Below are 56,847 nucleotides of genomic sequence, written 5' to 3' on the forward strand. Positions count from 1 at the left end.
CACGCTCGAACAGGCTCGCGCGGGGGCACCCCCATCGCGGCGGGCGCAGGGCCCGCCCTCCGGGCGGACGGCGGGAATGTGACGACAGGACCTAGGCCGTGCGCCAGCGCCTTCAGGCGTTCGCCTTGCGCGCGGCCTCGATCGCCGCCGCCAGCCGCTCCGGCTCCCGCGTCGACAGATACAGGTACGGCGTCGGGTCCTCGGGGTCGGTGACCTCCACCCGCAGCGCCGTGGGGATGTAGGCGCGCAGCAGCAGGAAGGCGCGGGTGTCGGCCTTGTACGTCCGCCAGGCGCGGGCCTCCTCCGCGTCCAGCACCTCCGAGTCGCCCAGCGCCGACACCGGGATCTTCGCCTCGCCCGCGATCAGCTGGTCGCCCACGACCCGGATGCGCGGCGAGCCGTAGGCGCTCGCGACCACCGCCGCCGCTGCCGTACCGCCGACCAGGCCGCCGAGCAGCGGCAGGGTGCCGAACGGGAGCAGGATCAGGGCGAAGGAGACGCCCACGAGGAAGCTGATCAGCCACCACGAGCGGGGGGCGGTGAGGCGTTCTTCGTAGGGGGTGGCGGAGAGCTGCATGGAGCCAAGCTTGGCACGGGATCCGAAACCCCCCGACGCGCGGGTAAGGTCTGCGGCTGTGAGTGGTAGTTCCGCAAGCCTTCAGCCTCCTGCCGACGCGGTGAAACCCGTACGGCACCCCGACGCGCCCGCGCCCGGAGAACTCCTCGGCGCCCACTACGAACACTGTTTCGGCTGTGGCCCCGGGCAGTCGCACGGACTGCACCTGGAGGCACGGGCCGGCGAGGGCGTCTCGCTGACCGCCGAGTTCACCGTCCAGCCCGCCCACCAGGGCGCCCCGGGCCTCGCACACGGCGGGGTGCTGGCCACGGCCCTCGACGAGACCCTCGGCTCGCTGAACTGGCTGCTGCGGACCATCGCCGTCACCGGCCGGCTGGAGACCGACTTCGTGCGGCCCGTGCCCGTCGGCACCACGCTGTACCTTCAGGCCGAGGTCACCGCCGTGGCCGGCCGGAAGATCTACTCCGCCGCCACCGGACGCATCGGCGGCCCCGACGGCCCCCTCGCGGTCCGGGCCGACGCCCTCTTCATCGAGGTCAAGGTCGACCACTTCGTCGACCACGGCCGCAAGGAGGAGATCCAGGCCGCCATGAGCGACCCGGACCAGGTCCGGCGTGCCCGCGCCTTCGAGGTGAACCCGTGAGCCGTGGCCACCTGAACGTGCTGCTCCGGCGTGTCGACCCCGACGTACCGCTTCCGGCGTACGAGCATCCGGGGGACGCGGGAGCCGATCTGCGCACCACCGAGCCGTGCGAACTGGGGCCGGGGGAGCGGGCCGTGCTCCCCACGGGTGTGTCGATCGCCCTGCCCGAGGGGTACGCGGCCTTCGTGCACCCGCGCTCCGGTCTCGCCGCTCGCTGCGGTGTCGCCCTCGTGAATGCCCCGGGGACGGTTGATGCCGGGTACCGTGGGGAGATCAAGGTGATCGTGGTGAATCTCGACCCGCGCGAGAGTGTGCGGTTCGAGCGCTTCGACCGGATTGCCCAACTGGTCGTCCAGCAGGTCGAGAGGGTCCGTTTCCTTCAGGTGGCGGAGCTTCCCGATTCGACGCGGGCCGAAGGGGGCTTCGGGTCCACCGGCGGCCATGCCGCGGTGGGCGGCGAGAGCGGCACAAGCGGTCAGGCCGCCGAAGGCGGTCCGACGGGTGGGAATCGATACGCTTCGGTCGTATCCGACCGGGAAGGACAGTGACGTGTTCGGACGTCGCAAGAAGAAGGGTGCCGCCGAGGACGCGGCCGGCGAGGCCGAGCAGGTCGTCGACAGCGTCGACACCGAGGCGGACGAGGAAGAGGAGGCCGAGCGCGAGCGCGTCCGGCTGGAGCCCGGGCCCCGGCCCGACGGGCCCTGGGACAGCACCGAGGTACGGGACCCGGCCGAGGGCCGCGTGGACCTCGGCGGACTGTTCGTACCGGGCGTCGACGGCATGGAGCTCCGGGTCGAGGTCGCCGGTGACGCGATCGTCGCCGCCACCGTCGTGCTGCGCGACAGCGCCATCCAGCTCCAGGCCTTCGCCGCGCCCAAGCGCGAGGGCATCTGGGGCGAGGTCCGCGACGAGATCGCGGGCGGCATCACCCAGCAGGGTGGCATCGTCGACGAGGTCGAGGGCCCGCTCGGGTGGGAACTGCGCGCCCAGGTGCCGGTGCAGCTGCCGGACGGAACCGGCGGCTTCCAGGTCGTGCGGTTCGTCGGTGTGGACGGCCCGCGCTGGTTCCTGCGTGGTGTGATCTCCGGCCAGGGCGCGGTGCAGCCGCAGGCCGCCGGGCTGCTGGAGCAGATCTTCCGCGACACGGTCGTGGTGCGCGGCGAGGGCCCGATGGCGCCTCGCGACCCGATCGTCCTGAAGCTGCCGAACGACGCGCAGATGGTGCCCGAGGGCGTCCAGCAGGAGGAGGGCTCGCGCTTCTCCGGCGGCATGGGGCAGCTGCAGCGCGGTCCGGAGATCACCGAGGTCCGCTAGGCGCTCCGCCGGCTTCAGCAGGGATGTACGGGCCGTGCCTCCGAGGGGTGCGGCCCGTTTTTGCGGGGCGCCATGTGTCATCAGGGTTGCGTCAAAGTTGTCCGTCGCACGCCCCCCTGCCCGGTTTGCCGTAATTGTTGGCCGTAAGGTCGACGCTGCGTAGGCGGCAGTCACGGGAAGAGAATGGAGCCATGGCACGCGGCAAGCTTCGGATCTACCTCGGTGCGGCACCGGGCGTGGGCAAGACCTACGCCATGCTGTCCGAGGCGCACCGCCGCGTGGAGCGGGGCACCGACTGCGTCGTGGGCTTCGTGGAGCACCACGACCGGCCGCGCACGGAGGTGATGCTGCACGGTCTGGAGCAGGTGCCGCGCAGGGAGCTGGAGTACCGGGGCACCCGCTTCGGCGAGATGGACGTCGACGCCGTGCTGCGCAGGGCGCCGGCCGTCGCCCTGGTGGACGAACTCGCCCACACCAACATCCCCGGCTCCCGCAACGCCAAGCGCTGGCAGGACGTCGAGGAACTGCTCGCCGCGGGGATCGACGTCGTCTCGACCGTCAACATCCAGCACCTGGAGTCACTCGGCGACGTGGTCGAGTCGATCACGGGCGTGCGGCAGCGCGAGACCGTCCCGGACGAGGTGGTACGGCGGGCCGACCAGATCGAGCTGGTCGACATGTCCCCGGAGGCGCTGCGCCGCCGTATGGCGCACGGCAACATCTACCAGCCGGACAAGGTCGACGCGGCCCTGTCCAACTACTTCCGCCCCGGCAACCTGACCGCCCTGCGCGAGCTGGCGCTGCTGTGGGTGGCGGACCGGGTCGACGAGTACCTGACCGCCTACCGCAGCGAACACCGCGTCTCCAGGATCTGGGGTTCCCGCGAGCGGATCGTGGTCGGCCTGACCGGCGGCCCCGAGGGGCGCACCCTGATACGGCGCGCCGCGCGGCTCGCCGAGAAGGGCGCAGGCAGTGAGGTGCTGGCCGTGTACATAGCCCGCAGCGACGGGCTGACCTCGGCCTCCCCGAAGGAGCTGGCCGTCCAGCGCACCCTCGTGGAGGATCTGGGCGGCACCTTCCACCATGTCGTCGGCGACGACATACCGGCCGCCCTGCTGGACTTCGCGCGCGGCGTGAACGCCACCCAGATCGTGCTGGGCTCCTCGCGCCGCAAGGCCTGGCAGTACGTCTTCGGGCCCGGCGTCGGCGCCACGGTCGCCCGGGACTCGGGCCCCGACCTCGACGTCCACATCGTCACCCACGAGGAGGTCGCCAAGGGCCGCGGACTGCCCGTGGCCCGGGGCGGACGGCTCGGGCGGGCCCGGATCATCTGGGGCTGGGCGGTGGGCCTGGTGGGGCCGGTGGTCCTCGCGGTGCTGCTGAACACCGTCGACCTCGGCCTCGCCAACGACATGCTGCTGTTCCTGAGCGTCACCGTCGCGGCGGCGCTGCTCGGTGGCCTGCTGCCCGCCCTCGCCTCGGCGGCCTTCGGCTCGCTGCTGCTGAACTACTTCTACACCCCGCCGCTGCACCGGCTGACCATCGCCGACCCCAAGAACATCGTCGCCATCGCGATCTTCGTCGGGGTCGCCGTGTCCGTGGCCTCGGTGGTGGACCTCGCCGCCCGGCGCACCCACCAGGCCGCCCGGCTGCGCGCCGAGTCGGAGATACTCTCCTTCCTCGCCGGGAACGTGCTGCGCGGCGAAACCAGCCTGGAGGAGCTGCTGGAGCGGGTCCGGGAGACGTTCGCCATGGAGTCGGCCGCGCTGCTGGAGCGGGCGGGCGACGTCGAGCCGTGGACCTGCGCCGGGCGGGCCGGATTCGGGCGCCCTCTGGAGCGGCCCGAGGACGCCGACGTCGACATGCCCGTCGGCGACCACATGGCGCTCGCGCTCACCGGCCGCGTGCTGCCCGCCGAGGACCGCCGGGTGCTCGCCGCCTTCGCCGCGCAGGCCGCCGTCGCCCTGGACCGCCGGCGCCTGCAGGAGGAGGCCGACCGGGCCCGCGCGCTCGCCGAGGGCAACCGCATCCGCACCGCGCTGCTCGCCGCCGTCAGCCACGACCTGCGCACCCCCCTGGCCGGCATCAAGGCGGCGGTGTCGAGTCTGCGCTCCGACGACGTGGACTGGTCCGAGGAGGACCGGGCGGAGCTGCTGCAGGGCATCGAGGAGGGCGCCGACCGGCTGGACCACCTCGTCGGCAACCTCCTCGACATGTCCCGTCTGCAGACAGGAACGGTCACCCCGCTGATCCGCGAGATCGACGTGGACGAGGTCGTGCCGATGGCGCTCGGAGGTGTCCCCGAGGGCAGTGTCGAGCTGGACGTGCCCGAGAGCCTGCCGATGGTCGAGGTCGACCCAGGGCTGCTGGAGCGGTCCGTGGCCAACCTGGTGGAGAACGCCGTCAAGTACAGCCCGAAGGACCGGCCCGTACTGGTCTCCGCCAGCGCCATGGCCGACCGGGTCGAGGTTCGGGTGGTGGACCGCGGGCCGGGCGTACCGGACGAGGCCAAGGGCCGGATATTCGAGCCGTTCCAGCGGTACGGCGACGCCCCGCGCGGCGCCGGGGTCGGGCTCGGCCTCGCGGTCGCCCGGGGCTTCGCGGAGGCCATGGGCGGCACCCTCGACGCCGAGGACACGCCGGGCGGCGGACTCACCATGGTGCTCAGCCTCCGCGCGGCAGGATCGCGTCCCGAGTCCCTCGCAACGGGCCGGGACCTCGCAGAACCAGAAAGGCAGACGACTCTATGACCCGGGTGCTCGTGGTCGACGACGAGCCGCAGATCGTGCGCGCCCTCGTGATCAACCTCAAGGCACGCAAGTACGAGGTCGACGCGGCGCCCGACGGCCGTACCGCCCTGGAACTCGCCGCCTCCCGGCACCCCGACGTGGTCGTGCTCGACCTGGGTCTGCCCGACATGGACGGCGTCGAGGTGATCAGGGGCCTGCGCGGCTGGACCCGGGTGCCCATCCTGGTCCTGTCCGCCCGGCACTCCTCGGACGAGAAGGTCGAGGCGCTGGACGCGGGCGCCGACGACTACGTCACCAAGCCCTTCGGCATGGACGAGCTGCTGGCCCGGCTGCGGGCCGCCGTACGCCGGGCCGAGCCGGTCGGACCCGGCGAGGACGACCTGACGACCGTCGAGACCGAGGGCTTCACGGTCGACCTGGCCGCCAAGAAGGTCAACCGCGCCGGCAAGGACGTCCGGCTCACCCCCACCGAGTGGCACCTGCTGGAGGTGCTGGTGCGCAACACCGGCCGCCTGGTCAGCCAGAAGCAGCTGCTGCAGGAGGTGTGGGGGCCGTCGTACGGCACGGAGACCAACTACCTGCGGGTGTACATGGCCCAATTGCGCCGCAAGCTGGAGACGGACCCGTCACACCCGAAGCACTTCATCACCGAGCCGGGGATGGGCTACCGGTTCGAGAAGTGAGCGGGCCAAGTGAGCCGGGTGGTGAAGGGAACGGGGCGAAGTGAGCCGGGTGGTGAAGTGAGCTTGGCTACGGCGCCGTCGGTGGGCCCCGGTACGCTTCAGGTATGAGTGCTGTTCCTCGTTCCGAAAAGCCGGCCGGCCGGTTCCGGCGCATGCTCGACCGGCTTTCCTCGTCGCAGGAGGACCTGGAGTCCGAGGAACTGCGTGAGGATGCCGAGACGGCGGGCTGTACCAGGATCGGCGACTGCCACGACCGGCAGATCGTCACCGTAACTGGTACCTTGCGCACGGTCACCTTGCGACCGCGCGCCGGGGTCCCCGCCCTGGAGGCCGAGCTGTTCGACGGCTCCGCCGCGCTGGACGTGGTGTGGCTCGGCAGGCGTTCCATCGTGGGCATAGAACCGGGGCGCAAGCTGATCGCATCGGGCCGGATCTCGATGAGCCGAGGCCGCCGGGTGCTCTTCAACCCGAAATACGAACTGCGACCCCTCGGACGGGAGTAGCCGGTGACGTCCCTCGACAAGCCGACCGAAGGCACCGACCAGAGCCCGTCGGAGGACGCCCGTGCGGTGACCGAGGCCGCGCTGTTCGATGCGTTCGGCGGTGTCCGCGGCATGGTCGAGACGGTCGTGCCGGGCCTGCTCTTCGTGGCGATCTTCACGGTCGACAAGAACCTGCACGTGTCGGCGATCGCCGCGCTGATCGTGGCCCTGGTCCTGGTCGTGGTCCGGCTCGCGATGAAGGACACCGTCAAGCACGCCTTCAGCGGCGTGTTCGGGGTGGCCTTCGGTGTCGCGTTCGCGATGTTCACCGGAAACGCGAAGAACTTCTATCTGCCCGGCATGCTCTACACGCTGGGCCTGGCGCTGGCGTACATCGTCACGGCCCTCGCCGGGGTGCCCCTGATGGGTCTCATCCTCGGCCCGGTCTTCAAGGAGAACCTCTCCTGGCGCACCCGCAACCCCGGTCGCAAGAAGGCCTATGCCAAGGCCAGTTGGGCCTGGGGGCTGATCCTGCTGGCCAAGTGCGCGATCCTCTTCCCGCTCTACTGGTGGTCCGACACCACCAAGCTCGGCTGGGTCCTGGTCGCCCTGAAGATCCCGCCGTTCCTGCTGGCGGTCTGGCTCACCTGGATCTTCCTCGCGAAGGCCCCCGCACCCATCGACGTCTTCGCCGAGATGGAGGCCGAGGAGAAGGCCGAGAAGGAGCGCCAGGCCACGCTGGCCGCCGAGGGCGGCGAGGCGACCGGGGGACGCCACCGCCGGGGGGCCTAGCCGGCCACGGCACCGGGGCCGGCCTTCGGCCTCCTCGCCGCGACGGCAGCTTGCGTACGACGACGGCACTCGCCCGCCCGGGGCGGTGCCGCCGCCGCACCTGACCCGAGGGTGACCTGCGCAGCTGCTCTGCGGCCACCGAGCCGACCTCTGTTCCCTGGACGGCGCTCGTTGCGTGCCCTGCTGGTGGGCTCGTGACCCGGAGCGCCCGGGGACCCGGCGGGAGCCGTGGACGACCGGCCGGAACTGGGACCCGGATGGTGCGCAGCTGCCGCTCGGCGGTGGCCGGTCCGGGCGGAAGCGGATGTCGTCGCCGTGCCGTCGGTCGGCGTCGTACCGGGTGATGCCCCCGGGACTCCCGGGACCGCTCGCCCGGTGGTGTCCGGTGCCGCGGTACCGGCGTCGGCGGCGCCCCGAGTGCCCGCATGCCGAAGGCCCGGCGGATCCGCTGATCCCCGGGCCCTCGGCCTGGCAGCGCGCGGACCGGCCGGCCCGTCGGCGCGTCGGCTAGCTCGAGGTGTCCTCGCGCCGTACCGACAGCAGCTCCTCCAGCTGCTCCTCGCGGGCCTGCGCGGCCACGAAGAGGAGCTCGTCGCCCGGCTCCAGGGAGTCCTCCTTGGACGGGGTCAGCACGCGGGTGCCACGGATGATCGTGACCAGGGAGGTGTCCTCGGGCCACTGGACGTCGCCCACCTGGGTGCCGGCCAGCGCCGACTCCTCCGGCAGGGTCAGCTCCACGAGGTTGGCGTCGCCGTGGCTGAAGCGGAGCAGCCGGACCAGGTCGCCGACCGAGACCGCCTCCTCGACCAGGGCGGACATCAGGCGCGGGGTGGAGACGGCCACGTCCACGCCCCAGGCCTCGTTGAACAGCCACTCGTTCTTCGGGTTGTTGACGCGGGCGACGACGCGCGGGACGCCGTACTCCGTCTTGGCGAGCAGCGAGACGACCAGGTTGACCTTGTCGTCGCCGGTCGCGGCGATGACGACGTTGCAGCGCTGCAGCGCCGCCTCGTCCAGGGAGGTGATCTCGCAGGCGTCGGCCAGCAGCCACTCCGCCTGGGGCACCCGCTCCACCGAGATGGCGGTCGGCGCCTTGTCGATCAGCAGGACCTCGTGGCCGTTCTCCAGCAGCTCGCCCGCGATCGAGCGGCCGACGGCGCCGGCTCCGGCAATGGCGACCCTCATCAGTGACCGCTCTCCTCTTCCGGGCCCTGGGCGAACGCCGCCTCGACCTTCTCGACGTCGTCCGACCGCATCATCACATGCACGAGGTCGCCCTCCTGCAGCACCGTCTGCGAGGTCGGCAGGATCGCTTCGCCGAGGCGGGTCAGGAACGCCACCCGGACGCCGGTCTCCTCCTGCAGCTTGCTGATCTTGTGCCCGACCCACTTGGGGGAGGCGTGCACCTCGGCGAGCTGCACCCCGCCGGTGGGGTCGCGCCACAGCGGCTCGGCACCGGAGGGCAGCAGCCGGCGCAGCATCTGGTCGGCGGTCCAGCGGACCGTCGCCACGGTCGGGATGCCGAGGCGCTGGTAGACCTCGGCTCGGCGCGGGTCGTAGATACGGGCGGCCACGTTCTCCACGCCGAACATCTCGCGGGCCACGCGTGCGGAGATGATGTTGGAGTTGTCACCGCTGGAGACGGCGGCGAAGGCGCCGGCCTCCTCGATGCCCGCCTCGCGCAGGGTGTCCTGGTCGAAGCCGACACCGGTGACCCGGCGGCCCCCGAAGCCCGGGCCCAGCCGACGGAAGGCGGTCGGGTCCTGGTCGATCACGGCGACCGTATGGCCCTGTTGCTCCAGGGTCTGGGCGAGAGCGGAACCCACTCTCCCGCAGCCCATGATGACGATGTGCACGACCGTCCTTCCGATGTCAAGACGTTCTCTCGAGCTTATTGACTTGGCCTTAACAGGTTCTCAGACCGAGGCCCAAAGCTACACACGAGCGCAGGGCGGTTGGCACCCCCCTGTGCAGGGATCGGTGTCCGCGATCAACGGGGGCGGGGGCCGGCGCGTGATGCTGCGCACGCTGCACAGGGTCAGGATTCCGAGGCCGAGGAGGGCGACGGTCGCCCCGATGAGCTCCGCGGTGGCGGGCATGGATCCTCCGAGATGCGATGACGTGCGGGATCTGCCATCTAGGCACGGGGAGCGCGCGGACCACGGAATCCGCAGTTCAGTGCGCCCCTGAATTCACTCGTGAGGCAGATCTCGGACACCGGGTGGGCGGCTGCCTGATCCAAGGCCTACGATCCTCTGTCGTGTCCAAACTGACCGACATGCCCAAACGGATTCTGATCGGGCGCGCACTGCGCAGTGACCGGCTGGGCGAAACGCTCCTGCCGAAGCGCATCGCACTCCCCGTCTTCGCCTCCGACCCGCTGTCCTCCGTCGCCTACGCGCCGGGGGAGGTCCTCCTGGTCCTGTCCGTCGCAGGTGTGTCGGCGTACCACTTCAGCCCGTGGATCGCCGTCGCGGTCGTGGTGCTGATGTTCACCGTGGTCGCCTCCTACCGGCAGAACGTGCACGCCTACCCGAGCGGCGGCGGCGACTACGAGGTCGCCACCACGAACCTGGGCCCCAAGGCGGGCCTGACCGTGGCCAGCGCCCTGCTCGTGGACTACGTCCTCACCGTCGCCGTCTCCATCGCCTCCGGCATCGAGAACCTCGGCTCCGCGATCCCCTTCGTGGTCCAGCACAAGGTGCTGTGCGCGGTCGCCGTGATCGTGCTGCTCACGCTGATGAACCTGCGCGGCGTGAAGGAGTCCGGCAAGCTCTTCGCGATCCCGACGTACGTGTTCGTCGGCGGCGTCTTCATCATGATCGCGTGGGGCGTCGTACGGGGTCTGGTCCTCGGCGACACCATGCGTGCGCCGACCGCGGACTACCACATCAGGGCCGAGCACCAGGGCCTGGCCGGCTTCGCGCTCGTCTTCCTCCTGCTGCGGGCCTTCTCCTCCGGCTGTGCCGCGCTGACCGGTGTGGAGGCGATCTCCAACGGCGTGCCGGCCTTCCGCAAGCCCAAGTCGAAGAACGCGGCGACCACGCTGGCGATGATGGGCCTGCTGGCCGTCACCATGTTCTGCGGCATCATCGCCCTCGCCATGTCGACCAAGGTCCGCATGGCCGAGAACCCGGCCACCGACCTCATCCACAACGGCCACCCGCTCGGCTCCGGCTATGTCCAGAACCCGGTGATCTCCCAGGTCGCCGAGGCCGTCTTCGGCAAGGGCAGCTTCCTGTTCGTCGTCCTCGCGGCCGCCACCGCGCTGGTCCTCTTCCTGGCGGCGAACACGGCGTACAACGGCTTCCCGCTGCTCGGCTCGATCCTCGCCCAGGACCGCTACCTCCCGCGCCAGCTGCACACCCGCGGCGACCGCCTCGCCTTCTCCAACGGCATCGTGCTGCTCGCGGGGGCCGCGACCCTGCTGACGTTCATCTACGGCGCGGACTCCACCCGTCTGATCCAGCTGTACATCGTCGGCGTGTTCGTGTCCTTCACGCTCAGCCAGACCGGCATGGTCCGGCACTGGAACCGCCACCTGGCGGTCGAGACGGACCCGGCGGTGCGCCGCCGCATGATGCGCTCGCGCGCGATCAACGCCTTCGGTGCCTTCTTCACGGGTCTGGTGCTGGTCGTCGTCCTGGTCACGAAGTTCACGCACGGCGCCTGGGTGGCCCTGCTCGGCATGTGCCTCTTCTACGCGACCATGACCGCCATCCGCAGGCACTACGACGGCGTCGCCGACGAGCTCTCGGCCCCCGAGGAGCCGGACGACGACCTGGTCCGCCCGTCCCGGGTCCACTCCGTCGTCCTGATCTCCAAGATCCACCGCCCGACGCTCCGCGCCCTGGCCTACGCCAAGCTGATGCGCTCGGACACCCTGGAGGCGGTGACGGTCAACGTCGACCCGGCCGAGACCAAGGCGCTGCGCGAGGAGTGGGAGCGGCGCGGCATCGACGTACCGCTCAAGGTCCTGGACTCGCCGTACCGCGAGATCACCCGCCCGGTGATCGAGTACGTCAAGAGCCTGCGCAAGGAGTCGCCGCGCGACGCGGTCTCCGTGATCATCCCCGAGTACGTGGTCGGCCACTGGTACGAGCATCTGCTGCACAACCAGAGCGCCCTGCGCCTGAAGGGCCGTCTGCTGTTCACGCCCGGCGTGATGGTCACCTCCGTGCCCTACCAGCTGGCGTCGTCCGAGGCGGCCCGGGCCCGCGCCCGCAAGCGGCAGGAGTGGAGCGCACCGGGTGCGGTGCGGCGCGGTCCGGCGGCGGAGCGGCCGAAGCAGCCGTCGGCGGCCAAGGAGTGAGACCGGGCCAAGGAGTGAGACCGGGGGTCCGGGTACTGGGCCCGAGGCCTTGAGCCGGGTCTTGAGCTCGCGTGCCGAGCCCGGGTCCGGGCTGTGGTGAGCGGCCGGACGACAGCCACGTAGACTGGTGGGCTGTTGTCCGGCCGTTTCCCGTTTCCGATCTGGAGTCACCCCGCCATGCAGGCAGAACCGAAGAAGTCGCTGGTCGGGGAGGAGTACGAGGTCGAGATCGGCCCCGTCGCCCACGGCGGTCACTGCATCGCCCGCACGGCCGAGGGCCAGGTGCTGTTCGTCCGGCACGCGCTGCCGGGCGAGCGAGTGGTGGCGAAGGTGACCGAGGGCGAGGAGGGAGCCCGCTTCCTGCGCGCGGACGCGGTGGAGATCCTGGAGGCGTCCAAGGACCGCATCGAGGCGCCCTGCCCCTTCGCGGGCCCCGGCCGCTGCGGTGGCTGCGACTGGCAGCACGCCAAGCCGGGCGCCCAGCGCCGCCTCAAGGGCGAGGTGATCGCCGAACAGCTCAAGCGGCTGGCTGGCCTCACGCCCGAGGAGGCCGGCTGGGACGGCACGGTGATGCCGGCCGAGGGCGACAAGCTGCCGGCCGGCCAGGTCCCCCAGTGGCGCACCCGCGTCCAGTACGCCGTCGACGCCGAGGGCCACGCGGGCCTGCGCCGCCACCGCTCCCATGAGATCGAGCGCATCGACCACTGCATGATCGCGGCGGAGGGCGTCAGCGAGCTGGGGATCGAGCGACGGGACTGGACCGGCATGGAGTCGGTCGAGGCGATCGCGGCGACGGGCTCGCAGGACCGCCAGGTGATCCTCACCCCGCGCCCCGGCGCCCGCCTCCCCCTCGTCGAACTGGACAAGCCGGTCTCGGTCCTCCGCGTCGACGAGAAGTCCGGCGGCGTCCACCGGGTCCACGGCCGCCCCTTCGTTCGCGAGCGCGCGGACGGCCGTACCCACCGCGTCGGCAACGGCGGCTTCTGGCAGGTCCACCCGAAGGCGGCGGACACCCTGGTGAAGGCGGTCATGCAGGGCCTCCTCCCGCGCAAGGGCGAGATGGCCCTGGACCTCTACTGCGGAGTCGGCCTGTTCGCGGGGGCGCTGGCCGACCGCCTCGGCGAGAAGGGCGCGGTCCTCGGCATCGAGTCCGGCAAGCGTGCGGTGGAGGACGCGCGCCACAACCTCGCCGAGTTCCCCCGCGTCCGCATCGAACAGGGCAAGGTCGAGTCGGTCCTGCCGCGCACCGGCATCACCGAGGTCGACCTGATCGTCCTGGACCCGCCCCGGGCCGGCGCCGGCCGCAGCACGGTCGCCCACCTCTGCTCCCTCGACGCCCGCCGCATCGCCTACGTCGCCTGCGATCCCGCTGCGCTGGCCCGCGACCTGGGGTACTTCCGCGAGGGCGGGTACCGGGTGCGGACGCTTCGGGCGTTCGATCTGTTTCCGATGACGCATCACGTGGAGTGCGTGGCGATTCTGGAGCCCGCAGCAAAGGGCGTCTGACCTGCTGTTCTTCTGGTTTCCCAGGTTGCGTGCGGGTCGTGCCGACATGTTTCCGCAGGTCCACCGCGTGGAGCATGATGCAGGTTCCTGCCACATGTCTCACCTGCGGTTTCGCAGCGGGGCGCGGGCCGAGAACGCCTTGCCTCAACTCCGTGAGGGCCGGGTTCGGCAAATTTCTTGACGCTTGTTCGACGCTGATTCTGACGGAGCGTGACGCGGACCCGCACTCTGGGATGGCGGCAGCCGAGTGCGAGCCGGTGTCCGAAGCGAGCGAGGGCGGATCCCCGGGTGAGCTGGTTGCCGCACTCTGCTCAGCCCTGAGCAGGATGGACTCTCGGCCACGGTGTTCGTCCTCGTCGCCTCGGCGGGCGCCGGATGCACCGCGGCGAGCATCCCGATCGCGAGGTCGCCGCCACCACGGCGGCGACCCGGGACCGTCAACGATGTCCTTGCGGAGGGGCGGGAGAAGCCGCACCGTGGGCTGTCACGGCTTCACCCCTTCGTTTGTGGCAGGCCCCCTCAGGTACGGGTCCAGCGTTGGTTGTTGCCGTTCGAGCAGGAGTAGAGCTGGATCGGGGTGCCGTTGGCGGTGCCGCCCGAGACGGCGTCGAGGCAGAGGCCGGACTGGACGCCGACGATGGATCCGTCGGAGTTGAGGCGCCATTTCTGGTTGTCGCCGCCCCAGCAGCTGTAGATCTGGACTTTGGAACCGTTGCCTGTGCCGGCGGCGTCAAGGCATTTGTTGCCGTAGACCCTGAGCTCGCCGGCGTCGGTGTACGTCCACTGCTGGTTGGTGCCGCTGTGGCAGTCCCACAGCTGGAGCTGTGTGCCGTCGGTGGTGCCGGCTCCGGGCACGTCCAGGCAACGGCCCGAACCGACGCCCTTGATCTGTCCGCCATCCGCAGGGGGCGTCGTGGAGCCGCCGCCGTTGAGTGCGTTGAGGACGGCGGTGTAGGCAGGCTTCTTGCTGCCGTCGCCGTTGAACAGCAGCGGCGTGTCGCCCGATCGCCAGGAGTCGGTGTCGCGCACACCCCAGACGGTGATGCCGAGGCAGCGCGGGACGGCCAGGCAGTCGTTGGTCACGTTGGCGTAGGTCGAGGCCGAGGCGCCCTGGATGTCGAGTTCGGTGATGGCCACGTCGACGCCGAGGGCGGCGAAATTCTGCAGGGTGGTGCGGAAGTTGCTGTTGTAGGGGCTGCCGCTGTTGAAGTGCGACTGGAACCCGACGCAGTCGATCGGCACGCCGCGCTGCTTGAAGTCCCGGACCATGGCGTACACGGCCTGGGTCTTGGCCCAGGTCCAGTTCTCGATGTTGTAGTCGTTGTAGCAGAGCTTGGCCGCCGGGTCGGCGGCGCGCGCGGTGCGGAAGGCGACCTCGATCCAGTCGTTGCCCGTGCGTTGCAGGTTGGAGTCCCGCCGACCTCCCGAATTGCCGTCGGCGAAGGCCTCGTTCACGACGTCCCACTGGGCGATCTTGCCCTTGTAGTGGCCCATGACGCCGTTGATGTGGTCGATCATCGCTTGGCGCAGTGAACTGCCGCTGAGGCTCTGCATCCAGCCGGGCTGCTGGGCGTACCAGGCCAGTGTGTGGCCACGCACCCGCTTGCCGTTCTGCACCGCCCAGTTGTAGACGCGGTCGCCGGCGCTGAAGTTGAACTGGCCCCGCTGTGGTTCGGTGGCGTCGATCTTCATCTCGTTCTCGGCCGTCACCATGTTGAACTCACGGCTTGCGATCGTCGTGTACGCCGAGTCGCCCAGCCTGCCGGAGGCGATGGCGGTGCCGAAGTAGCGGCCACTCTGTGCCGCCGCGGCGCCAAGCGTGTTCTCGGCGGCGTGTGCGGTCGGCGGTGCGGCCAGTGCGGTGACCGCACCGAGGACGCCGACGACCAGCGCCAGCAGCAGGCTGCGGATCTTCCGGCGGGTAACGGATCTGGGAAGGGCATACGAGCCCATGACTGTGCCTCCGAGGTAGAAATCGCTGATCGACTGAAGCGCAGGGGATTGCGTCGTCCGGCCCCGTCCGGCAGACGGACGGGGCAGGTCGGAGCCCGGGCAGGACGGAATCACCGGACACCGCAGTCATGGGGACCGGGATGACGCCAACGGCACGGGCGCCGCCCCCGGTCGGCCGTCGGGCGACGTACGGCGGGCAGCGGGCGTGTTCCACGTCTCGACACAGGCATGGGGTACTCCAGCGCGGCTCAGCCGGGGGACCGTCACACGGCGTCGCATGCCTCTCCAACTGCGGGGGAGAGCCAGGATGCGCTGGTGCGAACCTCACGGGAACGGAACGGGGTGGCGCAGGTGATGTGGTGCGCGGGTCTGCCGTGCAGCTGGTCGCTGATCTGCCGTACAGCATGGATTGCCCAGGCCGATACAGCCCGGAATCTCGAACCAGGCCCGGTTTCTCAGACAGGGATGATTGAGGCGTGACCGTGGATCGTCAATACTCCCCGCCGAAGAAATTTCCGATTGGTGGACGAAACTTTTGATCGCCCGGTAAGCGGACGGCGGCCTCCGATGCTGGCGTCGGCGGGCGTGCGGATTTCGTTGTCAGGGGCGTTGAAGGCGGGGTCGACCGAGTGTCTGCACCGTCCGCACATCGCTCCCTTTCGGGGTCAAGTCGCTTACGAGCCAGCCATTTGACGGTGTGGCGTGCGCTGGTCGGCGCGTGGTGGTGCGAATGTTTCGGCGTCTGAGGCGATACATGCGGGAGCTATTGACGGCGTTCACCGGTTCTCTATCATCGGGTTGCTCGATAAACCGACCTTTGTTCGACATGGCGAACAATATGTCATGGACTCATCACTTACCCCGGTCCGCCGTGGTGCTCGCGGACTGCTGCACACCGCACCACGCCGACAGTCCGGCCAGCCTCTGACGAGGCCAACCGGAACCGCCTACTCAGGGTCTAGGGAGTATCCATGCGCAGAGGAAGTTCCAGCCGCAGGCATCCGTCAGTGGTGCTCGCTGCCGTGGTTGCGGCCCTGGCCGCGTTGGCGGCGATGCTCGTCGCCGTCCCGGCTCAGGCGGCTTCCAGCGGCGCCTTGCGCGGTGTTGGTTCCGGCCGGTGTCTCGATGTGCCGGGCGCCAGCCAGACCGACGGCACGTATCTGCAGATCTATGACTGCTGGGGCGGGACCAACCAGCAGTGGACGTTGACGGACAGCAACCAGCTCACCGTGTACGGCAACAAGTGCCTGGATGTTCCGGGCCACGCCACCACGGCCGGTACCCGGGTGCAGATCTGGACCTGCTCCGGCGGTGCGAACCAGCAGTGGCGGGTGAACTCCGACGGCACTGTCGTCGGAGTGGAGTCCGGGCTGTGCCTGGAGGTTACGGGTTCCGGTACGGCCAACGGTACGGCGGTGGAGATCTGGACGTGCAACGGGGGCAGCAACCAGAAGTGGACCGGCCTGTCCGCGTCCACCCCACCGGGCGGTAACTGTGCTCTGCCGTCGACGTACCGCTGGTCGTCGACGGGTGCGTTGGCGCAGCCGGCGAACGGATGGGTCTCGCTGAAGGACTTCACCAACGTGACGTACAACGGCAAACACCTGGTCTACGCGTCGAACGTGTCGGGATCGTCGTACGGCTCGATGATGTTCAAGCCCTTCACGAACTGGTCGGACATGGCGTTGGCCGGCCAGACCGGGATGAGCCAGTCCGCGGTGGCGCCCACGCTGTTCTACTTCGCACCCAAGAAGATCTGGGTGCTGGCGTCCCAGTGGGGCGCGTCGCCCTTCGTCTACCGCACGTCCAGCGACCCCACCAACCCGGGCGGCTGGTCCGCGCCGCAGCCGCTGTTCACCGGCAGCATCCCGGGCTCCGCCCCGATCGACCAGACACTGATCGCCGACGACCAGAACATGTACCTGTTCTTCGCCGGTGACAACGGCAACATCTACCGGGCGAGCATGCCGATCGGGAACTTCCCGGGCAGCTTCGGCTCGTCGTACACGACGGTCATGAGCGACACGGTGAAGAACCTGTTCGAGGCGCCGCAGGTCTACAAGGTGCAGGGCCAGAACCAGTACCTCATGATCGTCGAGGCGCGGGGTGCGAACGAGCAGCGCTACTTCCGCTCCTTCACGGCCTCCAGCCTGAACGGTTCGTGGACCCCGCAGGCCGCCAGCGAGGACAACCCCTTCGCCGGCAAGGCCAACAGCGGTGCCACCTGGACCAACGACATCAGCCACGGTGACCTGGTCCGCAACAACCCCGACCAGACCATGACCATCGACCCCTGCAACCTGCAGTTCCTCTACCAGGGCAAGTCCCCCACCGCGAGCGGCCCCTACGACCAACTGCCCTGGAGGCCGGCTGTCCTCACCCTGCAGCGCTGAACCGGCCTGTGTACCTCGCCGACGGCCGGCCTCACCCAGATCGGGCCGGCCGTCGCCTTTGCCACCATGAAGCAGCGCCGGGGAAGCCGATGAACCGCTAACGAGCGCCGAGCCGGACACGGTGCTCTGCTGGAGGCTCCATGCGTTGACTCCAGCCGCCGGTCCGGGCAGCTCTGGGCGACCGGCCGCCAGAAGATCTCCTTGAGGATGTCGACTTCGCATTCCTGCCTCGTTATTGGGTCGGTCACGGTGAAGCGGGCGGACAGCGGAGCGGTCTCCAGCGCCTGCACCCTCCAACCGCGGGCTTCCAGGCCGGCCCGGAGCGTGGCCGCGATGTCGGCCATGGGCGCCGGGTTCTCGGTGGCGACGTCGAGGTCCTGGCTGGGGCGGTTCACGAGGTGGTGCGCCCGCACGGCGTACCCGCCGGTGAGAACCAGGGGGTACGGGGAGCCAAGGGCGATCACGTCCGCCAGGAGCCGCGTGTGCAGCTCCGGCATGTCCGTCACGCGGCTGCCCGGGTGCGGGAGGCGAGCTGGGGGAATGCGTCTTCCCAGACGGTGCGCACAGTGCGGCCGACGAGGGTGCGCAGTATCGGCCACAGCTGGAGGAGCAGGTCCCGGTTCAGATACCGGGGCAGGTCATCACGCAGGCCCTCGTGCAGGACGGTGCGGTACAGGCCCATGCGCTGACGAGGCTTGCTCATGTCGTACGAGGTCAGCCCGGACCAGGCCAGGTGCAGCGGCAGCTCCACGACCCCCTGGGTCGGGCCGTGCAACTCGTCCAGCGACTCCGGCAGACGCCGCCGGAACTTCTCCCGATACAGCGCGAGGTCCTCGGCATCCGCGGGCGAGAAGCCCCTTGATGCGGATGCAGAGTGCTGTGGATTGGAGGACATGAGTCCATTATGACGGCCGGAGAGGTGGTGCGGGCCATGATGTGAGCACTGGTGTCTGGAGCGAGCGAGGCGGATCCCTCGGAGTGATCTGGTTGCCGCAGTCTGTTCCGCCTTGAGCAGCACGGACTGTCCGCCGTGACGCTCGTTTGACGCTCTGGGCGCTTTCAAACTCCACAGCGAGCCGAGAAAGTGCCTCTGACCTGGCCTTTTCTACGGCTCGCTCAGGCCGACATCCTTCCGATGACGCACCATGTGGAGTGCGTGGCGATTCTGGAGCCTCTGGCAAAGGGCCAATGACCTACTGGTTCTCTGATTTCGCATGGCGACGCCGACGGGCTTGAACACGGTGCGCTTGCGGTGGTCGGCGGGCGCGGAGGTCAGGGCTGTGCCCAGTTCGGTGAGGTCGTGCTGGCCAGCAGTTCGTCCGGCAGTTCGCGCATGGTGGGCGGAAGGCGCCGATGGCGTTGACGTGGACCTGTGCGGGCAGGGCGGAGCCCAACAGGAACCTCGAACACGAACCAGCCAGGCTCCGGCCACTCGCCGATCACGTCCGAGAGCTTGAGCGGGACCTGGCCGCGGCCCGCACCAGCCTGCGTCAGATGATCCGGAACGGCAATCAGTACCGATCAACTCGTGCAGCGGCGGAGTTGACGGAGCCGGCCAGAGACTGCCTTCAGTAAGGTTTGGTCTTCTCCTGCTCCGGATCGGTTCCGGCGGCATGAGCGGCGGCACGTCCGCGACCACGGCCCGTTGCCGCTCGCCGAGGCTGTGCCAACCTGTCGCTTGCCCAGCCGCGTCAGTCGACGGTCGGGGCGGCGGCGTATTCCTCGTCGGTGACGGGGGTCAGCCAGTGGACGACGTCGTGGTCGGCGTCCGCCTCGTTGATGGCCAGGTGGACCATCAGCCGGTTCGGTGCGGCGCCGTGCCAGTGCTCTTCGTCGGCTTCGAACAGGACGCGGTCGCCGGGCCGGATGACCTCGATCGGCCCGCCGCGGCGCTGGCACAGGCCGACGCCTTCGGTGACGAAGACGGTCTGGCCCAGCGGGTGGCGGTGCCAGTGGGTGCGCGCGCCGGGCATGAAGTGCACCAGGTTGGCGCTGACCCGGGAGGGGGAGGGCGCGGCGGCGACGGCGTCGATGTAGACGTCGCCGGTGAACCAGTCGGCGGGTCCCTTGACGGTGTTGATCGAGCTTCGGGTGATCTGCAAGGTCGTACCTTCTCTGCAGGGCCTTTCCCGTAAAGGGGTCAGGGCTTGAGGAGTGTCTTGATGGCGCGGCGCTCGTCCATCGCCTGGTAGCCCTCGGCGACCTGCTCCAGGGGGAGGGTGTGGTCGAAGACCTTGCCCGGGTTGATCCGGCCCGACAGGACGAGGGCGATCAGCTCGGGCAGGTAGCGGCGGACGGGGGCGGGGCCGCCGCGCAGGCCGACGTGGGAGAAGAACAGCTCCTGACCGTCGATGGCGACCTGGTGGGGGACGCCGACGAAGCCGACGTTGCCGCCCGGGCGGGCCGAGTGCAGGGCCTGCCGCATGGCCTGGGCGGTGCCGACGCACTCCAGGACCGCGTCGGCGCCGATCCCGCCGGTCATCTCCTTGATCCGGGCGACGCCGTCCTCGCCGCGCTCGGTGACGATGTCGGTGGCGCCGAACTCCCGGGCGAGCCTCTGGCGGGACTCGTGGCGGCTCATCGCGATGATCCGCTCCGCGCCCATCTCCTTCGCCGCGATCACCGCGCACAGGCCGACCGCGCCGTCACCGACCACGACGGCGGTGGAGCCTGGCTTCACCTCGGCGGCCAGCGCGGCGTACCAGCCGGTGCCCATCACGTCGGACACGGCGAGCAGGCCGGGCCAGAACTCCTGGGCCGGATGCTCATCGGTGGCGACCAGGGTGCCCTGGGCGTTGGGGATGCGCACGTACTCGGCCTGGCAGGTGCTCATGAACTCGCGGTTGAGGCAGTTGGACTGCCACCCGTTGCGGCAGTTGGCGCAGGTGTTGTCCGAGGTGGCGAACGAGCCGACGACGAACTGGCCCGGCCTGAGGGCGGTGACCTCGGCTCCGACCTCCTCCACGAAGCCGACGTACTCATGGCCCATCGGGTGGGGCTCGTCGGTCGCGTCCAGGCCGCGGTAGGGCCACAGGTCGGAGCCGCACACGCAGGTGACGGCCGTACGGATGATCGCGTCGGTCGGCTCGAGGATCTTGGGGTCGTCCAGGGTCTCGAAGCGCACATCGCCGGGGGCGTGGATCACTGCTCCGCGCATGAGGGAAGTCCTTACGTGCTGGGGGGTGGGCGGGCCGGTGCCGCGGCCTGTGGGCCGTGTGTGCCCGTGTGTGGTTGCATGCCGGGCGCACGAGGGCGACGCTGCCGTCCCGGCGCGTGTCCCGGACGGGCACTCCCGGAGTGGGGCGCCGTTGCGCCGTGGCCGAGAAGTGCCACGCCATCCAGGTAACCGGGTTTCCGCGCGGGCAGCGAGTTACCAGCGAGAGGTGTACTGCCGGTACATCCCTCCCGGGGCGCGCAGGCCGTACGGTCGAGGTGTGGACAACCGTGACGAGGTCCGCGAGTTCCTCACCTCGCGGCGAGCGAGGATCAGCCCGGAGCAGGCGGGCCTGCCCTCCGGCAGCCGACGGCGCGTCCCCGGCCTGCGCAGGAGCGAGGTCGCGGCCCTGGCCGACATGAGCGTCGAGTACTACGCGAAACTGGAGCGCGGCAACCTCGCCGGCGTCTCCCCGGCCGTCCTCGAAGCCGTCGCCCGCGCCCTGCGACTGGACGACGCCGAACGCGCCCATCTCCTCCATCTGGCCCAGGCCGCCGACGGCTCCGACGTCCTCACTCGCCCCCGGCGCCGTACCACCCCGCAGTGGACCCCGCACCGCAGCCTGCAGTGGACCCTGGACGCGATCACCGCCGGGCCCGCGTTCGTGCGCAACGGCCGCATGGACATCCTGGCCGCCAACCAGCTCGCCCGCGCCTTCTACACCGACATCTACGCCGACCCGCACAACCAGGCGAACCTCGCCCGTTTCAACTTCCTCGACCCCGCCTCCCGCCGCTTCTACCCCGACTGGGATCTCTTCGCCGACATGGCGGTGGCCATCCTGCGCGCCGAAGCCGGCCGCAATCCCTACGACAAGGACCTGCACGACCTCGTCGGCGAGCTGTCCACCCGGAGCGAGGAGTTCCGTGTCCGATGGGGCGCCCACAACGTCCGCCGCCACGGCACCGGGACGAAGCGGTTTCACCACCCGGCCGTCGGCGAGCTCACCCTCGCCTTCGAGGGCCTGGAGATGGCCGCCGAACCCGGCCTCACCCTGACCATCTACACCGCCGAACCCGGATCCCCCTCCGCCGAGGGGCTGCGGCTGCTCGCCTCCTGGGCCGCCACCGAAGAGGCCGAATCACCCGCGCAGCACTCCACCGGCTGAAGCCTGCCGCCGGCCTCGTCGTCTCCGCCGCCGGCTACCCCGTCCGACGTCTACGTCCGGCGTTGACGGCTACGGCTACGTCGCGGGCTTGGTCAGGAGCAGTTCCGTGTTGTGGTCCGCGGCGGTGCCGATGCGGGTGGCGGGGGTGGCGTAGGGGTCGTTGTAGGCGAGTTCCCGGTACAGGGCGGCAAGGCCGGGATCGGAGGTGTCGGTGAAGTCGGTCCGGTAGGGGGCGGCCGACTCGATGAGCGTGGTGAACAGCGACAGCGTGCCGTCCTGGTTGTCGGCCACCTCGATGATCCGGGCGTGGTGCGGGTAGTCGACGTGGGAGGCGGTGTTGATCTCCCAGAAGGCACGCTCGGGGACGGCGTGGCCGTGCGGGATGATCTGGTTGGTGTGGGTGTGTCCGTTGACCCAGGCCACGACGTTCGGGAAGCGCTGGAGGAGCGTGACCAGTTCGGCGCCGCTGTGGCGGCCTTCGAAGGGGTGGTACGGGTCGGGCAGCAGGTTGCCCATCGTGCCGCTGGTGTGGTGGCTGAAGACGACGACGAGCCGGTTGCCGGATCCGCCGCGCACCACATGGCCGTCGCTGTCGTACCAGTGCCCGCTGTGCGCTTCGAGGACCGACTCCAGCCAGTTCAGCTGCGCGGTGCCGAGCGAACCGTCCGCGAATCCGGCCCGGTTGGTGGTGTCGAGGCTGATGCCGAGGACGCCGTCGGCGAGGTCGAAGGTGTAGTAGAGGTGTCCGCTGCTGACCGAGTCGCTGGTGAAGCCGTGGCCGACGGGGCCGCTTCCGGTGTACGCGGGGTTCAGGTGCGCCCGGGCGAACTCGGCCGGCGTGAACGGGTGGCGCCGCTCGTCGGGCGTGACCGTGCGGATCGCGCCGCCGCTGGTCAGCAGCTTGCTCAGCAGCAGCACGGCCTCCGCCGGGTCGTGCAGTACGGCGTCCGCCAGCCGGGCCGCGGTGGCGTCGTCGCAGCCCTCCAGCTTGCGGGAGCCGGTGTAGAGGTCGTTCAGCAGACCGAGGTCGGGCAGGCTGCCCTCGATGCTGTCGTCATGGTTGCCGACCGTCGTGTACCACGGGACGCTCAGGCCGGGCGCGTCGAAGGGGCGCACGGCGCCGCTCAGGAAACCCGGGATCTGCGGCAGGCCCTTGGCCTTGTAGGCGTCCTGGAGGGACGACTCGGGGTTCCAGTACTGCGCGCTGCCGGAGTTCTGCACGCCTTCGTAGCGGGCGGGGTCGCCGCTGTTCGGGGTGATCCGGCCGCCGCTCATGACCGTCAGGTACCAGTCGAGCTCGATCCGCTCGTGGTTGTCGGTGTTGTCGCCGGTGGCCATGACCAGACTGAACGGCAGCCCGGTGTACGGGCCTTGGCGCACCGCGTTGACCCGTTCGACGAGGGAGGAGGCACCGCGCACGGTCAGCGTCTCCTGCGGCCGGTGCGCGCTGTCGTTGAGACGCGCGAGGTATTCGAACCGCACCGGCGACTCGGTGTCCGTCAGATGCAGGTCGGTGAACTGCACGAAGGAGGCGAGCCCGGTCCGCCGGTCGTCCCGCCCGGACCCGGCACCGGCCAGCTCGGCACGCACCACGAGCGGCCAGCCGGGCCCCGCCGTCAGCCGCTTGTACGCCCCGTCGCCGGACGGCGTGGCCACCTGCTCCAGCGTGGTGCCGCCGATCCGTACCGCACGCGCGGCCGTGGCGGCCAGAGCCCGGTCCTGGGCGCGTGCGGTGCTCGGTGTCAGCAGCGGCCACAGGGCTGCCCCCGCGGCTGCCGCGGATGCTCCCGACACGAACCGGCGACGGCTCATCCCGCTCATGAATCCCCCTGTCCACGGCGGCAGTCGAGTGTCACGCCCGAGGGCCGGGCGCGTCCGCCGGGGCAACCTTACTGACGGGTAGACAAGTGTCCAGGGGGCGGAGGGAAACTTGAGGGAAACAAAGGTTCGTGAGGCGCGTCAGGTGGGGTTTGCTTCTGGTCGCCGAGCCGGGTCTCGGAGCTGGGCGAGGGCGCGCCGTGCGGCGTTGTAGCCGCACATTCCGTGGGCGCCGGCGCCGGGCGGGGTCGCGGCGGAGCAGAGGTGGACACCGGGCACGCCGGTGGCGTACGGGTCGAGCGCGAGGCGCGGCCGGAAGACCAGCTGCCAGGGGTCGTTGGCGCCGGACACCACGTCACCGGCGACGTAGTTCTCGTTGTGCCGGCTCAGCTCCGTCGTGGAGCGCACGTACACCGCCCGGATCCGCTCGCGGAAGCCGGGGGCGAACTGCTGGATCCGCGCGGTGATCGCCTCGGTGGCGTCGCCGGTGAAGCCGGCCGGCACATGGGCGTAGGCGTAGAGCGGGTGCACGTCGCCTGCCGAGCGGGACTTGTCGGCGAGGTACTGCTGGCCGACGAGCACGAACGGCCGCTCGGGCATCCGGCCGGCGGCCACGTCCTTCTCGGCCGCCGCCATCTCCGCCACGCCGCCGCCGAGGTGCACCGTGCCGGCCGAGCGCGAACCCTCGTGCGCCCACGGCACACCGCCCTCGACGGCGAAGTCCACCTTGAACACCCCGGGTCCGTGGCGGTAGTTCAGGTACGCGCGGCGTACGTGACGGGGCATCCGGGCGCCCGCGATCCGGGCGGCCGCCGCCGGCGAGGTGTCCAGCATGACCAGGTCCGGGCCGCCCAGCTCGTCGAGCGAGGTCACCCGGCGGCCGGTCTCGAACTGCACGCCGTGCTCGGCCGCGCGGACCAGGACCGCGTCCCGGATCGCGGCCGAGCCGCCCTCGGCGACCGGCCAGCCGACGGCGTGCGCGGCCGTGGTCAGCGCCACCCCGATCACCGAGGAGGCGAGCGTGTCCAGGGGCCGGAAGGCGTGCACGGCGACGCCGGTGAAGAGCGCACGGGCCTCGGGCGTCCGGAAGCGGCGCGCCAGCGCCGTGGCCGGCAGGCCGGCGTAGGCGCCGAAGAGGGCCAGGTGGAGCGGGTGCCGCGGAACGTGCAGCACCGGCTGCAGGAACTCCTGGCTGATCGTCCCGAAGCGCTCGGTGAGCGGCCCGAACGTGCGCAGCCAGCCGCGGCCGCCCGCGCCGAGCCCGGTGGCGGTCCCGGTCACCGACCGGACCGCGACCGCGCCACGCCCGCCGTCGAGCGGGTGCGCGAACTCGACCGGGGCCCAGCGCCAGGTCAGACCGGCCCCGGCCAGGTCGAACCGCTGGGCGAAGGCCGAGTCGGGCACCAGGGCGTGCATGCCGGAGCACTCGTCGTGGATCAGGCCGGGCAGGGTCAGCTCACCGGACCGGGTGCCGCCGCCGAGGACGTCCGCGGCCTCGATGACGCGGACCCGCACGCCCGCCGCGGCGAGGGTGAGGGCGGCGGCGAGCCCGTTGGGCCCGCTGCCGACCACGACCGCCGTCGTCATGCGCGTGCCTCCTCGCCGTGCGCCGTCCGGTACACCGGGTGATGCTCCGGGCGCCGCCGGGTGACCGCCAGCGGGACGGGCCCGCCGGCCGTGCTCGACGATACCGAGGGCCGGTGGAAAGGAACGGCACGCCGGGGTCTCAGCCGGGCGGAGGAGGGGCGTTCTCCTCGGTGCCGCCGGAGGTGGGGGCGCCGAAGAGGGGCAGGCGGTGCACCGGGGGCGGCTCGCCCGGCAGGCCCAGGCGTTGCCAGGCCAGGCGGACCGTGGCGCGCAGCAGGCGGTGGGCGCGGGCGAGCAGGAGGCCGGCGAGGGGCAGTTCGATCAGGACGGCCGAGGCGACGGCCTCCCAGATGTCAGGAGTGCCCCAAGCGAGCGAGACGTCGAACCAGGCGTCGCACACCAGCAGCGTGGCCGCGACGACGGCGCACGGTATGAGGATCTGACGGTGCAGCCACACCGCGAGCCCCGCGGCGAGGAGGGAGAGCAACAGGAGTACGTCGAAGCCGACCCAGGCCGCCGGCCAGTGCCGGGCCTGGAACCGGTCGGGCAGGGAGACCGCGAGATAGACGGTCCACGGGACCAGGACGATCACGCACAGGGCGAGGAAGCGCAGCGCGCGACGGCGGCGGCGCCGCAGCTCAGGGGCGGTGGGCAGGGCCGCGAACCCGCCCGGCCCCACGGCCGGGGCGTCCACCGCCGCGTCGGCCCCGTCCGCCTTCTTCCCCGCGTTCTTCTCCACGGCCGGCTCCTCCACGTCGCCCCCGACCAGCCTATGCGGCCCCACCGCCGGCACACCGCGCCGCCCGAACGCATCCGTACGACGCCTCAGCCCCGCCCGCCGGGGAGCGGCACGCCCCGGGACGCCTTCGCAGGACGTCTCAGTTGACCCGCCGGCGTACGCCCCGGGGACGCCTCCCCAGGACGTCTCAACCGATCCGCCGGGGGCGGTACGTCTCCGGGACGCCTTCGTACGACGCCTCAACCCCCGCTGGCGGGGCCCCACGCCCCCGGCCTGCCTCCGTACGGCGCCCAAGCCGTCCCGCCGGCACAGCGGCACGCCCCCCGGGACGCCTCCGTACGGCGTCTCAGCCTCCCGCCGGCGGAGCCGCGTGCCCACTGAACGCCTCCAGGATGCGGTCCGCCGCCAGGGTCGCCGTCAGGCGGCCCTCTCTGACCTGGCGCTCGAGGTCCGGTGCGGCCTCGCGTACCGCCGGGTCGGCGTGCAGTCGGCCGAGGAGTTCGTCGCGGACCATCGCCCAGGTCCAGCGGACCTGCTGATCGCGCCGCTTGGCGGTGAGCCGGCCGGTGGAGTCCAGCAGCGTGCGGTGCTGTTCCAGGCGGTCCCAGACCGTGTCCAGGCCCGTCGATTCCCGCGCGCTGCAGTGCAGCACCGGCGGCGTCCAGAACGCCTCCTTGCCGTGCATCAGCCGCAGCGCGCCCGCCAGTTCACGGGCGGCGGCCCGCGCGTCGCGCTCGTGCGGGCCGTCCGCCTTGTTGACGGCGATCACGTCGGCCAGCTCCAGGACGCCCTTCTTGATGCCCTGCAGCTGGTCGCCGGTGCGGGCCAGGGTCAGCAGGAGGAAGGAGTCGACCAGCTCCGCCACCGTGGTCTCCGACTGGCCCACGCCGACGGTCTCCACGAGGATCACGTCGTAGCCCGCGGCCTCCATGACCACCATCGACTCCCGGGTGGCCTTCGCGACCCCGCCCAGTGTGCCCGCGCTGGGGGAGGGGCGGACGAAGGCGTTCGGGTCGACCGCCAGGCGCTCCATCCTCGTCTTGTCGCCCAGGATGGAGCCGCCGGTACGGGTGGAGGAGGGGTCCACGGCGAGGACCGCGACCCGGTGGCCGAGCGAGGTCAGCAGCGTGCCGAAAGCGTCGATGAACGTCGACTTGCCCACGCCCGGCACCCCGCTGATGCCGATCCGCCGTGCCCGGCCGCTGTGCGGAAGGAGCTGCGTCAGCAACTCCTGTGCCAGCGACCGGTGCTGGGGGCGGGTGGACTCGACGAGCGTGATCGCGCGGGCCACGATCGCCCGCTTTCCGTCGAGCACGCCCTTGACATACGTGTCGAGATCGATCGGTGCCACCCCGGGGCCCCGCTACAGCTCGTGGCCGAGGTCGGCCGACAGCCGCTTGACCAGGTCGTACGCCGCGTCCGGGATCACCGTCCCGGGCAGGAACACCTCCGCCGCGCCCATCTCCCGCAGCGTCGGCACGTCCTGCGGCGGGATCACCCCGCCCACCACGATCATGATGTCCTCGCGGCCCTCCTCGGCGAGCTTCTCGCGCAGCGCCGGGACGAGGGTCAGGTGGCCCGCGGCCAGCGAGGACACGCCGACCACGTGCACGTCCGCCTCGACCGCCTGCCGGGCGACCTCCTCCGGCGTCTGGAACAGCGGGCCGACGTCGACGTCGAAGCCGAGGTCGGCGAAGCCGGTGGCGATCACCTTCTGGCCGCGGTCGTGGCCGTCCTGGCCCATCTTGGCGACCAGGATGCGCGGGCGGCGCCCCTCGGCCTCCTCGAAGGCGTCCACCAGGGCACGGGTGCGGTCCACGGACGGGGACTGGCCGGTTTCGTTGCGGTACACGCCGGAGATCGTACGGATCTGGCTCGCGTGCCGGCCGTACACCTTCTCCAGGGCGTCCGAGATCTCGCCGACGGTCGCCTTGGCCCGGGCCGCGTGCACGGCCAGCTCCAGCAGGTTCTCCTTGCCGTCGGCGGCCCGGGTGAGCGCGTCGAGCGCGTCCTGGCAGGCCTGCTCGTCCCGCTCCGCGCGCAGCCGCCGCAGCTTCTCGATCTGCTGGGCGCGTACGGCGGAGTTGTCGACCTTCAGGACCTCGATCTGCTCGTCGCTGTCCACGCGGTACTTGTTCACGCCGATCACCGGCTGCCGGCCCGAGTCGATGCGGGCCTGGGTGCGGGCCGCGGCCTCCTCCACGCGCAGCTTGGGGATGCCGGCGTCGATGGCCTGCGCCATGCCGCCGGCCTGCTCGACCTCCTGGATGTGCGCCCAGGCCTTGCGCGCGAGGTCGTACGTCAGCTTCTCCACGTACGCGCTGCCGCCCCACGGGTCGATGACCCGGGTGGTGCCCGACTCCTGCTGGATGAGCAGCTGCGTGTTGCGGGCGATCCGCGCCGAGAAGTCGGTCGGCAGGGCCAGGGCCTCGTCGAGCGCGTTGGTGTGCAGCGACTGGGTGTGGCCCTGGGTCGCCGCCATCGCCTCCACGGCCGTACGCGTGACGTTGTTGAACACGTCCTGCGCGGTCAGCGACCAGCCCGAGGTCTGCGAATGGGTGCGCAGGGAGAGGGACTTGGTGTTCTCCGGCTCGAACTGCGAGACCAGCTTGGCCCACAGCAGCCGGGCCGCCCTGAGCTTCGCGACCTCCATGAAGAAGTTCATGCCGATCGCCCAGAAGAAGGACAGACGAGGGGCGAACGCGTCGACGTCCAGGCCGGCTTCACGGCCGGCGCGGATGTACTCCACGCCGTCCGCGAGCGTGTACGCCAGCTCCAGGTCGGCCGTCGCGCCGGCCTCCTGGATGTGGTAGCCGGAGATGGAGATGGAGTTGTAGCGGGGCATCCGCTGCGAGGTGTACGCGAAGATGTCGGAGATGATCCGCATCGACGGCTTCGGCGGATAGATGTAGGTGTTGCGGACCATGAACTCCTTCAGAATGTCGTTCTGAATGGTTCCGGCCAGCTTCTCGGGCGGTACGCCCTGTTCCTCCGCCGCCACGATGTACAGCGCGAGCACGGGCAGCACGGCGCCGTTCATCGTCATCGACACGGTCATCTTGTCGAGCGGGATGCCGTCGAACAGCTGCCGCATGTCGTAGATGGAGTCGATGGCCACGCCTGCCATGCCGACGTCACCGGTCACGCGCGGGTGGTCGCTGTCGTACCCCCGGTGGGTGGGCAGGTCGAAGGCGACCGAGAGGCCCTTCTGGCCCGCCGCCAGGTTGCGCCGGTAGAACGCGTTGGACTCCTCGGCGGTGGAGAAGCCCGCGTACTGGCGGATCGTCCAGGGCTGGTTGACGTACATCGTCGGGTAGGGGCCGCGCAGATACGGCGCGATGCCCGGGTAGGTGCCCAGGAAGTCCAGGCCCTCCAGGTCACGGCCGGTGTACAGCGGCTTGACCCCGATGCCCTCCGGGGTCTCCCACAGCGGCTCTTCGGTCCCGGTCGCCCGCGCGACGGCCGCCCGCCACTGGTCGGCACTGCCGCCTGTGACCGGTGTCCCCAGCTCGAGGCCGGAGAAGTCGGGGATTCCCATCAGGACACTCCCATGCGGTCGAGGGTCGCGGACAGGACGTCGATGGCGTCGCAGCCCGCGAAGACGTAACTGTCGATGCCGGCGTACTCGCCCCGGCCCGCCAGGAACACATGCCGGGCCCCGGACGCCTTGAGCGACTCGGTGGCCTGCTCGGCTTGTTCGGCGTACAGGGCGTCGCTGGAGCACAGCACGGCCTCGGTGGCGCCGCTGTCCTCGAAGGTGCCCTCGGTGACCGGCTCGATGCCGCCGGCCTGGAAGAGGTTCGCCGCGAAGGTGGCGCGCGCGGTGTACGCGGCGGCCGGGCCGAGCGTGGCGAGGAAGATCCGGGGGCGGGCGCCCGTCGCCGCGAGGTGGGCGTCGGAGCGGGCGCGCAGCTCCTCGTACGCCTCGTCGCGGCGCACCCGCGGCAGTCCGCCGGACGGCGGCTCGGGCGCGGGCTCGCGCTCCACCGGCTTCTCGGCGAGCAGCGGGAACTCGCTGACGCCGGTGATGGGTTCGCGCCGCTTGGCGAGCTTCTTGGAGCGCTCGGCCCAGGTGGTCGCGAGGTCGGTGCGCAGCCGGCCGGAGCGCAGCACGGCCGCCTGGCCGCCGTCGCGCTCGATGGTGCGGAAGAACTCCCAGGCGGCGTGGGCGAGTTGGTCGGTTAGCTGCTCGACGTACCAGGAGCCGCCCGCCGGGTCGATGACCCGGGCCAGGTGGGACTCCTCGATGAGGATCGTGGAGGTGTTGCGGGCGATCCGGCGGGAGAACGCGTCGGGCAGGCCGAGGGCGTGGTCGAAGGGCAGGACGGTCACCGAGTCGGCGCCGCCGACCCCGGCGGCGAGCGTCGCGACCGTCGTGCGGAGCATGTTCACCCACGGGTCGCGGCGGGTCATCATCACCGGGGAGGTCACCACGTGCTGCACCTGCGCGCCCGGCGCTGCGCAGACCTCGGCGACCCGGGCCCACAGCCGGCGCGCGGCGCGCAGCTTGGCGATGGTGAGGAACTGGTCGGCGGTGGCCGCATAGCGGAACTCCAGCTGCCCGGCGGCCTGTTCGACGCCGAGGCCCGCCTCGGTGAGCTCCCGCAGATACGCCACGCCGGTGGCGAGCGAGGCACCCAGCTCCTGTGCGGCCGAGCCGCCCGCCTCGTGGTACGGCAGCGCGTCCACGGTGAGGGCGCGCAGGCCGGGGTACCGCTCGGCGCAGCGGGCGGCCAGGGCCGCGTACGGCGCGAAGTCCAGCGGGGTTCCGGTGCGGGCCTCGTACCCGAGCGGGTCGCCGCCCAGGTTGCCGCGTACGGCCTCGGCGGCCACGCCCTTGTCCGCGTACAGCCGCAGCAGCGCCTCGGCGGCCCGCTCGGTGTCCCGGCCGGCGTCCAGGACCACCGGCGCGAGGTCCAGGTACACACCTTCCAGCGCCCGGCCCAGCCCGTCGACCGGCATGCCGCCCTCGCCCAGCACGAGCCACAGCGAGGTGCCGCCGTTCTCCAGGTCGGCCAGGACGGCGCCGTCCGCGAGGGCGGTGTGCCGCTGCCGTACGTCCCAGCCGCCCGCGGTGCTGCCCTCCGGACGGCTGCCGCGCACGTAGGGCGCGAAGCCGGGCAGGCCGGGGTCGGGCGCGGCGTCGCGCGCGGTGTACAGGGGCCGGGTGCGCAGCCCGTCCTCCAGCGTCGTGGACAGGGCGTCCTCAGCTGCAGCGCCCGAGACTTCCTTGCCCGACTTGCGCAGCACGCCTTCGACCAGGCGTTGCCACTGCTCGTGCGTCGCGTCAGGGAACTCGGCGGCCAGTGAGAGCCCGTCGTCAGGCAGGACCGTCATGGCTCGGATGCTAGGGCAGCGTGCTCAAGTGAGAGTAAAGGGAGGGCTGTGACGTTGCCCTCCCCGTGGTTGTGACCTGCGCCGCTCAGTCGTCGCCGGGCTCGTCGGCCGGGTCCGGAAGATCCGGTACGAGCGCGCACATGGCCGCCTGCTGCTCGGGACCCATGGAGTCGGCGAGGGCCTGCCGGACGATCCCGGCGAGCAGGGCGGAGGTCTCGCTCAGCAGGTCGCGGGCCTTGGCGGTGAGGGCGACCTGCACCCCGCGCTTGTCGCCGCACACGGACGTGCGGGCGACCAGACCGGCCCGCTGCAGGCAGGCGATCTGGTAGGTCAGCCGGGTCTTGGGGCGGCCGAGGAGGTCGGCGACCTGGGTCATGCGCAGCCCGGTGCGGGGCTGCTCCGCCAGCAGACACAGGATCAGGAACTCGTCGTGGGAGACGTCGAGGGTCTCCTTCACGACCGACCGCAGCCGCTGCTCCACGGCCCCCGTGGCGGCCAGGAGGATCATCCAGGCGCGCAGCTCGGCGGGCAGCAGGCCGCCCGCTGCGGCGGGACATTCGAGCTGGTCGGCGGGGTGGGCGTCGGAGGCGGACATGGGTCGAGTCTACCTGTCGTCCAATTTTGGACGAGGAGAGTCGGGCGGGTCATCCAATTTTGGACCAGCAGCTTGTTCAATTTTGGATGACGCGCTAGCGTGCAAGTCAGTCATCCAAATTTGAACCATTCGACTTCGGAGTACGACCATGACCGTCGCCGTGCAGACCGGCACCTGGCAGCTCGACCCGGCCGCGTCCACCGTGGGACTGCGGCACAAGACCCTGTGGGGACTCGTCACCGTGAAGGGCACGTTCGCCGCCGTCGCCGGCGGGGGCGAGGTGCACGCCGACGGCTCGGCCACCGGCACCGTGACCCTGCAGGCGGCCTCCCTGGACACCAGGAACGCCAAGCGGGACACGCACCTGCGCTCGGCCGACTTCTTCGACGCCGACAACCACCCGGAGATCACCTTCGCCGCCCGTGGCGCGGACCGCCTCGACGGCGACGGCGTACGGGTCACCGGTCAGCTGACCGTGCGGGGCGTCAGCAGGCCCCTGACCTTCACCGCGCGCCTGGCCGAGGCGGACGCCGGGGCGCTCACCCTGGACGGTGAGTTCACCGTGGACCGCGAGCAGTTCGGCATGGGCTGGAACCAGCTGGGCATGATGCGCGGGCTCACCACGGTGACGGCGCGGCTGCGCTTCACGCGGACCGGGGCCTGAGACCGGGGCGTGAGCCGCCTGTTCAGCCCTTGAGGCCCAGCTCGGCCCGGCTCACGTCCTTGGTGGAGAGGGTCTGCGGGGTCGCCGTGAAGGCGCGCAGCCGGACGTGCGCGTTCTTCGTGGGCAACGGGAAGCCGTCCTTGGGTGCCCGCAGCTCGATGGTCGCCGTGCCGTGTGCGGCGATCGTGGCCGGGCCGTGCGCGAGTGACCAGTACCGGCTCATGCCCTGGCCGTTCGTCAGCATGTAGTGCGGGGTGAGCGCGCTGCTTCCGGTGTTGGTCACCTTCACGGTCAGCGCCGAGACGGTGCCGTTCGAGCCGTGCCGGGCCGCCTTGATGTCCATGCTCAGCGGCGGCTTCCCCGTCACCGCCAGGGTCGCGCTCACCAGTGCGGGCGTGATCAGCAGGACGACCGCGCCGACCAGGGCCGGCCGGCGGCGCGGACCGGTCAGCCACCGGGGCCGCGGCTGCCAGGCGTTCCTGAACTCGGACAGGGGCACGGTGATCGCCGCGGCCAGCCACAGCGGCGTGTACATCAGGTAGTAGCCGTCCTGGGACCGCGTCGCCAGGTAGAAGGCGCACCAGGGCAGCACGGTCGCGGCCGGGCCCAGCCGCCGTACGAACAGCACGAACAGCGCCAGCAGGGCCGCGGCGAGCAGCATGCTCGCGTGGCCGTACCAGTCGAGCCGGTCGCTGCCGTGGGTGAAGTACAGGGAGATGTCGACCAGCCCCTGACCGTGCAGCACCGCACCCTGGGTCAGCGGCAGGGCGATGCCCGCCAGCCACGGGCCCGGTTCGCTCACGATGAAGTAAGCGTTGATCAACAGCCAGGTAAGGACCGCGATCCCGGCGATCCGCAGCACCACCCGCGCGGCCTCGCGCCCGCCGAGCTCGCCGCGGCGCACGGCGTAGATCCCGGCCAGCAGGAACGGGGTGACGAACCAGGGGAGCTGCTGCGCCGCGCACGCCGCGCCGATGCACGCGGCCCGCGCGATCCCGGCGGGACCCAGCCGGCCCCCGGCGCCGAACCGCGGCCAGCGCACCACCACCGGCACCAGCAGGACCAGGCCGACGATCGCCGGGTAGCCCTGCCGGGCGTACATCGGCAGGAAGCTGAAGCCCAGGCAGACCATCGTGGCCGCCGACCGCCACGGCGTCGGCAGCAGCCGCCACAGCACCACGGTGCCCGCGATCAGTACGACCGTCACCGCCAGCGTCGCCGGTGCCCCGGCGTGGCCGAGCCACAGGAAGGGCGCGGTGAGCAGCGGCGCCAGCGGGGGATAGCCGTACGTGAAGTCGTAGCCGCCGGTCGTCGTCGCCGTCAGGGCGACGCCCTTGATGTGGAAGAGCCAGGGCCACGGCTGGTCGTACACCTGGTGTCCGCCGACGATCTGCTTCGCGGCCTGCGTGGTCAGGACCGCCTCGTCGCCGCCCGCGTGGTTCAGCGCCCAGGTGCACAGGGTGAGCGCGATCGCGGTCACCAGCACGACGAGGTCGAGGCGGGCCAGTGAACGCGCCCGGCGGACCGTCAGCGTGAGCACGCCGGTCACCAGGATCGAGGCGTAGCAGACGGAGATGATCCCCGCGAGGACCAGCTTGTGCGTGGCCGCCTGCGTCCACACCTCGCGGGTGCCGATGAACAGGCTGACGTCGGCGAGCAGCGTCAGTACGCGATGCCACTGCGCGGGTGGCTCATGGAGCTCCGCGCGGGCGACCGGTACGGCGGACACCGCCGACTGCGTCCGCCGGCCGGCTGTCACCTGCTGTGTTTCTGCCAAGTGCACGGGACCGGACGCTATCGGGGGCGGATGAGCGACATGTGGCCAGGAGTCAAGAGAATGGTGTGAGCGAGGTAAGAAGCGGATGTATTCGTACAGGTGGCGCGGGTTGCTCCCGGCCGTGTGTCATCGGAGTGTCATCGGATCGGTCGCGCAGTGTGTCGCTGTTGGGCCGAACGGGTGACTTGGCGTAAGAATTGGCTGGTGCAGGCATGGAATGCGAGTCAGGTCGGGGGGAGCCGGTGAGCCGCTACGACGTCACCGATGAACAGTGGGAGGGGCTCGCCCAGGTCGTGCCGCTGCGGGGCCGGGACGCCTGGCCGTCCGCGGTGAACCACCGCTCGCTGCCGGACGCCGAGACCGAGACGCGGCGCCGGTTCGTCGTCCTGCGCGTCAACGTCTTCGCCGACGCCCGGGAAGTCGCCGAGACCCTGATGGCCGGCGCGCCGGTCCTGCTCGACCTGACCGGCGCGGAGACCGAGGTCGCCAAGCGCGTCCTCGACTTCAGCACGGGCGTGGTCTTCGGCCTGGGCAGCGGAATGCACCGCGTCGACCGCAACGTGTTTCTTCTCACCCCTCCCGGCACCGAGGTCAGCGGACTGATGGAGGGCGTGGGGGCATCGGGCGGCTGAACACCTGCCTCTGCCTTCGGCGGTTGAGCGGGGTGCTCGGGGCGGCTCGGTTCATGGTGTCCAGGGTGGCGGCGTACGGCCGCGGAAGGCCGCCCAAGACCACGGAGTGTCGCGCGGGGGCGTGCTCGCCGGGGCGACGGTGTTGTCACCCGACCGGGTGTCCCCGGTCCCGTTTGTGCCTGGGCGACCGCTCGTTCGTAGGAAGGTGCCGGGCGGGAAACGGTTCGGCAGGAAGGCCGGGTTCTACGGTCCGGACATGGCCGTGCCCTCCCTCTCCGCCGATCCCCCCGCCGCCGACGCGCCCGCCGGGACCGTCCCCGCACAGTCCCGGCGCTGCCCCGATGTGCGGGCCCGGATCACCGAGCTGCGGCTGTCGGCCTTCGCCGGGCACCGGCGGGCCGGGTTCCCGCTGGGGCCCGTCACCTTGCTCGCCGGGCCCAGCGGAACGGGGAAGACGACCGCGCTCACCGCGTACGAGGCGCTGGCTCGGCTAGGTGGTGGCGCCTCGCTCGTCGAGGTGTTCCCGGACCCGGTGGCCTGTGTGCCGCAGCGGGCCCGACCCGATGCCGGAGGGCGGCGCGGCTTCCGGATCGGCTGCACGGCCGACGGCGCCGAGGGGCCGGTCCGGCTCGACGTCGCCGTACAGGCCGAACCCGACCTCAGGATCGTGGGGGAGCGGCTGACCGCGGGCGGGGTCGTCCTGCTCCAGACCGCGCTGCGCGATCCCGGACGCCGTACCGTCCAGGCCGCCTGGCACACCGCGGGCTCCGCCCCGGTGACCCGTGCCCCGCTCCCCGACGACCGCCTCGGCACCGCCCTGCTGCCGCTGCGCGTGGCGGGCAAGACCGACGGGCAGCGCCGTGTGCTCGCCGCGGCCGAGCAGATGGTGGTCGCCCTGCGCTCCGTCTTCCCCTGCGACCCCCGCCCCGAGCACATGCGCGCCCCCGTGCCCACCGGTTCCGGCCGGCTGCTGTCCGGCTGCGACAACCTCGCCGACGTGCTGTGGCGCACCCGCGCGGAATGCGGCCGCCGGCACGGCCTGCTGGTCGACGCACTGCGCGCGGGCTGTGCGGGTCCGGTGACCGATCTCCTCGCGGAGCCGCTGCCGGACGGGACGGTACGGGCGCTGCTCGACCGCGGCGACGGCCCGCGCACCGAACTCGCCCGGCTCGGCGACGGCGAACTGCGCTATCTGGCGCTGACGCTGGTGCTGCTGACCGGCCCCGGCGTCCTGGACGTGGACGCCCCGGGCGAGGTGCCCGACGCCCTGCGCACCCTCACCGTCCTCGCCGACGGCTTCGACCGCGGCCTCGACCCGTCCCAGCGCCGGGAACTGCTGCGGACGGCCGCCCGGATGGGCGAGCGCGGGCACATCCGGTGCGTGGGCGCGGTGAGCGACGCCTCGTGGGCCGCCGGGACCGAGGGCGTCACAGTGGTACACCTGGACGCGTGACACAACCCCTCGACCTGGCCCGACTCCAGCGCAGGCTCGCCGAGTTCGCGGCCGCGCGGAACTGGCAGCCCTACCACACCCCCAAGAACCTCGTCGCCGCGCTCAGCGTGGAGGCCTCCGAACTGGTCGAGGTCTTCCAGTGGTTGACCCCGCAGGAGTCCGCCCGGGTGATGGACGACCCGGACACCGCGCACCGGGTCACCGACGAGGTCGCCGATGTCCTCGCGTATCTGCTGCAGTTCTGCGACGTCCTCGGCGTCGACCCACTGGCCGCGCTGGCCGCCAAGATCGACCGCAACGAACGGCGCTTCCCGGCCCCGGGGGCGCAGGACGGGTCCGAGCGCCCCCAACTGCCGGAAGGTTGAACTCCGCTATCACTCTCCGGAGTTGAACCGCCTGTCGAATCCGAATTGTTGTCCACAGATTTCCGTCTACCTCTGGCTTTTCGCCCCAAGCGCCTTCACTCTGGGTAGTGGACAAGAGAGTTCAAGCGGGGCGTGCGAGGAAGCACGCGGAAGGACGGGGGCGACGCATGGATGCGATACGGCTCATCCTCGCGAGCAGGCGTGCGCTGGCGTGCGGTGCCGACGCGGCCGAGACCATGGCGGAGGTGTGGCAGGCGCAGGCCCTGGCCCAGGCGATCGGCAGCCGGCTCGCGGTCTCCGGCCCGCCCGAACTGCGCGGCGAGGCGCTCGGCCTGACCGAACTGGCGGGCCGGGGCTGCGGCGTCCTGGACCCGCCCGAGCTGGACCTGGGCGACCTGCGCGCCGCCCAGCTCACCGAGCTGGCCGACGCCCGCGAGACCCTGCTCTGCCTCGGGGGCCTGCTCGGCGAGGTCGGCATGGCCCTGGTCGGCCTGGCCAGCGCGGCCGACGACGAGACGACGTACTGGCAGTGCATGGAGGCCATCGACGCGGCCGACGAGTCCCGCGACCGCGTCCTGGAGATGCTGCGCAAGCTGGCCGCGCGGGAGGAGGCTTTACAGGAGGACGGCAGCGAGAACAGCCCGTCGGGCGCCTTGTAGACACGGGCGGCCGAACCAGCCCGTCCGGTGGGTGAGGACGAGGCCGTTCGGGCCGACGTGGGTCCGAGGGAGGAGCCCCCAGGACCGCGGCTCAGCCCAGCTCGGCGTCCTCGGCGGGGCCCTGTCCGCCCTGCAGGTCCGCCCACTCCGACAGATCCGCGTTCAACGTCGCCATCAGCTCTTCCATCTGTTCCAGCAGCCCTTTCGGCTGACCGGCGCAGCCACTCTCTTCGCACATGACGGCCTCCTCGGCGCCGGCGCCGGACGGTCCGGCTCCGACCGCCCAACGATCACCACCGGGGCCGGTCACCGGCCCGCGCGGCACCGACGCGCCCGGCGAGCGAATTTCACCCGACCGGGGACGGTCGTGCCGGGCGGTACCGGCGAGGTTGACGTGGTCTGCGGCGTGCAGGATGGATGTATGGACCTTCGAATCTTCACCGAGCCCCAGCAGGGGGCCACCTACGACACCTTGCTCACCGTGGCGAAGGCCACCGAGGACCTAGGGTTCGACGCCTTCTTCCGCAGCGACCACTACCTGCGCATGGGCAGTGTCGACGGCCTGCCCGGTCCCACGGACGCCTGGATCACGCTCGCCGGACTGGCCCGCGAGACCAGGCGCATCCGCCTCGGCACGCTGATGACGGCCGGCACCTTCCGCCTGCCCGGCGTGCTCGCCATCCAGGTCGCCCAGGTCGACCAGATGTCCGGCGGCCGGGTGGAACTCGGCCTCGGCGCCGGCTGGTTCGAGGAGGAGCACCGGGCATACGGCATCCCGTTCCCGAAGGAGAAGTTCGCGCGGCTGGAGGAGCAGCTCGCGATCGTCACCGGGCTGTGGGCGACCGAGACCGGCAAGACCTTCGACTTCCACGGCACGTACTACGACCTGACCGACTCGCCCGCGCTGCCCAAGCCGGCCCAGCGGAAGGTCCCGGTGCTCGTCGGTGGGCACGGCGCGACCCGTACGCCGCGGCTCGCCGCCCGGTACGCCGACGAGTTCAACATCCCGTTCGCCTCGATCGAGGACAGCGAGCGGCAGTTCGGCCGGGTGCGTGCCGCCGCCGAGGAGGCCGGCCGGGGCGCGGACGCGCTGACGTACTCCAACGCGCTCGTGGTCTGCGTCGGCCGGGACGACCGGGAGGTCGCCCGCCGCGCCGCCGCGATCGGCCGCGAGGTGGACGAGCTCAAGTCCAACGGCCTGGCAGGCTCGCCCGCCGAGGTCGTCGACAAGATCGGCCGCTACGCCGCGATCGGCTCCCGGCGGATCTATCTGCAGATCCTGGACCTCGACGACCTGGACCACCTGGAGCTGATCTCCACCCAGGTCCAGTCGCAGCTGTCGTAACACCGCCCGGGCCACGGGCCGCCGACGGGAGTTTCCCGCCGCGCTCGACTCGGACGGGCAGTCGACCGCATGCCTCGTCCGCTGCCGTGCCTGCGAGAGCCGCCCCGCCGAGTCCGGCTTCACACGAGGCCCTCCCGGGGTGGGAGGCCGCCGCCGTGGTCCACGGCGGCGGCCCCCGCGCAACCTGAGAAAACCGGTGGTCGGCGGGCGTGCCAGGCGGAAGACTCGGACACGTGTTCCTGACGATCTCCACGCGCGGCGACGCCGCCCACCCGGCCACCGACCTCGGGTACCTGCTGCACAAGCACCCCGACAAGGCGCAGAAGTTCTCCACGTCCTACGGCACGGCGCACGTCTTCTACCCCGAGGCGGACGACCGGCGCTGCACGGCCGCGCTGCTGCTGGAGATCGACACGCTCGCGCTGGTCCGCCGGGGCAGGGGCAAGGGCCGCGGCGGAGCCCCCGACGCCGCGCTCGCGCAGTACGTCAACGACCGCCCCTATGCCGCCTCCTCGCTGCTCGCGGTCGCGCTGAGCGGCGTGTTCTCCAGCGCCCTGCGCGGCGTGTGCGCCGCCCGCCCCGAGCGGGCCGCCACCCCGCTGCCGCTGCACATCGAGGTACCGGCGCTGCCCGCCCGCGGCGGCCCGGACCTCGTACGACGGCTGTTCGAGCCGCTCGGCTGGACCGTGACCGCCGAGCCGGTCCCGCTCGACACCGAGTTCCCGCAGTGGGGCGACTCGCGGTACGTCCGCCTGGTCCTGGAGTCGCAGACGCTGACCCTCGCCGAGGCGCTGCGCCATCTGTACGTCCTGCTGCCGGTCCTCGACGACGCCAAGCACTACTGGGTCTCCTCCGACGAGGTCGACAAGCTGCTGCGGGCCGGCGAGGGCTGGCTGCCCGCCCACCCGGAGCAGAAGCTGATCACCAGCCGGTACCTCTCCCGCCGCTGGTCGCTGACCCGGCAGGCGATGGAGCGGCTGGAGCTGGTGCGGCTGGCCGAGGCCGACGACAGCGAGGTCGAGGAGATCGACAACGCGGTCGAGGAGGAGACCGGGACGGAGCAGAAGCCGACGCCGCTCGCCGTACAGCGCCGGGACGCGATCATCGAGGCGCTGCGCGCGTCCGGCGCCGGCCGGGTCCTCGACCTCGGGTGCGGACAGGGCGAGCTGGTGCGGGAGCTGCTGAAGGACGTGCGGTTCACCGAGATCGTCGGGCTCGACGTGTCCGTGCGGGCGCTCACCATCGCCGCCCGCCGGCTGAAGCTGGACCGCATGGGGGAGCGGCAGGCGTCCCGCGTCAAGCTGGTGCAGGGCTCGCTCGCCTACACCGACAACCGGCTCAAGGGCTATGACGCCGCCGTGCTCAGCGAGGTGATCGAGCACCTCGACCTGCCCCGGCTGCCCGCCCTGGAGTACGCCGTGTTCGGCCACGCCCGCCCGCGCACGGTCCTCGTGACCACCCCCAACGTCGAGTACAACGTCCGCTGGGAGACCCTGCCCGCCGGACACGCCCGGCACGGCGACCACCGCTTCGAGTGGACCCGGGAGGAGTTCCGCGGCTGGGCGCAGGCGGTGGCCGAACGGCACGGCTACGACGTGGAGTTCGCGCCCGTCGGACCGGACGACCCCGAGGTGGGCCCGCCCACCCAGATGGCACTGTTCGCGATCAGGACCGAGAAGGAGGCGAAGGCGGCATGACCGAGGCAACGGAGAACGCACCACAGCACGAGGGCCGGGTCCTCCCCGTCACCGACCTCTCGCTCGTCGTCCTCGTCGGCGCCTCCGGCTCCGGCAAGTCCACCTTCGCCCGCCGGCACTTCAAGCCGACCGAGGTGATCTCCTCGGACTTCTGCCGCGGTCTCGTCTCCGACGACGAGAACGACCAGGGCGCCACCCGGGACGCCTTCGACGTCCTGCACTACATCGCCGGCAAGCGGCTGGCCGCCGGCCGCCGCACCGTCGTGGACGCCACCAGCGTGCAGCAGGACGCCCGGCGCCAGCTGATCGACCTGGCCAGGCAGTACGACGTGCTGCCGATCGCCATCGTGCTGGACATGCCGGAGGAGGTGTGCGCCGAGCGCAACGCGGCCCGAACCGACCGCGCCGACATGCCCCGGCGGGTCATCCAGCGGCACATCCGCGAGCTGCGCCGGTCCCTGCGCCACCTGGAGCGCGAGGGCTTCCGCAAGGTGCACGTGCTGCGCGGCGTCGAGGAGGCGGAGCACGCCACCGTCGTCACCGAGAAGCGCTTCAACGACCTCACCCACCTCACCGGCCCCTTCGACATCATCGGCGACATCCACGGCTGCTCCGCCGAACTGGAGGCGCTGCTCGCCAAGCTGGGCTACACCGACGGTGTGCACCCCGAGGGCCGTACCGCCGTCTTCGTCGGCGACCTGGTCGACCGCGGCCCGGACACCCCGGGCGTGCTGCGCCGGGTGATGACGATGGTCGAGACGGGCAACGCGCTGTGCGTGCCCGGCAACCACGAGAACAAGTACGGCCGCTATCTGGCGGGCCGCAAGGTCCAGCACACCCACGGGCTCGCCGAGACCATCGAGCAGATGGAGGGCGAGAGCGAGGAGTTCAAGGCCGAGGTCCGGCAGTTCCTGGCGGGACTCGTCAGCCATTACGTCCTCGACGGCGGCAGGCTGGTCGTCTGCCACGCCGGGCTGCCCGAGAAGTACCACGGCCGCACCTCCGGCCGGGTCCGCTCGCACGCCCTGTACGGCGACACCACGGGCGAGACCGACGAGTTCGGTCTGCCGGTGCGCTACCCGTGGGCGGAGGACTACCGGGGTCGCGCGGCGGTGGTCTACGGCCACACTCCGGTCCCCGAGGCGACCTGGCTCAACAACACCATCTGCCTGGACACCGGAGCCGTCTTCGGCGGCAAGCTGACCGCGCTGCGCTGGCCGGAGCGCGAGCTGGTGGACGTGCCGGCCGAGCGGGTCTGGTACGAGCCGACGAAGCCGCTGCGCTCCGAAGCGCCGGGCGGACAGGACGGCCGGCCGCTGGACCTGGCGGACGTGTACGGCCGCAGGGCCGTGGAGACCCGGCACGCCGGCATGGTGGCGGTCCGCGAGGAGAACGCGGCGGCGGCCCTGGAGGTCATGAGCCGCTTCGCGACCGACCCGCGCCTGCTGCCGTACCTGCCGCCGACCATGGCACCGACGGCGACCTCGCAGGTCGAGGCCCGTGGCGGAGCCGCTGATGGACACTTCCTGGAGCACCCGGCCGAGGCCTTCGCGCAGTACGCGGCGGACGGCGTCGAGCGGGTCGTGTGCGAGGAGAAGCACATGGGCTCGCGGGCCGTGGCCCTGGTGTGCCGGGACGCGGAGGCGGCACGCAAGCGCTTCGGCGTGGACGGTCCCACCGGGTCCCTCTACACCCGTACCGGGCGGCCGTTCTTCGACGACGAGCAGGTGACCGAGGAGATCCTCGGTCGGCTGCGCTCGGCGATCGAGGCCGCCGGCCTCTGGGACGAACTGGCCACCGACTGGCTGCTGCTGGACGCCGAGCTGATGCCCTGGTCGCTGAAGGCCTCCGGGCTGCTGCGCAGCCAGTACGCGGCCGTCGGCGCCGCGTCCGGTGCGGTGTTCCCGGGCGCGCTGGCCGCCCTGGAGGCCGCCGCCGCGCGGGGCACGGACGTGAACGGCCTGCTGGACCGGCAGCGGGACCGCGCCGCCGACGCGGCCGCGTTCACCGCCGCCTACCGCCGCTACTGCTGGACCACGGACGGCCTGGACGGCGTACGCCTGGCGCCCTTCCAGCTGCTGGCCGTCCAGGGCCGCAGCCTCGCCGCGCTGCCGCACGACGAGCAACTGGCCCTGATCGACCGGCTGGTGGAGCACGACGGCACCGGACTGCTGCAGACCACCCGGCGGCTGTACGTCGACACCGGCGAGCCGGAGTCGGTGCGGGCGGGTGTCGACTGGTGGCTGGAGATGACCGGCCGCGGCGGTGAGGGCATGGTCGTCAAGCCGGTCGGCGCGCTGGTCCGGAACCGGGACGGCCGGCTGGTGCAGCCCGGCATCAAGTGCCGGGGCCGGGAGTACCTGCGGATCATCTACGGCCCCGAGTACACCCGGCCGGACAACCTGGCGAGGCTCAGGCGGCGCTTCCTGAACCACAAGCGGTCCCTCGCCCTGCGCGAGTACGCCCTCGGCCTGGAGGCCTTGGACCGGCTCGCGGACGGGGAGCCGCTGTGGCGGGTGCACGAGGCGGTGTTCGGGGTGCTGGCCCTGGAGTCGGAGCCGGTCGACCCACGCCTGTAGCCCGGCCGGCGCAGGCACCCGCCCGTCACGGAACAGCCTTGTGTCGCACGACACGGAACACCCTTGTGTCGCACGAGCTGGGCTTGTTGTTCCGTGACGGAGCCTCCTAGGTGTCCCTGCCGACCTGGGGCGAGCCGGTCCGGCTGCCGGAGGGTGCCGGATGAGCGCGCCGTCCGCCGCCGTGCCGCTGGACCTGAGCGGCACCGGCCGGGCGACGGCGGACGCGGTGCGCTTCCCGCGTGAGTGCCAGAGCGACGGCCGTCAGGTGACCTGGCGGGCCGTGGGCCGGCCGTCGTACGACACCGGACTGCTGCACCATCTGCCCCCGCCGACCGAACTGCCCGGTGACACGGGTGAGTTGGTCGCCTGGAGGGCCCGATACGCCTACGGCAGCCTCTATCATCGGCGCGGGCCCGGGTTCGTGACCGTCCTCGACCGGCGGGCGGCGCCGGGGACGGCCGTACGGCTCACCCTCGACCACCCCGGTCTCCTCGCCGCCTTCCTCCGCCTCCAGGAGCCGGCCCGGCTCGACGAGGTCGACCGGGAGGCCGTCGGGCGCCTCGCCGCCGAGCGGCTGGTGCCGGCCGCCGGCGGCTGGGCGGTGGCCCTGCCCCCGCGCATCCGGCGCTGGCCGGTGCCCTGCACCGCGATCTGACCGTCCCGGCCGTCACCGGAGGAGCACTTCTCGTCGTAAGGACGAAAACAGGAAGGGTCGGAAACGGTCGACAAGGGCGTGAAGACGGGCGGGGGCGGCCAGGATGGAGGCATGGCATACCACGTCGACTCCGAGGCCGGGCGGCTGCGCCGCGTGATCCTGCACCGGCCCGACCTGGAGCTCAAAAGGCTCACCCCCAGCAACAAGGACGCCCTGCTCTTCGACGACGTGCTGTGGGTGCGCCGGGCGCGCGCCGAGCACGACGGGTTCGCCGACGTCCTGCGCGACCGCGGGGTCGCCGTCCACCTCTTCGGCGACCTGCTCACCGAGACCCTTCAGTTCCCCGAGGCCCGCGCCCTCGTCCTCGACCGGGTCTTCCACGAGAAGGAGTACGGCCCCCTCGCCGCCGACCACCTGCGCGCCGCCTTCGCGTCCCTGCCCGCACGCGAGCTCGCCGAGGCGCTGGTGGGCGGCATGACCAAGCGGGAGTTCCTCCAGGCGCACGCGGAGCCGACCTCCGTCCGCTTCCATGTGATGGACCTCGACGACTTCCTTCTCGCCCCCCTGCCCAACCACCTCTTCACCCGCGACACCTCCGCCTGGATCTACGACGGGGTCGCGATCAACGCCATGCGGCTGCCCGCACGGCAGCGGGAGACGGTTCACTTCGAGGCGATCTACCGCCACCACCCGCTGTTCCGCGACGAGACGTTCAACATCTGGTCCCAGGGACAGGCCGATCACCCCTCCACCATCGAGGGCGGCGACGTCCTGGTGATCGGCAACGGGGCCGTCCTCGTCGGCATGAGCGAGCGCACCACCCCGCAGGCCGTGGAGATGCTGGCGTACAAGCTGTTCGCGGCGGGCTCGGCGCGCACCATCGTTGCGCTGGACATGCCCAAGCGGCGCGCGTTCATGCACCTCGACACCGTGATGACCATGGTCGACGGCGACACCTTCACCCAGTACGCGGGGCTCGGCATGCTGCGCTCGTACACCATCGAGCCGGGGGTCGGTGAGAAGGAGCTGAAGGTCACCGACCATCCGCCGGAGCACATGCACCGCGCGATCGCCGCCGCCCTCGGCCTCGGCGAGATCCGGGTGCTGACCGCCACCCAGGACGTGCACGCCGCGGAACGCGAGCAGTGGGACGACGGCTGCAACGTGCTCGCCGTCGAGCCCGGGGTGGTCGTCGCCTACGAGCGCAACTCGACCACCAACACCCATCTGCGCAAACAGGGCATCGAGGTGATCGAGATCCCGGGCAGCGAGCTGGGCCGGGGCCGGGGCGGGCCGCGCTGCATGAGCTGCCCCGTGGAGCGAGACGCTGTATAGAAATGTGGATGGTCGTATAGACTTCCAGTGTCATCCGCAGTCGTACGTCTGGAGCGCCCCCATGGCGACCGTCCCGTCCGCCCTCGCCGGGCGCCACTTCCTCAAGGAGCTGGACTTCACCGAGGCGGAGTTCCGCGGCCTTCTCGAGCTGGCGGCCGAGCTGAAGGCCGCCAGGAAGGCGGGGACCGAGACGCAGTACCTGCGCGGCCGGAACATCGCGTTGATCTTCGAGAAGACCTCGACGCGCACCCGCTGCGCGTTCGAGGTCGCCGCCGCCGACCAGGGCGCCCACACGACCTACCTGGACCCGTCCGGCTCGCAGATCGGCCACAAGGAGTCCGTGAAGGACACCGCGCGGGTGCTGGGCCGGATGTACGACGGCATCGAGTACCGCGGCGACAGCCAGGCCAAGGTCGAGGAGCTGGCGGCGTACGCCGGCGTGCCCGTCTACAACGGCCTCACCGACGACTGGCACCCCACGCAGATGCTCGCCGACGTGCTCACCATGACCGAGCACAGCGCCGGGCCGCTGACCGAGATCAGCTTCGCCTACCTCGGTGACGCCCGCTTCAACATGGGCAACTCCTACCTGGTCACCGGCGCCCTGCTCGGCATGGACGTACGGATCGTCGCGCCCAAGGCCTACTGGCCCGCGCAGGAGATCGTCGACCGCGCCCAGGAGCTGGCCGCCTCCAGCGGCGCCCGGATCAGCCTCACCGAGGACATCGCCGAGGGCGTCGCCGGCGCCGGCTTCGTCGCCACCGACGTCTGGGTCTCCATGGGTGAGCCCAAGGAGGTCTGGGCCGAGCGGATCAAGGCCCTCACGCCGTACGCCGTGACCATGGACGTGCTGCGCGCCACCGGCAACCCGGACGTGAAGTTCCTGCACTGCCTGCCCGCCTTCCACGACCTCGGCACCGCGGTCGGCCGCGAGATCCACGAGACGTACGGCCTGGACTCGCTCGAGGTCACCGACGAGGTCTTCGAGTCGGCGCACTCTCTCGTCTTCGACGAGGCGGAGAACCGGATGCACACCATCAAGGCGGTGCTGGTCGCCACACTCGCCCGCTGACCCTGGTCCACCGTCCCGACCAGGCCTTATCCTGACCGGCGGCCCGGAACCACCCCCTTCCGTCGCCGTCGCCGCGACCGAACACCCCCGGTCGCCCGCACCACTCAGAAACGAGCACCACCCGCAATGCCCGCTCCCCGCATCAAGTCCCCGCACCTGCTCGTCGCCGAATCCGGCGCCGACCGCGAGGGCCACGGCCTCAAGCGCACCATGGGCCTCTTCCAGCTCATCTGCTTCGGCGTCGGCGCCATTGTCGGCACCGGCATCTTCGTCGGCCTCTCCGACTCCGTTGCCCAGGCCGGTCCGGCCGTCGTCGTCTCGTTCGTGCTCGCCGCGATCACCTGCGTCTTCACCGCCTTCTCCTTCGCGGAGCTGGGCGGCGCGATCCCGGTCTCCGGCTCGTCGTACTCCTTCGCCTACGCCGGCCTCGGCGAGTCCACCGCCTTCCTGGTCGGCTGGTGCCTGCTGCTGGAGTACGGCATCTCCATCTCGGCGGTCGCCGTCGGCTGGAGCCAGTACGTCAACGAGCTGCTGCACAGCCTCACCGGCGTCCAGCTCCCGGCCGCGCTGTCCGCGGGCCCCGGCGACGGCGGGATCATCAACCTCCCCGCCGTGATCGTCATCGCCATGGCCTCCGTGCTGCTGGTGCGCGGCGTGCGCGAGAGCGCCCGGGCGACGGCCGCCATGGCCGCGGTCAAGCTCGTCATCCTGCTGGCCTTCTGCGTGATCGGCTACAGCGCCTTCAAGCACGGCAACCTCACCCCGTTCTCCCCGGCCGGCCTCGGCGGCATCGGCGCGGGCACCACCGCCGCCTTCTTCTCCTACATCGGCTTCGACGCGATCACCACCGCCGGCGAGGAGGCGAAGAACCCGCGCCGGGACATCCCGGTCGCGATCATGGTCTGCATGGGCATCGTGACCCTGCTGTACTGCGCGGTCGCACTCGCCGCGATCGGCGCCATCGGCGGCAAGCAGGTCGCCGGCCGCCCCGCGGCCCTCTCCTACGTCGTCAACGAGGTCACCGGCTCGACCGTCGGCGGCGGTGTGATCGCCTTCGGCGCGGTCGTCGCCATCGCCTCGGTCGTCCTCGCGGTGATGTACGGCCAGACCCGCATCCTGATGTCGATGTCCCGCGACGGCCTGATCCCGCGCGTCTTCGAGAAGGTGAACCCGAAGACCTCCACGCCGGTCGCGGGCACGCTGATCGTCGCGGTCGTCTTCGCGCTCCCGGCGGCCTTCGCCTCGCTCGACGCCGTGATGAACCTGTGCACCATCGGCACGCTCGCCATCATGGCCGTCGTCAACATCGCGGTGATCGCCCTGCGCCGCCGCGAACCGGGTCTCACCCGCAGCTTCCGGGTGCCGCTCTACCCGGTGGGCCCGCTGCTCGGCGTCGCCTTCTGCCTGTACCTGATGTACGAGACCGGCTGGCAGACCTGGATCCAGTTCGCCGTGTTCCTCGCGGTGGGCCTGGTCCTCTACCTCGTCTACGGCCGCCGGCACTCCACGCTGGCGCGGACGGCCGTCCCCGACGTCACGCCGAGCGCCGCCGCTGAGCGGGAACCACAGGCAGTCTGAACCACACCGCCTTGCCCGACGGGGTGGGGCGGTGACCGCAGGACGAGCTGAGGGCGCGGATCAGCAGCAGCCCGCGCCCGCCCTCCTGCCAGACGTCGGGCTCCTCGATCACCGGCCGGGTCAGATGGCCGGGCGGCGCCGGGTCCGGGTCGTGGACCTCGACCTGGCAGCCGCTCGGCAACAGCTCCACCACCAGCTCGATCGGGCCGCGCCCGGCGGTGTGCTCCACCGCGTTGGCCACCAGCTCCGCCGTGAGCAGCTCCGCGGTGTCGCTGTCGGCCAGGTGCTCCACCTCCGCCAGGGCCGTGCGCACCAGGGCACGGGCCACGGGCACCGCCGCGGCGGTGTGCGGCAGCGCGATGCGCCAGGAGGCCGGTTCGGTGGGGCGTTCGTGCAAGGCGAGTCCGTTCATGGAGCAGGCTGTCCTGCTTTCGACTGTAGGAATGGTACGGGCCCGGCCGCTTCCGACCGTCGGCGGGCTTCGCCCGGGACCCTCGGCCCCGGTACCGGGCGGCTTACCCCGGCGAACGGCCCGCCTCGCCCGCCCGTGCCCACTGTTACGGCTCTGTCGCGGACCGGTGACGCACGTGACCGGACTCGGCCGAACGGCCGGACCCTGTCGCGTACTCGTGACGGCAGTCACAAACAGGTGATAACTTCATGGGACAGCGCAACGTACGGCACCGCCGCCCTAGGAGGCCGCACGTCATGAGTCCCTTCACCGGCTCCGCCGCCCGCACCCGCGACTGGGAGCATCTGCGCCTCCAGCTCGCCGACGGCGTCGCCACCGTCACCCTCGACCGTCCCGAGAAGCTCAACGCGCTCACCTTCGGCGCCTACGCCGACCTGCGCGACCTGCTGGCCGAGCTGTCCCGGGAGCGCGCCGTACGCGCCCTGGTGCTGGCCGGCGAGGGGCGTGGCTTCTGCTCCGGCGGCGACGTCGACGAGATCATCGGCGCCACCCTCGGCATGGACACCGCCCGGCTGCTCGACTTCAACCGGATGACCGGCCAGGTGGTACGGGCGATCAGGGAGTGCCCCTTCCCCGTGATCGCCGCGGTGCACGGGGTGGCGGCCGGCGCGGGAGCGGTCCTGGCGCTGGCGGCCGACTTCCGCGTCGCGGACCCGACCGCTCGCTTCGCCTTCCTCTTCACCCGCGTCGGCCTGTCCGGCGGCGACATGGGCGCGGCCTACCTGCTGCCCCGCGTCGTCGGACTCGGCCACGCCACCCGGCTGCTCATGCTGGGCGAACCGGTCCGGGCACCCGAGGCCGAGCGCATCGGCCTGATCAGCGAGCTGACGGACGAGGGCCGGGCCGACGAGGCGGCGCATGCGCTGGCCCGCCGGCTGGCCGACGGCCCGGCACTGGCCTACGCCCAGACGAAGGCGCTGCTGACGGCCGAGCTGGACATGCCCCTGGCGGCCGCGATCGAACTGGACGCCTCGACCCAGGCGTTGCTGATGAACGGCGAGGACTACGCCGAGTTCCACGCGGCCTTCACGGAGAAGCGCCCGCCGAAGTGGCGGGGGAGGTGAGCCGCCATGCGCGTGGCGATCATCGGCGGCGGCCCCGGTGGCCTGTACGCGGCGGCACTCCTCAAGCGGCTCGATCCCAGCCGTGACGTCACCGTCTGGGAGCGCAACGCCCCGGAGGAGACCTTCGGCTTCGGGGTCGTCCTCTCCGACGAGACCCTGGGCGGCATCGAACACGCCGACCCCGTGGTGTACCAGGCACTGCAGCGGCGTTTCGTCCGGTGGGACGACATCGACATCGTGCACCGGGGCGCCCACCAGACCTCCACGGGACACGGATTCGCGGCGGTGCGCCGGCGGACCCTGCTGAAGATCCTGCACGAGCGCTGCCGCTCCCTCGGCGTGACCATCCGGTTCGGCACCGAGGCCCCGCCTCCGGACGAACTCTCCACGACCCACGACCTCGTCATCGCCGCCGACGGCGTGCACAGCGCCACCCGCGAGGCCTACGCCCGGACCTTCCGGCCCCGGATCACCGAACACCGCTGCCGGTACATCTGGCTCGCCGCCGAGTTCCCCTTCGACGCCTTCCGCTTCGAGATCGCCGAGACCGAGCACGGCGTGATGCAACTGCACGGCTACCCGTATGCGGCCGGCGCCTCCACCGTGATCGTCGAGATGCGCGAGGAGGTGTGGCGGGCGGCGGGATTCGACGAACTCGACACCCACGAGTCCATCGAGCGCTGCGCCAAGATCTTCGCGGAAGCGCTGCGCGGCCGCCCCCTGCACTCCAACAACTCGGTGTGGACCACCTTCCGCACGGTGGTCAACGACCGCTGGTCCCACGGCAACGTCGCCCTCCTCGGCGACGCCGCCCACACCGCCCACTTCTCCATCGGCTCCGGCACCAAGCTCGCCGTCGAGGACGCGCTGGCCCTGGCCGCCTGCCTCCGGGAACAGCCGGATGTGCCGACCGCGCTGGCGGCCTACGAGGAGGAGCGCAAACCCGTCGTCGCCTCCACCCAGCGGGCCGCCCGGGCGAGCCTGGAGTGGTTCGAGAACCTGGGGCTGTACCTCGACCAGCCGCCCCGCCGCTTCGCCTTCAACCTGCTCACCCGCAGCCGCCGCGTCACCCACGACAACCTCCGGCTCCGCGACGCCCGCTTCACCGAGGCGGTCGAGCGCGAGTTCGGCTGCCCGCCCGGCACACCCCCGATGTTCACCCCCTTCCGGCTGCGCGGTCTGACCCTGCGCAACCGGGTCGTGGTGTCGCCGATGGACATGTACTCCGCCACCGACGGCGTCCCCGGCGACTTCCACCTCGTCCACCTCGGCGCCCGCGCCCTCGGCGGGGCCGGTCTGGTCATGACCGAGATGGTGTGCGTGAGCGAGGAGGGCCGCATCACGCCGGGCTGCGCCGGCCTCTACACCGGCCGGCAGGCCGAGGCGTGGCGGCGCGTGACCGACTTCGTGCACAGCCAGGCACCCGGCACCGCGATCGGCGTACAGCTCGGCCACGCCGGCCGCAAGGGGTCCACGAAGCTGATGTGGGAGGGCATGGACGAGCCGCTGCCCCGCGGCAACTGGCCACTGGTCGCGGCCTCCCCGCTGCCGTACAAGCCGGGCAGCCAGACCCCGCGGCAGCTCTCCCGGGCCCAGCTCACCGACATCCGCGAGCAGTTCACCGCCGCCGCCTGGCGGGCCGCCCGGGCCGGGTTCGACCTGCTCGAACTGCACTGCGCCCACGGCTACCTCCTCTCCGGCTTCCTCTCCCCGCTCACCAACCGGCGCACCGACGCCTACGGCGGCTCGCCGGAGCGACGGCTGAGGTTCCCGCTGGAGGTCTTCGACGCCGTACGCGCGGTGTGGCCGGCCGAGCGGCCCATGACGGTCCGCATCTCGGCCACGGACTGGGCCGAGGGCGGCACCACCGCCGAGGACGCGGTGGAGATCGCCCGCGCCTTCGCCGCCCACGGGGCCGACGCGATCGACGTCTCCACCGGGCAGGTCGTGGCCGAGGAGCGGCCGGAGTACGGGCGGTCGTACCAGACGCCGTTCGCCGACCGCATCCGGCACGAGGCGGGCGTCCCGGTGATCGCGGTCGGCGCGATCTCCTCCTGGGACGACGTCAACTCCCTGATCCTGGCGGGGCGTACGGACCTGTGCGCGCTGGGCCGTCCGCACCTGTACGACCCGCACTGGACCCTGCACGCGGCCGCCGAGCAGGGCTACGAGGGCCCGGGCGCCGCCTGGCCGGCGCCCTACCGGGCGGGCAGCCGACGCCCGCAGACCGGCCGCACGGACGCCCCCAAGCCACGGCTGTCGCTCACCTGAGCGAGCCGGTCCGGGACGGTGCCGCGGTGCGGCCGCGGCCCTCACCGGGGGAGCGGCCGGTCACACCCCCGCGAACACCGCGCCCGCGTCCCGCAGGCGCTCGTGCAGCGCGCGGAAGACCTCCGCCGAGCGCACGCCCGGCCAGCCCGCGGGGAGCAGGTGTGCGGGCAGGCCGGGGTCGGTGTACGGCAGGTGGCGCCAGGAGTCGAGGGCGAGGAGGTAGTCGCGGTAGGCCTCCTCGGGCGGGGTGGCCGGACGGCGTTCCCAGGCGTGCAGCACCGGGGCGTGCGCGTCCAGGAAGCGCTCGTGCTCCTTGGCGATCGCGGCCAGGTCCCACCAGCGGGCGACCGCCTCGGCCGTCGGCGCGAAGCCCAGGTGCTCGCCGCGGAACAGGTCCACGTACGGGTCCAGGTGCAGCCGCACGAGCGTGTGCCGTGTCTCCTCGTGCAGCCGGGCCGGGGCGATCCACACGCCGGGGGCGGCGGTGCCGAAGCCCAGGCCCGCCAGCCGGGAGCGCAGCACATGCCGCTTCTGCCGTTCCGACTCGGGGACCGAGAACACCGCGAGCACCCAGCCCTCGTCCCGCGGTGGTGCGCCGGCGTAGATCCGGCGGTCGCCGTCCTCCAGCAACTGCCGAGCCTCCGGCGAGAGTTCGTACCCGGCCGCGCCGGACTCCGTGCGGGCCGGCAGCAGCAGACCGCGCCGTTTGAGCCGGGACACCGAGGAACGGACGGAGGGCGCGTCCACGCCGACCGCGGCCAGGAGCCGGATCAGCTCGGCGACGGGCACCGGGCCGGGCATGAAGCGGCCGTACGCGCCGTAGAGCGTGACGATGAGGGACCTGGGGGCGTGCTGCTCGGACACGTTGATCATTTTAGGTCGTCGGCATCACTGCCGGTCACCTTCGGTGCGCAGCCGGAAGCGCTGCAGCTTGCCGGTGGCGGTGCGCGGGAGCGCGTCGAGGAAGACGAACTCACGCGGGCACTTGTAGGGGGCCAGTTCGGACCTGACGAACGCGCGCAGGGCTTCCGGGTCGCGCCGGGCGCCCTCGCGCAGCACGGTGTAGGCGACCACCACCTGTCCGCGGGCCTCGTCCGGGCGGCCCACGACGGCCGTCTCCACCACGTCCGGGTGCCGCAGCAGCGCGTCCTCCACCTCCGGCCCGGCGATGTTGTACCCGGCGGAGATGATCATGTCGTCGGCGCGGGCCACATAGCGGAACCAGCCGTCGGGCTCCCGGACATAGGTGTCACCGGTGATGTTCCAGCCGTCGCGCACATAGGCGCGCTGGCGCGGGTCGGCGAGGTAGCGGCAGCCGACCGGGCCGCGCACCGCGAGCAGTCCGGGCTCGCCGTCCGGCACCGGCGTGCCGTGCGCGTCCTGCACCCGCGCCTGCCAGCCCGGCACCGGCACGCCCGTGGTGCCCGGCCTGATCCGCTCGTCGGCCGCGGAGACGAAGATGTGCAGCAGTTCGGTCGCGCCGATGCCGTTGATGAGGCGCAGGCCGGTGCGCTCGTGCCAGGCCCGCCAGGTGGCCGCGGGCAGGTTCTCGCCGGCCGACACACAGCGCCGCAGCGAGGTGACGTCGTACCCGTCGAGCCGCTCCAGCATGGCCCGGTAGGCGGTCGGGGCGGTGAACAGCACCGAGACGCGGTGCTCGGCGATCGCCGGGAGCAGTTGGCGGGGGCCCGCCTGTTCCAGGAGCAGGGAGCTGGCGCCGGCCCGCATCGGGAAGACCACCAGGCCGCCGAGGCCGAAGGTGAAGCCGAGTGGGGGAGAGCCGGTGAAGACGTCGTCCGGGCGCGGGCGCAGCACATGCCGCGAGAAGGTGTCCGCGATCGCCAGCACGTCCCGGTGGAAGTGCATGCACCCTTTCGGGCGACCCGTGGTGCCCGAGGTGAACGCGATCAGGGCCACGTCGTCGGCCGCGGTGTCGACCGCCGGGTACGGCGTGCCTGGCCCGGGGCGGCGCAGGAGGTCGTCGGGACCGTCACCGCCGTACGTCGTGATCCGCAGCCCGGGTATGTCGGCCTTCGCCAGGTCCTCCACCGACCGGATGTCGCACAGCGCGTGCCGGACCAGGGCGATCTCGCACATGGTGGCCAGCTCGTGCGGGCGCTGGCGGTCCAGCACGGTGACGGCCACCGCGCCCGCCTTCAGCACGGCCAGCCAGCAGGCGGCGAGCCAGGGCGTGGTGGGGCCGCGCAGCAGCACCCGGTTGCCGGGGACCACGGCGAGGTCGCCGGTGAGCACGTGCGCGATCCGGTCCACGTGCGCGCGCAGTTCGCCGTACGTCCAGGTGGGGCCGTCAGGGGTGTGGAAGACCGGGCGGTCCGCCCCGGCGTGGTCGAGGAGTTCGGCGGCGCAGTTCAGCCGATCGGGGTACTGCAGCTCCGGCAGGTCGAACCGCAGCTCGGGCCACTCGTCCGGCGGCGGCAGATGGTCGCGCGCGAAGGTGTCGACGTGGGCCGAGCGATGCATGGCGGTTCGCCCCCTTGCCGTGACAAACGTCGAGACGGGCGTCGTGGTGGGCACCGGCGTCCTGGCGGGCTCGCGCAACGAGCGTATCGTGTTGGTGACGGCAGTCAACTGTGCGCGATAACGTCGGGACGGAGGCAGTGGCGGGACGGTGGTGTCGCCGCCGTGGCTCGCTCGTGAACCGCTGCGACGGGAGGACCGGCAGTGCCCGCATTCTCGCTCGAACCGGAGCAGACCGCCTGGTGTGCCGAGTTGCGCACGACGGCCGCGCAGCGGCTGCGCCCGCTCGCCGACAAGGGTGAGCCCGGACACGTCAACCGGCCGCTGCTCGCCGAACTCGGGCAACTGGGCCTCCTGGCCCGGCTGTTCGGCTCCGGCGCCCTCGACCTGTGCCTGATGCGGGAGTCCCTCGCCCAGTCCTGCACCGAGGCCGAGACCGCGCTCGCCCTGCAGGGCCTGGGCGCCCACCCGGTGCACGCCCACGGCAGCCCCGCCCAGCGCGAGCGCTGGCTGCCCCGGGTCGCCGACGGCAGCGCGGTGGCCGCCTTCGCGCTGAGCGAGCCGGGGGCCGGTTCGGACGCGGCCGCGCTGTCCCTGGCGGCCGAGCCCGACGGCGCCGGCCGCTGGCGGCTCACCGGCGCCAAGCGCTGGATCTCCAACGCCCCCGAGGCCGACTTCTACACCGTCTTCGCCCGCACCACGCCCGGCGCCAGAGCCCGCGGCGTGACCGCCTTCCTCGTCCCCGCCGACCGGCCCGGGCTCACCGGCACCGCCCTGGACATGCTCTCGCCGCACCCCATCGGCGCCCTGGACTTCGACGCCGTGCCGGTCACCGCGGACGACGTGCTCGGCGATGTCGACCGGGGCTTCGCCGTGGCCATGGGCACCCTCAACCTGTTCCGCCCCAGCGTCGGCGCCTTCGCGGTCGGCATGGCCCGGGCCGCGCTCGACGCCACCCTCGAACACACCCGCCGCCGCGAGGCGTTCGGCGGCCGGCTGATGGACCTGCAGACCGTCTCCCACCAGGTCGCCGAGATGGCCCTGCGCACGGAGGCGGCCCGGCTGATGGTCTACGCGGCGGCCACGGCGTACGACGAGGGCGCCGCCGACGTCCCCCAGCGCGCCGCGATGGCCAAGCTGCTCGCCACGGAGACCGCGCAGTACGTCGTCGACACCGCCGTCCAGCTGCACGGCGCCCGCGCCCTGCGCCGCGGCCACCTCCTCGAACACCTCTACCGCGAGGTGCGCGCCCCGCGCATCTACGAGGGCGCCAGCGAGGTCCAACGGGGCATCATCGCCAAGGAGTTGTACGCCCACGCCCACGATCAGGAGGTCCGGTGACGACCGAGCGCGTCAACCCGCCCGAGCTGTCCCCGCCCACGGGCTTCTCGCACGCCGTCGTCGCCGCCGGCTCGCGCGTGGTGTTCCTCGCGGGCCAGACCGCCCTCGACGTCGACGGCAAGGTCACCGGGGCCTCGCTGCCCGAGCAGTTCGAGCGGGCCCTCGGCAACCTCCTCGCCGCCCTGCGCGCGGCCGGCGGCACCCCCGCCGACCTCGCCCGGGTCACCGTCTACGCCACGGACGTCGCCGCGTACCGCGCCCACGCCGGCCGGCTCGGCCGCATCTGGCGGGACCTGGCGGGCCGGGACTACCCGGCGATGGCCGTCGTCCAGGTCGTACGGCTGTGGGACGAGCAGGCGATGGTGGAGCTGGACGGGTTCGCGGTGCTGCCGTAGGGGCCGGGGTCAGGCGGCCACGGCGAGCCGTTCCGCCGGGACCCGGCACGGCGGGACCACACTGCCGTCCGGGTGCAGTTCGCCGCTGTCGTCGAACACGATCGAGCCGTCGCACAGCAGGGTCCAGCCCTGCTCGGGGTGGGCGGCCACCGGGTGCCGCGAGGCGGGGCCGGAGGCGGGGCACGAGGACTGGTCGGAGCACATGGCGCACCTCCACATCGGGATGTGAGGGGCCGGCGGATGCGGCCGCCGCCCGTCATACACAGACCATGCTCCCGCCGTGAACGCCCCGGAACCGCGCGAGGTGAAGCGTGACAACTCCCGGACAACTCCCGGACCGTTCCATGACGCGCCACCGATGGGGTGACGGTCACGCCCGACGGCCCGGCCGACCGGTACCAGTGGAACCTCCCATTCCATGGATCCGGAGGTACCCGTGCCCCTACGCCCCGCCCTCGCCGCGGCCCTGGGCGCAGCCGCCCTGCTGTGCACCGCCGTCGCCCCGGCAGCCGCCGCCGACTCGTCCGAGACCGTGACCGTCGATCCGACCGGCCACATCGCCAAGGACGGCACGATCACCCTGACCGGCACCTACCGCTGCACCGATGCCTCCGGTGTCGCCTTCGTCAGCACCACGGTCAGCCAGGGAGACCGCACGTCCGTGTACGGCATCGGCGGCACCCCCGCCCGGTGCGACGGCGCCGAGCACCGCTGGGAGAACACCGGCAGGATCTCGCCGAAGCAACTGAAGGCCGGCAAGGCCCATGTGCAGGCGACGGTCACGGACCTGCGCTCCGGCGGCGGCCTGCTGCTGTTGCTGCCGGACTTCCACGCCGTCCAGGAGCAGGACGTCACCCTCACCCAGAAGTGACGGACGTCCCGCTGCGCCGGGTGGCCCGGTACACCCTCCCGTCCCGGGCCACCCGGCGCACCCACGGCGCCCGGCGTCAGGAGCGCTGCCAGCTGTGCGGCGCGTGGAAGGCGTGCGGGCGCCAGGAGGTGGTGCCGGGGGAGGAGGGCTCCGCACCGGCGCCGGCGAGGGCGCCCCGGCTGAGCAGCAGCACCGTGAGGGCGGCCAGCTCCTCGTCGGTGGCCTCGCCCTTCTCGACGCGGATCGGCGGAACGGGGGCGGACGCGGGGGACGACGTGGGGGACAGGGACATGGGGACCTCCGTCACTGAGGGGGATTGCCGTGCTTGCGTGCGGGGCGCT

50 protein-coding genes and 1 pseudogene (1 of these 51 only partly in view) are annotated in these 56,847 nt (G+C 71.8%); 28 read left to right on the top strand and 23 right to left on the bottom strand.

All coding sequences use genetic code 11. From position 1 onward, the window contains the following. Positions 1-112: 112 nt before the first annotated feature. Complete coding sequence (locus ACWC2T_RS21275; RefSeq protein ID WP_450671905.1) at positions 113-577, bottom strand: DUF3093 domain-containing protein; 465 nt, start codon at positions 575-577, stop codon at positions 113-115. Positions 578-635: 58 nt separating this feature from the next. Between ACWC2T_RS21275 and ACWC2T_RS21280 the strand changes: the two genes are divergently transcribed. The 7 genes from ACWC2T_RS21280 (at position 636) to ACWC2T_RS21310 (ending at position 7,241) form a co-directional block, all read left to right on the top strand. After that, positions 636-1,220 (top strand): PaaI family thioesterase, encoded by a 585-nt coding sequence (locus tag ACWC2T_RS21280; RefSeq protein ID WP_450671906.1) that lies wholly within the window; start codon positions 636-638, stop codon positions 1,218-1,220. Further along, positions 1,217-1,768, top strand: coding sequence for a dUTP diphosphatase (gene dut, locus ACWC2T_RS21285; RefSeq protein WP_450671907.1), 552 nt, complete (start codon positions 1,217-1,219; stop codon positions 1,766-1,768). The genes ACWC2T_RS21280 and dut overlap by 4 nt, the downstream gene beginning before the upstream one ends. Position 1,769: 1 nt before the next feature. Further along, positions 1,770-2,534, top strand: coding sequence for a DUF3710 domain-containing protein (locus ACWC2T_RS21290; RefSeq protein WP_450671908.1), 765 nt, complete (start codon positions 1,770-1,772; stop codon positions 2,532-2,534). A 191-nt stretch (positions 2,535-2,725) separates the two neighbouring features. After that, positions 2,726-5,284, top strand: coding sequence for an ATP-binding protein (locus tag ACWC2T_RS21295; protein ID WP_450671909.1), 2,559 nt, complete (start codon positions 2,726-2,728; stop codon positions 5,282-5,284). Beyond that, positions 5,281-5,967 (top strand): response regulator, encoded by a 687-nt coding sequence (locus ACWC2T_RS21300; RefSeq protein ID WP_351208935.1) that lies wholly within the window; start codon positions 5,281-5,283, stop codon positions 5,965-5,967. Before ACWC2T_RS21295 ends, ACWC2T_RS21300 begins: the two co-directional genes overlap by 4 nt. 104 nt (positions 5,968-6,071) lie before the next feature. Beyond that, positions 6,072-6,470: an OB-fold nucleic acid binding domain-containing protein gene (locus ACWC2T_RS21305; protein WP_079048543.1), complete on the top strand. Its 399-nt coding sequence runs from the start codon at positions 6,072-6,074 to the stop codon at positions 6,468-6,470. Positions 6,471-6,473: 3 nt separating this feature from the next. After that, positions 6,474-7,241, top strand: coding sequence for a DUF3159 domain-containing protein (locus tag ACWC2T_RS21310; RefSeq protein WP_450671910.1), 768 nt, complete (start codon positions 6,474-6,476; stop codon positions 7,239-7,241). Between the two features lie 507 nt (positions 7,242-7,748). Here ACWC2T_RS21310 and ACWC2T_RS21315 read toward each other — a convergent pair. After that, entirely contained in the window at positions 7,749-8,426 is a 678-nt protein-coding gene (locus ACWC2T_RS21315; protein WP_153543699.1) for a potassium channel family protein, read from the bottom strand. After that, positions 8,426-9,097 (bottom strand): potassium channel family protein, encoded by a 672-nt coding sequence (locus ACWC2T_RS21320; protein WP_055704256.1) that lies wholly within the window; start codon positions 9,095-9,097, stop codon positions 8,426-8,428. The genes ACWC2T_RS21315 and ACWC2T_RS21320 overlap by 1 nt, the downstream gene beginning before the upstream one ends. Before the next feature lie 404 nt (positions 9,098-9,501). Here ACWC2T_RS21320 and ACWC2T_RS21325 point away from each other — a divergent pair, with 404 nt between their 5' ends. Then, on the top strand, positions 9,502-11,553 hold the full coding sequence (locus ACWC2T_RS21325) for an APC family permease (protein ID WP_450671911.1): 2,052 nt from the start codon (positions 9,502-9,504) through the stop codon (positions 11,551-11,553). Between the two features lie 177 nt (positions 11,554-11,730). Then, entirely contained in the window at positions 11,731-13,059 is a 1,329-nt protein-coding gene (locus tag ACWC2T_RS21330) for a class I SAM-dependent RNA methyltransferase (RefSeq protein WP_450671912.1), read from the top strand. 519 nt (positions 13,060-13,578) lie between these two features. On the opposite strand, the gene ACWC2T_RS21335 is transcribed toward ACWC2T_RS21330, so the two are convergent. Further along, a complete protein-coding gene (locus ACWC2T_RS21335) occupies positions 13,579-15,012 on the bottom strand; it encodes an endo-1,4-beta-xylanase (RefSeq protein WP_450671913.1) in 1,434 nt (477 codons plus the stop codon). 971 nt (positions 15,013-15,983) lie between these two features. Here ACWC2T_RS21335 and ACWC2T_RS21340 point away from each other — a divergent pair. Continuing rightward, a complete protein-coding gene (locus ACWC2T_RS21340) occupies positions 15,984-17,405 on the top strand; it encodes a non-reducing end alpha-L-arabinofuranosidase family hydrolase (RefSeq protein ID WP_450671914.1) in 1,422 nt (473 codons plus the stop codon). Between the two features lie 170 nt (positions 17,406-17,575). On the opposite strand, the pseudogene ACWC2T_RS21345 reads toward ACWC2T_RS21340, so the two are convergent. From ACWC2T_RS21345 to ACWC2T_RS21360, 4 genes and pseudogenes are all read right to left on the bottom strand, one after another. After that, positions 17,576-17,902: pseudogene (locus ACWC2T_RS21345) on the bottom strand (nucleotidyl transferase AbiEii/AbiGii toxin family protein); the annotation flags it as partial. Positions 17,903-17,907: 5 nt separating this feature from the next. Further along, entirely contained in the window at positions 17,908-18,300 is a 393-nt protein-coding gene (locus ACWC2T_RS21350; RefSeq protein ID WP_450671915.1) for a hypothetical protein, read from the bottom strand. A 796-nt stretch (positions 18,301-19,096) separates the two neighbouring features. Continuing rightward, positions 19,097-19,507, bottom strand: a complete 411-nt coding sequence (locus tag ACWC2T_RS21355) for a (R)-mandelonitrile lyase (RefSeq protein ID WP_450671916.1) — start codon at positions 19,505-19,507, stop codon at positions 19,097-19,099. Positions 19,508-19,545: 38 nt separating this feature from the next. Continuing rightward, positions 19,546-20,562: a zinc-dependent alcohol dehydrogenase family protein gene (locus ACWC2T_RS21360; RefSeq protein WP_450671917.1), complete on the bottom strand. Its 1,017-nt coding sequence runs from the start codon at positions 20,560-20,562 to the stop codon at positions 19,546-19,548. Positions 20,563-20,839: 277 nt separating this feature from the next. Between ACWC2T_RS21360 and ACWC2T_RS21365 the strand changes: the two genes are divergently transcribed. Continuing rightward, a complete protein-coding gene (locus ACWC2T_RS21365) occupies positions 20,840-21,727 on the top strand; it encodes a helix-turn-helix transcriptional regulator (protein WP_450671918.1) in 888 nt (295 codons plus the stop codon). 75 nt (positions 21,728-21,802) lie between these two features. Here ACWC2T_RS21365 and ACWC2T_RS21370 read toward each other — a convergent pair whose 3' ends face one another. The 7 genes from ACWC2T_RS21370 to ACWC2T_RS21400 form a co-directional block, all read right to left on the bottom strand. Continuing rightward, positions 21,803-23,548, bottom strand: a complete 1,746-nt coding sequence (locus ACWC2T_RS21370; protein ID WP_450671919.1) for a TIGR03767 family metallophosphoesterase — start codon at positions 23,546-23,548, stop codon at positions 21,803-21,805. A 138-nt stretch (positions 23,549-23,686) separates the two neighbouring features. Continuing rightward, positions 23,687-25,132, bottom strand: a complete 1,446-nt coding sequence (locus ACWC2T_RS21375) for a phytoene desaturase family protein (RefSeq protein ID WP_450671920.1) — start codon at positions 25,130-25,132, stop codon at positions 23,687-23,689. A gap of 139 nt (positions 25,133-25,271) precedes the next feature. Further along, positions 25,272-25,871: a hypothetical protein gene (locus tag ACWC2T_RS21380; RefSeq protein WP_450671921.1), complete on the bottom strand. Its 600-nt coding sequence runs from the start codon at positions 25,869-25,871 to the stop codon at positions 25,272-25,274. A 346-nt stretch (positions 25,872-26,217) separates the two neighbouring features. Beyond that, positions 26,218-27,222 carry a methylmalonyl Co-A mutase-associated GTPase MeaB gene (gene meaB / locus ACWC2T_RS21385; protein WP_450671922.1) on the bottom strand — a complete coding sequence of 335 codons (1,005 nt, stop codon included), beginning with the start codon at positions 27,220-27,222 and terminating at the stop codon, positions 26,218-26,220. Positions 27,223-27,234: 12 nt separating this feature from the next. Next, on the bottom strand, positions 27,235-29,409 hold the full coding sequence (gene scpA / locus ACWC2T_RS21390) for a methylmalonyl-CoA mutase (RefSeq protein WP_450671923.1): 2,175 nt from the start codon (positions 29,407-29,409) through the stop codon (positions 27,235-27,237). Then, the gene (locus ACWC2T_RS21395) at positions 29,409-31,208 is read right to left on the bottom strand and encodes a methylmalonyl-CoA mutase family protein (protein ID WP_450671924.1); all 1,800 of its coding nucleotides are present in this window, start codon (positions 31,206-31,208) and stop codon (positions 29,409-29,411) included. Before ACWC2T_RS21395 ends, scpA begins: the two co-directional genes overlap by 1 nt. Before the next feature lie 85 nt (positions 31,209-31,293). Then, positions 31,294-31,803 (bottom strand): MarR family winged helix-turn-helix transcriptional regulator, encoded by a 510-nt coding sequence (locus tag ACWC2T_RS21400; protein ID WP_450671925.1) that lies wholly within the window; start codon positions 31,801-31,803, stop codon positions 31,294-31,296. Positions 31,804-31,951: 148 nt separating this feature from the next. Here ACWC2T_RS21400 and ACWC2T_RS21405 point away from each other — a divergent pair, with 148 nt between their 5' ends. Continuing rightward, on the top strand, positions 31,952-32,467 hold the full coding sequence (locus ACWC2T_RS21405) for a YceI family protein (protein ID WP_450671926.1): 516 nt from the start codon (positions 31,952-31,954) through the stop codon (positions 32,465-32,467). 22 nt (positions 32,468-32,489) lie between these two features. On the opposite strand, the gene ACWC2T_RS21410 is transcribed toward ACWC2T_RS21405, so the two are convergent. Then, positions 32,490-34,250, bottom strand: a complete 1,761-nt coding sequence (locus ACWC2T_RS21410; RefSeq protein WP_450671927.1) for a hypothetical protein — start codon at positions 34,248-34,250, stop codon at positions 32,490-32,492. 206 nt (positions 34,251-34,456) lie between these two features. Between ACWC2T_RS21410 and ACWC2T_RS21415 the strand changes: the two genes are divergently transcribed. From ACWC2T_RS21415 to ACWC2T_RS21430, 4 genes are all read left to right on the top strand, one after another. Then, complete coding sequence (locus ACWC2T_RS21415) at positions 34,457-34,876, top strand: cell division protein SepF (RefSeq protein WP_351208919.1); 420 nt, start codon at positions 34,457-34,459, stop codon at positions 34,874-34,876. A gap of 256 nt (positions 34,877-35,132) precedes the next feature. Beyond that, positions 35,133-36,329 (top strand): ATP-binding protein, encoded by a 1,197-nt coding sequence (locus tag ACWC2T_RS21420; RefSeq protein WP_450671928.1) that lies wholly within the window; start codon positions 35,133-35,135, stop codon positions 36,327-36,329. Beyond that, on the top strand, positions 36,326-36,694 hold the full coding sequence (locus tag ACWC2T_RS21425) for a nucleotide pyrophosphohydrolase (RefSeq protein WP_450671929.1): 369 nt from the start codon (positions 36,326-36,328) through the stop codon (positions 36,692-36,694). Before ACWC2T_RS21420 ends, ACWC2T_RS21425 begins: the two co-directional genes overlap by 4 nt. Positions 36,695-36,861: 167 nt before the next feature. Beyond that, complete coding sequence (locus ACWC2T_RS21430) at positions 36,862-37,353, top strand: DUF6099 family protein (RefSeq protein ID WP_450671930.1); 492 nt, start codon at positions 36,862-36,864, stop codon at positions 37,351-37,353. A gap of 91 nt (positions 37,354-37,444) precedes the next feature. Here the strand turns inward: ACWC2T_RS21430 and ACWC2T_RS21435 are convergent, their stop codons facing one another. Continuing rightward, positions 37,445-37,591: a hypothetical protein gene (locus tag ACWC2T_RS21435; protein ID WP_450671931.1), complete on the bottom strand. Its 147-nt coding sequence runs from the start codon at positions 37,589-37,591 to the stop codon at positions 37,445-37,447. A gap of 183 nt (positions 37,592-37,774) precedes the next feature. Here ACWC2T_RS21435 and ACWC2T_RS21440 point away from each other — a divergent pair, with 183 nt between their 5' ends. From ACWC2T_RS21440 to ACWC2T_RS21470, 7 genes are all read left to right on the top strand, one after another. After that, a complete protein-coding gene (locus tag ACWC2T_RS21440) occupies positions 37,775-38,698 on the top strand; it encodes an LLM class F420-dependent oxidoreductase (RefSeq protein ID WP_450671932.1) in 924 nt (307 codons plus the stop codon). Between the two features lie 233 nt (positions 38,699-38,931). Beyond that, positions 38,932-40,395, top strand: a complete 1,464-nt coding sequence (locus ACWC2T_RS21445; protein ID WP_450671933.1) for a 3' terminal RNA ribose 2'-O-methyltransferase Hen1 — start codon at positions 38,932-38,934, stop codon at positions 40,393-40,395. Then, positions 40,392-42,974 (top strand): polynucleotide kinase-phosphatase, encoded by a 2,583-nt coding sequence (locus ACWC2T_RS21450; protein ID WP_450671934.1) that lies wholly within the window; start codon positions 40,392-40,394, stop codon positions 42,972-42,974. The genes ACWC2T_RS21445 and ACWC2T_RS21450 overlap by 4 nt, the downstream gene beginning before the upstream one ends. 160 nt (positions 42,975-43,134) lie before the next feature. Beyond that, positions 43,135-43,629: a DUF5825 family protein gene (locus ACWC2T_RS21455; RefSeq protein WP_450671935.1), complete on the top strand. Its 495-nt coding sequence runs from the start codon at positions 43,135-43,137 to the stop codon at positions 43,627-43,629. Between the two features lie 111 nt (positions 43,630-43,740). After that, positions 43,741-44,964: an arginine deiminase gene (locus ACWC2T_RS21460; protein ID WP_450671936.1), complete on the top strand. Its 1,224-nt coding sequence runs from the start codon at positions 43,741-43,743 to the stop codon at positions 44,962-44,964. 61 nt (positions 44,965-45,025) lie between these two features. After that, entirely contained in the window at positions 45,026-46,036 is a 1,011-nt protein-coding gene (argF, locus tag ACWC2T_RS21465) for an ornithine carbamoyltransferase (RefSeq protein ID WP_450671937.1), read from the top strand. Positions 46,037-46,162: 126 nt separating this feature from the next. Continuing rightward, a complete protein-coding gene (locus ACWC2T_RS21470) occupies positions 46,163-47,614 on the top strand; it encodes an amino acid permease (RefSeq protein ID WP_450671938.1) in 1,452 nt (483 codons plus the stop codon). Here ACWC2T_RS21470 and ACWC2T_RS21475 read toward each other — a convergent pair. After that, complete coding sequence (locus tag ACWC2T_RS21475) at positions 47,571-48,026, bottom strand: ATP-binding protein (RefSeq protein WP_450671939.1); 456 nt, start codon at positions 48,024-48,026, stop codon at positions 47,571-47,573. The genes ACWC2T_RS21470 and ACWC2T_RS21475 overlap by 44 nt on opposite strands. A 296-nt stretch (positions 48,027-48,322) precedes the next feature. Here ACWC2T_RS21475 and ACWC2T_RS21480 point away from each other — a divergent pair, with 296 nt between their 5' ends. Both ACWC2T_RS21480 and ACWC2T_RS21485 read left to right on the top strand, forming a co-directional pair. Then, on the top strand, positions 48,323-49,150 hold the full coding sequence (locus ACWC2T_RS21480; protein ID WP_450671940.1) for an enoyl-CoA hydratase family protein: 828 nt from the start codon (positions 48,323-48,325) through the stop codon (positions 49,148-49,150). Positions 49,151-49,156: 6 nt separating this feature from the next. After that, positions 49,157-51,421, top strand: a complete 2,265-nt coding sequence (locus ACWC2T_RS21485; RefSeq protein WP_450671941.1) for a bifunctional salicylyl-CoA 5-hydroxylase/oxidoreductase — start codon at positions 49,157-49,159, stop codon at positions 51,419-51,421. A gap of 60 nt (positions 51,422-51,481) precedes the next feature. Here the strand turns inward: ACWC2T_RS21485 and ACWC2T_RS21490 are convergent, their stop codons facing one another. Beyond that, positions 51,482-52,294 (bottom strand): PaaX family transcriptional regulator, encoded by an 813-nt coding sequence (locus tag ACWC2T_RS21490; RefSeq protein ID WP_450671942.1) that lies wholly within the window; start codon positions 52,292-52,294, stop codon positions 51,482-51,484. 15 nt (positions 52,295-52,309) lie between these two features. Beyond that, positions 52,310-53,902: an AMP-binding protein gene (locus tag ACWC2T_RS21495; protein WP_450671943.1), complete on the bottom strand. Its 1,593-nt coding sequence runs from the start codon at positions 53,900-53,902 to the stop codon at positions 52,310-52,312. A 201-nt stretch (positions 53,903-54,103) separates the two neighbouring features. Here ACWC2T_RS21495 and ACWC2T_RS21500 point away from each other — a divergent pair, with 201 nt between their 5' ends. Both ACWC2T_RS21500 and ACWC2T_RS21505 read left to right on the top strand, forming a co-directional pair. Next, a complete protein-coding gene (locus ACWC2T_RS21500) occupies positions 54,104-55,240 on the top strand; it encodes an acyl-CoA dehydrogenase family protein (RefSeq protein WP_450671944.1) in 1,137 nt (378 codons plus the stop codon). Then, positions 55,237-55,635, top strand: a complete 399-nt coding sequence (locus tag ACWC2T_RS21505; protein WP_450671945.1) for a RidA family protein — start codon at positions 55,237-55,239, stop codon at positions 55,633-55,635. Before ACWC2T_RS21500 ends, ACWC2T_RS21505 begins: the two co-directional genes overlap by 4 nt. Positions 55,636-55,644: 9 nt before the next feature. On the opposite strand, the gene ACWC2T_RS21510 is transcribed toward ACWC2T_RS21505, so the two are convergent. After that, complete coding sequence (locus ACWC2T_RS21510) at positions 55,645-55,839, bottom strand: DUF5999 family protein (protein ID WP_450671946.1); 195 nt, start codon at positions 55,837-55,839, stop codon at positions 55,645-55,647. 232 nt (positions 55,840-56,071) lie between these two features. On the opposite strand from ACWC2T_RS21510, the gene ACWC2T_RS21515 reads away from it, so the two are divergent. After that, entirely contained in the window at positions 56,072-56,506 is a 435-nt protein-coding gene (locus ACWC2T_RS21515; protein ID WP_450672001.1) for a DUF6299 family protein, read from the top strand. 76 nt (positions 56,507-56,582) lie between these two features. Here the strand turns inward: ACWC2T_RS21515 and ACWC2T_RS21520 are convergent, their stop codons facing one another. Next, complete coding sequence (locus tag ACWC2T_RS21520) at positions 56,583-56,798, bottom strand: acyl-CoA carboxylase subunit epsilon (protein WP_450671947.1); 216 nt, start codon at positions 56,796-56,798, stop codon at positions 56,583-56,585. Between the two features lie 11 nt (positions 56,799-56,809). Next, on the bottom strand, positions 56,810-56,847 hold the end of the coding sequence (locus ACWC2T_RS21525; RefSeq protein ID WP_450671948.1) for an acyl-CoA carboxylase subunit beta. Its footprint extends 1,507 nt past the window's final position; 38 of the gene's 1,545 nt are visible here — the last part of the coding sequence; its start codon lies beyond the right edge, outside the window; it ends in the stop codon at positions 56,810-56,812.

It is taken from the genome of Streptomyces sp. NPDC001393, assembly GCF_053597455.1.

What these genes read in the sequence shown, in the direction of transcription:
- ACWC2T_RS21275 (WP_450671905.1), bottom strand. Translation starts at nt 577, where the DNA reads ATGCAGCTCTCCGCCACCCCCTACGAAGAACGCCTCACCGCCCCCCGC.
- ACWC2T_RS21295 (WP_450671909.1), top strand. Translation starts at nt 2,726, where the DNA reads ATGGCACGCGGCAAGCTTCGGATCTACCTCGGTGCGGCACCGGGCGTG.
- ACWC2T_RS21300 (WP_351208935.1), top strand. Translation starts at nt 5,281, where the DNA reads ATGACCCGGGTGCTCGTGGTCGACGACGAGCCGCAGATCGTGCGCGCC.
- ACWC2T_RS21305 (WP_079048543.1), top strand. Translation starts at nt 6,072, where the DNA reads ATGAGTGCTGTTCCTCGTTCCGAAAAGCCGGCCGGCCGGTTCCGGCGC.
- ACWC2T_RS21315 (WP_153543699.1), bottom strand. Translation starts at nt 8,426, where the DNA reads ATGAGGGTCGCCATTGCCGGAGCCGGCGCCGTCGGCCGCTCGATCGCG.
- ACWC2T_RS21330 (WP_450671912.1), top strand. Translation starts at nt 11,731, where the DNA reads ATGCAGGCAGAACCGAAGAAGTCGCTGGTCGGGGAGGAGTACGAGGTC.
- ACWC2T_RS21335 (WP_450671913.1), bottom strand. Translation starts at nt 15,012, where the DNA reads ATGGGCTCGTATGCCCTTCCCAGATCCGTTACCCGCCGGAAGATCCGC.
- ACWC2T_RS21340 (WP_450671914.1), top strand. Translation starts at nt 15,984, where the DNA reads ATGCGCAGAGGAAGTTCCAGCCGCAGGCATCCGTCAGTGGTGCTCGCT.
- ACWC2T_RS21350 (WP_450671915.1), bottom strand. Translation starts at nt 18,300, where the DNA reads ATGTCCTCCAATCCACAGCACTCTGCATCCGCATCAAGGGGCTTCTCG.
- ACWC2T_RS21360 (WP_450671917.1), bottom strand. Translation starts at nt 20,562, where the DNA reads ATGCGCGGAGCAGTGATCCACGCCCCCGGCGATGTGCGCTTCGAGACC.
- ACWC2T_RS21370 (WP_450671919.1), bottom strand. Translation starts at nt 23,548, where the DNA reads ATGAGCGGGATGAGCCGTCGCCGGTTCGTGTCGGGAGCATCCGCGGCA.
- ACWC2T_RS21375 (WP_450671920.1), bottom strand. Translation starts at nt 25,132, where the DNA reads ATGACGACGGCGGTCGTGGTCGGCAGCGGGCCCAACGGGCTCGCCGCC.
- scpA (WP_450671923.1), bottom strand. Translation starts at nt 29,409, where the DNA reads ATGGGAATCCCCGACTTCTCCGGCCTCGAGCTGGGGACACCGGTCACA.
- ACWC2T_RS21395 (WP_450671924.1), bottom strand. Translation starts at nt 31,208, where the DNA reads ATGACGGTCCTGCCTGACGACGGGCTCTCACTGGCCGCCGAGTTCCCT.
- ACWC2T_RS21400 (WP_450671925.1), bottom strand. Translation starts at nt 31,803, where the DNA reads ATGTCCGCCTCCGACGCCCACCCCGCCGACCAGCTCGAATGTCCCGCC.
- ACWC2T_RS21405 (WP_450671926.1), top strand. Translation starts at nt 31,952, where the DNA reads ATGACCGTCGCCGTGCAGACCGGCACCTGGCAGCTCGACCCGGCCGCG.
- ACWC2T_RS21415 (WP_351208919.1), top strand. Translation starts at nt 34,457, where the DNA reads ATGGAATGCGAGTCAGGTCGGGGGGAGCCGGTGAGCCGCTACGACGTC.
- ACWC2T_RS21420 (WP_450671928.1), top strand. Translation starts at nt 35,133, where the DNA reads ATGGCCGTGCCCTCCCTCTCCGCCGATCCCCCCGCCGCCGACGCGCCC.
- ACWC2T_RS21430 (WP_450671930.1), top strand. Translation starts at nt 36,862, where the DNA reads ATGGATGCGATACGGCTCATCCTCGCGAGCAGGCGTGCGCTGGCGTGC.
- ACWC2T_RS21435 (WP_450671931.1), bottom strand. Translation starts at nt 37,591, where the DNA reads ATGTGCGAAGAGAGTGGCTGCGCCGGTCAGCCGAAAGGGCTGCTGGAA.
- ACWC2T_RS21440 (WP_450671932.1), top strand. Translation starts at nt 37,775, where the DNA reads ATGGACCTTCGAATCTTCACCGAGCCCCAGCAGGGGGCCACCTACGAC.
- ACWC2T_RS21450 (WP_450671934.1), top strand. Translation starts at nt 40,392, where the DNA reads ATGACCGAGGCAACGGAGAACGCACCACAGCACGAGGGCCGGGTCCTC.
- ACWC2T_RS21455 (WP_450671935.1), top strand. Translation starts at nt 43,135, where the DNA reads ATGAGCGCGCCGTCCGCCGCCGTGCCGCTGGACCTGAGCGGCACCGGC.
- ACWC2T_RS21460 (WP_450671936.1), top strand. Translation starts at nt 43,741, where the DNA reads ATGGCATACCACGTCGACTCCGAGGCCGGGCGGCTGCGCCGCGTGATC.
- argF (WP_450671937.1), top strand. Translation starts at nt 45,026, where the DNA reads ATGGCGACCGTCCCGTCCGCCCTCGCCGGGCGCCACTTCCTCAAGGAG.
- ACWC2T_RS21470 (WP_450671938.1), top strand. Translation starts at nt 46,163, where the DNA reads ATGCCCGCTCCCCGCATCAAGTCCCCGCACCTGCTCGTCGCCGAATCC.
- ACWC2T_RS21475 (WP_450671939.1), bottom strand. Translation starts at nt 48,026, where the DNA reads ATGAACGGACTCGCCTTGCACGAACGCCCCACCGAACCGGCCTCCTGG.
- ACWC2T_RS21480 (WP_450671940.1), top strand. Translation starts at nt 48,323, where the DNA reads ATGAGTCCCTTCACCGGCTCCGCCGCCCGCACCCGCGACTGGGAGCAT.
- ACWC2T_RS21485 (WP_450671941.1), top strand. Translation starts at nt 49,157, where the DNA reads ATGCGCGTGGCGATCATCGGCGGCGGCCCCGGTGGCCTGTACGCGGCG.
- ACWC2T_RS21490 (WP_450671942.1), bottom strand. Translation starts at nt 52,294, where the DNA reads ATGATCAACGTGTCCGAGCAGCACGCCCCCAGGTCCCTCATCGTCACG.
- ACWC2T_RS21495 (WP_450671943.1), bottom strand. Translation starts at nt 53,902, where the DNA reads ATGCATCGCTCGGCCCACGTCGACACCTTCGCGCGCGACCATCTGCCG.
- ACWC2T_RS21510 (WP_450671946.1), bottom strand. Translation starts at nt 55,839, where the DNA reads ATGTGCTCCGACCAGTCCTCGTGCCCCGCCTCCGGCCCCGCCTCGCGG.
- ACWC2T_RS21520 (WP_450671947.1), bottom strand. Translation starts at nt 56,798, where the DNA reads ATGTCCCTGTCCCCCACGTCGTCCCCCGCGTCCGCCCCCGTTCCGCCG.